At 57.2% G+C, this 57671-nt stretch carries 48 protein-coding genes and 1 pseudogene (1 of these 49 running past the window's edge); 22 read left to right on the top strand and 27 right to left on the bottom strand.

The window, feature by feature from the left end:
* A pseudogene (locus H6F59_RS20960) lies at positions 1-317 on the bottom strand (photosystem II q(b) protein); the annotation flags it as partial.
* Between the two features lie 174 nt (positions 318-491).
* Complete coding sequence (locus tag H6F59_RS20965; RefSeq protein ID WP_190705096.1) at positions 492-2987, bottom strand: lipopolysaccharide assembly protein LapB; 2496 nt, start codon at positions 2985-2987, stop codon at positions 492-494.
* Between the two features lie 196 nt (positions 2988-3183).
* Here H6F59_RS20965 and H6F59_RS20970 point away from each other — a divergent pair, with 196 nt between their 5' ends.
* Entirely contained in the window at positions 3184-4152 is a 969-nt protein-coding gene (locus H6F59_RS20970) for a ferritin-like domain-containing protein (RefSeq protein WP_190705099.1), read from the top strand.
* Positions 4153-4296: 144 nt separating this feature from the next.
* Complete coding sequence (locus tag H6F59_RS20975) at positions 4297-5070, top strand: isoprenyl transferase (RefSeq protein ID WP_190705102.1); 774 nt, start codon at positions 4297-4299, stop codon at positions 5068-5070.
* Between the two features lie 11 nt (positions 5071-5081).
* Here H6F59_RS20975 and H6F59_RS20980 read toward each other — a convergent pair whose 3' ends face one another.
* The 3 genes from H6F59_RS20980 to trxA form a co-directional block, all read right to left on the bottom strand.
* Positions 5082-5645 (bottom strand): hypothetical protein, encoded by a 564-nt coding sequence (locus tag H6F59_RS20980; RefSeq protein WP_190705106.1) that lies wholly within the window; start codon positions 5643-5645, stop codon positions 5082-5084.
* A 171-nt stretch (positions 5646-5816) separates the two neighbouring features.
* Positions 5817-6911 carry an alkene reductase gene (locus tag H6F59_RS20985; protein ID WP_190705110.1) on the bottom strand — a complete coding sequence of 365 codons (1095 nt, stop codon included), beginning with the start codon at positions 6909-6911 and terminating at the stop codon, positions 5817-5819.
* Positions 6912-7170: 259 nt separating this feature from the next.
* Positions 7171-7497: a thioredoxin gene (gene trxA / locus H6F59_RS20990; protein ID WP_190705114.1), complete on the bottom strand. Its 327-nt coding sequence runs from the start codon at positions 7495-7497 to the stop codon at positions 7171-7173.
* Between the two features lie 87 nt (positions 7498-7584).
* Between trxA and H6F59_RS20995 the strand changes: the two genes are divergently transcribed.
* Entirely contained in the window at positions 7585-7893 is a 309-nt protein-coding gene (locus H6F59_RS20995) for a helix-turn-helix transcriptional regulator (RefSeq protein WP_190705117.1), read from the top strand.
* A 146-nt stretch (positions 7894-8039) separates the two neighbouring features.
* Here H6F59_RS20995 and H6F59_RS21000 read toward each other — a convergent pair whose 3' ends face one another.
* On the bottom strand, positions 8040-9125 hold the full coding sequence (locus H6F59_RS21000; protein WP_190705120.1) for an AI-2E family transporter: 1086 nt from the start codon (positions 9123-9125) through the stop codon (positions 8040-8042).
* 3 nt (positions 9126-9128) lie between these two features.
* Positions 9129-10667, bottom strand: a complete 1539-nt coding sequence (locus tag H6F59_RS21005) for a phosphomannomutase/phosphoglucomutase (RefSeq protein WP_190705124.1) — start codon at positions 10665-10667, stop codon at positions 9129-9131.
* A 162-nt stretch (positions 10668-10829) separates the two neighbouring features.
* On the opposite strand from H6F59_RS21005, the gene H6F59_RS21010 reads away from it, so the two are divergent.
* Positions 10830-11393 (top strand): Uma2 family endonuclease, encoded by a 564-nt coding sequence (locus tag H6F59_RS21010; RefSeq protein ID WP_190705128.1) that lies wholly within the window; start codon positions 10830-10832, stop codon positions 11391-11393.
* A gap of 128 nt (positions 11394-11521) precedes the next feature.
* Here the strand turns inward: H6F59_RS21010 and H6F59_RS21015 are convergent, their stop codons facing one another.
* The 3 genes from H6F59_RS21015 to H6F59_RS21025 all read right to left on the bottom strand — a co-directional run bounded on the left by H6F59_RS21015 (position 11522) and on the right by H6F59_RS21025 (position 20508).
* Complete coding sequence (locus H6F59_RS21015; protein WP_190705132.1) at positions 11522-16693, bottom strand: PAS domain S-box protein; 5172 nt, start codon at positions 16691-16693, stop codon at positions 11522-11524.
* Between the two features lie 423 nt (positions 16694-17116).
* Complete coding sequence (locus H6F59_RS21020; protein ID WP_199325912.1) at positions 17117-17722, bottom strand: class I SAM-dependent methyltransferase; 606 nt, start codon at positions 17720-17722, stop codon at positions 17117-17119.
* A gap of 164 nt (positions 17723-17886) precedes the next feature.
* Positions 17887-20508: a M1 family metallopeptidase gene (locus tag H6F59_RS21025; RefSeq protein WP_190705135.1), complete on the bottom strand. Its 2622-nt coding sequence runs from the start codon at positions 20506-20508 to the stop codon at positions 17887-17889.
* An 899-nt stretch (positions 20509-21407) separates the two neighbouring features.
* Here H6F59_RS21025 and H6F59_RS21030 point away from each other — a divergent pair.
* Positions 21408-21797: a hypothetical protein gene (locus H6F59_RS21030; RefSeq protein WP_190705137.1), complete on the top strand. Its 390-nt coding sequence runs from the start codon at positions 21408-21410 to the stop codon at positions 21795-21797.
* 70 nt (positions 21798-21867) lie between these two features.
* A complete protein-coding gene (locus H6F59_RS21035) occupies positions 21868-22740 on the top strand; it encodes an MBL fold metallo-hydrolase (protein WP_190705141.1) in 873 nt (290 codons plus the stop codon).
* A 192-nt stretch (positions 22741-22932) separates the two neighbouring features.
* Here H6F59_RS21035 and H6F59_RS21040 read toward each other — a convergent pair whose 3' ends face one another.
* From H6F59_RS21040 to H6F59_RS21050, 3 genes are read right to left on the bottom strand one after another with little or no spacing between them, the layout of a single operon-like run.
* Positions 22933-23727: a TM2 domain-containing protein gene (locus tag H6F59_RS21040; RefSeq protein ID WP_242021612.1), complete on the bottom strand. Its 795-nt coding sequence runs from the start codon at positions 23725-23727 to the stop codon at positions 22933-22935.
* Positions 23696-24670: a pyridoxamine 5'-phosphate oxidase family protein gene (locus H6F59_RS21045; RefSeq protein WP_190705144.1), complete on the bottom strand. Its 975-nt coding sequence runs from the start codon at positions 24668-24670 to the stop codon at positions 23696-23698. Before H6F59_RS21045 ends, H6F59_RS21040 begins: the two co-directional genes overlap by 32 nt.
* Positions 24671-24676: 6 nt before the next feature.
* Positions 24677-25276, bottom strand: coding sequence for a glutathione S-transferase family protein (locus tag H6F59_RS21050; protein WP_190705147.1), 600 nt, complete (start codon positions 25274-25276; stop codon positions 24677-24679).
* Between the two features lie 191 nt (positions 25277-25467).
* Between H6F59_RS21050 and H6F59_RS21055 the strand changes: the two genes are divergently transcribed.
* On the top strand, positions 25468-26025 hold the full coding sequence (locus H6F59_RS21055) for a TetR/AcrR family transcriptional regulator (RefSeq protein ID WP_190705151.1): 558 nt from the start codon (positions 25468-25470) through the stop codon (positions 26023-26025).
* Here H6F59_RS21055 and H6F59_RS21060 read toward each other — a convergent pair.
* The 4 genes from H6F59_RS21060 to glgP all read right to left on the bottom strand — a co-directional run bounded on the left by H6F59_RS21060 (position 26022) and on the right by glgP (position 30564).
* Positions 26022-26267, bottom strand: a complete 246-nt coding sequence (locus H6F59_RS21060) for a hypothetical protein (RefSeq protein ID WP_190705155.1) — start codon at positions 26265-26267, stop codon at positions 26022-26024. The genes H6F59_RS21055 and H6F59_RS21060 overlap by 4 nt on opposite strands.
* Positions 26245-27225, bottom strand: a complete 981-nt coding sequence (locus H6F59_RS21065) for an LLM class oxidoreductase (RefSeq protein ID WP_199325913.1) — start codon at positions 27223-27225, stop codon at positions 26245-26247. Before H6F59_RS21065 ends, H6F59_RS21060 begins: the two co-directional genes overlap by 23 nt.
* A gap of 3 nt (positions 27226-27228) precedes the next feature.
* Positions 27229-27636 (bottom strand): OsmC family protein, encoded by a 408-nt coding sequence (locus H6F59_RS21070; RefSeq protein WP_190705158.1) that lies wholly within the window; start codon positions 27634-27636, stop codon positions 27229-27231.
* A gap of 306 nt (positions 27637-27942) precedes the next feature.
* Complete coding sequence (gene glgP, locus H6F59_RS21075) at positions 27943-30564, bottom strand: alpha-glucan family phosphorylase (protein WP_190705162.1); 2622 nt, start codon at positions 30562-30564, stop codon at positions 27943-27945.
* Positions 30565-30829: 265 nt separating this feature from the next.
* On the opposite strand from glgP, the gene H6F59_RS21080 reads away from it, so the two are divergent.
* From H6F59_RS21080 to H6F59_RS21090, 3 genes are all read left to right on the top strand, one after another.
* Positions 30830-30967 carry a hypothetical protein gene (locus H6F59_RS21080; RefSeq protein ID WP_190519110.1) on the top strand — a complete coding sequence of 46 codons (138 nt, stop codon included), beginning with the start codon at positions 30830-30832 and terminating at the stop codon, positions 30965-30967.
* Positions 30968-31180: 213 nt separating this feature from the next.
* Positions 31181-31483: a hypothetical protein gene (locus H6F59_RS21085; protein WP_190705165.1), complete on the top strand. Its 303-nt coding sequence runs from the start codon at positions 31181-31183 to the stop codon at positions 31481-31483.
* Between the two features lie 253 nt (positions 31484-31736).
* Complete coding sequence (locus H6F59_RS21090; protein WP_190519114.1) at positions 31737-32069, top strand: RNA-binding protein; 333 nt, start codon at positions 31737-31739, stop codon at positions 32067-32069.
* Positions 32070-32173: 104 nt separating this feature from the next.
* Here H6F59_RS21090 and ylqF read toward each other — a convergent pair whose 3' ends face one another.
* The gene (ylqF, locus tag H6F59_RS21095) at positions 32174-33037 is read right to left on the bottom strand and encodes a ribosome biogenesis GTPase YlqF (protein ID WP_190705168.1); all 864 of its coding nucleotides are present in this window, start codon (positions 33035-33037) and stop codon (positions 32174-32176) included.
* A gap of 165 nt (positions 33038-33202) precedes the next feature.
* Positions 33203-33811 (bottom strand): PadR family transcriptional regulator, encoded by a 609-nt coding sequence (locus H6F59_RS21100; RefSeq protein WP_190705171.1) that lies wholly within the window; start codon positions 33809-33811, stop codon positions 33203-33205.
* A gap of 113 nt (positions 33812-33924) precedes the next feature.
* Between H6F59_RS21100 and H6F59_RS21105 the strand changes: the two genes are divergently transcribed.
* The gene (locus H6F59_RS21105) at positions 33925-34665 is read left to right on the top strand and encodes a Coq4 family protein (RefSeq protein ID WP_199325914.1); all 741 of its coding nucleotides are present in this window, start codon (positions 33925-33927) and stop codon (positions 34663-34665) included.
* 36 nt (positions 34666-34701) lie between these two features.
* Here the strand turns inward: H6F59_RS21105 and H6F59_RS21110 are convergent, their stop codons facing one another.
* A complete protein-coding gene (locus H6F59_RS21110) occupies positions 34702-36378 on the bottom strand; it encodes a GMC oxidoreductase (protein ID WP_190705174.1) in 1677 nt (558 codons plus the stop codon).
* 392 nt (positions 36379-36770) lie between these two features.
* Positions 36771-37175 (bottom strand): universal stress protein, encoded by a 405-nt coding sequence (locus H6F59_RS21115; RefSeq protein WP_190705912.1) that lies wholly within the window; start codon positions 37173-37175, stop codon positions 36771-36773.
* Between the two features lie 192 nt (positions 37176-37367).
* On the opposite strand from H6F59_RS21115, the gene H6F59_RS21120 reads away from it, so the two are divergent.
* A complete protein-coding gene (locus tag H6F59_RS21120) occupies positions 37368-38573 on the top strand; it encodes a phosphoglycerate kinase (protein ID WP_190705178.1) in 1206 nt (401 codons plus the stop codon).
* A gap of 83 nt (positions 38574-38656) precedes the next feature.
* Here the strand turns inward: H6F59_RS21120 and H6F59_RS21125 are convergent, their stop codons facing one another.
* Positions 38657-39562 (bottom strand): glycosyltransferase, encoded by a 906-nt coding sequence (locus tag H6F59_RS21125; RefSeq protein ID WP_190705181.1) that lies wholly within the window; start codon positions 39560-39562, stop codon positions 38657-38659.
* Positions 39563-39924: 362 nt separating this feature from the next.
* Positions 39925-41037, bottom strand: a complete 1113-nt coding sequence (locus tag H6F59_RS21130; RefSeq protein ID WP_190705184.1) for an AI-2E family transporter — start codon at positions 41035-41037, stop codon at positions 39925-39927.
* A gap of 130 nt (positions 41038-41167) precedes the next feature.
* On the opposite strand from H6F59_RS21130, the gene H6F59_RS21135 reads away from it, so the two are divergent.
* Both H6F59_RS21135 and gmk read left to right on the top strand, forming a co-directional pair.
* A complete protein-coding gene (locus tag H6F59_RS21135; protein ID WP_190705187.1) occupies positions 41168-41899 on the top strand; it encodes a phycocyanobilin:ferredoxin oxidoreductase in 732 nt (243 codons plus the stop codon).
* A gap of 75 nt (positions 41900-41974) precedes the next feature.
* On the top strand, positions 41975-42607 hold the full coding sequence (gene gmk, locus H6F59_RS21140; protein WP_190705190.1) for a guanylate kinase: 633 nt from the start codon (positions 41975-41977) through the stop codon (positions 42605-42607).
* A 107-nt stretch (positions 42608-42714) separates the two neighbouring features.
* On the opposite strand, the gene H6F59_RS21145 is transcribed toward gmk, so the two are convergent.
* Complete coding sequence (locus tag H6F59_RS21145; RefSeq protein ID WP_347403937.1) at positions 42715-43128, bottom strand: DUF1499 domain-containing protein; 414 nt, start codon at positions 43126-43128, stop codon at positions 42715-42717.
* Positions 43129-43340: 212 nt separating this feature from the next.
* On the opposite strand from H6F59_RS21145, the gene H6F59_RS21150 reads away from it, so the two are divergent.
* The 3 genes from H6F59_RS21150 to H6F59_RS21160 all read left to right on the top strand — a co-directional run bounded on the left by H6F59_RS21150 (position 43341) and on the right by H6F59_RS21160 (position 48186).
* Positions 43341-44729, top strand: coding sequence for an aldehyde dehydrogenase (locus H6F59_RS21150; protein WP_190705198.1), 1389 nt, complete (start codon positions 43341-43343; stop codon positions 44727-44729).
* A gap of 121 nt (positions 44730-44850) precedes the next feature.
* The gene (locus H6F59_RS21155) at positions 44851-46215 is read left to right on the top strand and encodes an 8-oxoguanine deaminase (protein ID WP_190705201.1); all 1365 of its coding nucleotides are present in this window, start codon (positions 44851-44853) and stop codon (positions 46213-46215) included.
* A gap of 213 nt (positions 46216-46428) precedes the next feature.
* Positions 46429-48186, top strand: coding sequence for a Rieske (2Fe-2S) protein (locus H6F59_RS21160; RefSeq protein ID WP_190705205.1), 1758 nt, complete (start codon positions 46429-46431; stop codon positions 48184-48186).
* 65 nt (positions 48187-48251) lie between these two features.
* Here the strand turns inward: H6F59_RS21160 and H6F59_RS21165 are convergent, their stop codons facing one another.
* The gene (locus tag H6F59_RS21165) at positions 48252-49013 is read right to left on the bottom strand and encodes a phytochelatin synthase family protein (RefSeq protein ID WP_242021614.1); all 762 of its coding nucleotides are present in this window, start codon (positions 49011-49013) and stop codon (positions 48252-48254) included.
* A complete protein-coding gene (locus H6F59_RS21170) occupies positions 49010-49699 on the bottom strand; it encodes a Uma2 family endonuclease (protein WP_190705208.1) in 690 nt (229 codons plus the stop codon). The genes H6F59_RS21165 and H6F59_RS21170 overlap by 4 nt, the downstream gene beginning before the upstream one ends.
* A 252-nt stretch (positions 49700-49951) precedes the next feature.
* Here H6F59_RS21170 and H6F59_RS21175 point away from each other — a divergent pair, with 252 nt between their 5' ends.
* From H6F59_RS21175 to H6F59_RS21185, 3 genes are all read left to right on the top strand, one after another.
* Positions 49952-50848 carry a pirin family protein gene (locus H6F59_RS21175; protein ID WP_190705211.1) on the top strand — a complete coding sequence of 299 codons (897 nt, stop codon included), beginning with the start codon at positions 49952-49954 and terminating at the stop codon, positions 50846-50848.
* A 72-nt stretch (positions 50849-50920) separates the two neighbouring features.
* Positions 50921-52687, top strand: coding sequence for an ABC transporter ATP-binding protein/permease (locus H6F59_RS21180; RefSeq protein WP_190705215.1), 1767 nt, complete (start codon positions 50921-50923; stop codon positions 52685-52687).
* Between the two features lie 352 nt (positions 52688-53039).
* Complete coding sequence (locus H6F59_RS21185) at positions 53040-53384, top strand: DUF1815 family protein (protein ID WP_190705218.1); 345 nt, start codon at positions 53040-53042, stop codon at positions 53382-53384.
* A 300-nt stretch (positions 53385-53684) separates the two neighbouring features.
* Here H6F59_RS21185 and H6F59_RS21190 read toward each other — a convergent pair whose 3' ends face one another.
* Positions 53685-55493, bottom strand: a complete 1809-nt coding sequence (locus tag H6F59_RS21190; RefSeq protein WP_190705220.1) for an aspartate kinase — start codon at positions 55491-55493, stop codon at positions 53685-53687.
* A gap of 315 nt (positions 55494-55808) precedes the next feature.
* Between H6F59_RS21190 and H6F59_RS21195 the strand changes: the two genes are divergently transcribed.
* Complete coding sequence (locus H6F59_RS21195) at positions 55809-57209, top strand: NAD(P)/FAD-dependent oxidoreductase (protein ID WP_190705223.1); 1401 nt, start codon at positions 55809-55811, stop codon at positions 57207-57209.
* A 195-nt stretch (positions 57210-57404) separates the two neighbouring features.
* Positions 57405-57671 carry the 5' portion of a hypothetical protein gene (locus H6F59_RS21200; protein WP_190705226.1) on the top strand. 39 nt of this gene lie beyond the right edge of the window, so only the first 267 of its 306 coding nucleotides appear in the window; it begins with the start codon at positions 57405-57407; its stop codon lies off the right edge, out of view.

A 57671-nucleotide genomic window follows, 5' to 3' on the forward strand; every position in this document is an offset into this window, starting at 1 on the left:
AGCCACTCATCGAGGGAAGCGGCTTCCCAGATGGGGTAGAAGTGCAGACCGATGGCGTTTGACGAGGGCACAACGGCACCGGAGATGATATTGTTGCCGTACATCAAGGAGCCAGCTACGGGCTCACGGATGCCGTCGATGTCAACGGGAGGCGCTGCGATGAACGCAACAACGAAGCAGGCGGTCGCAGCTAGCAGGGTGGGGATCATCAGCACGCCGAACCAGCCCACATACAGGCGGTTCTCGGTGCTGGTCACCCACTGGCAAAACTGCTCCCACAGGGAGGCAGTTTGTTGTCTTTGTAACGTCGTAGTCATGATAAAGATGAGTGCAGTTAGGTTTGCTTTGTGCCCATCCGCAAGGACAAGCGGGTTATGTATGTACTTACATTAACTAAAATGTTGCAGATTGTAAACAACCTTGGGTAGATAACTACCCAGCAAGGTCCGGTAATTGCGCTACTTCCGACCTAGACCATTTGGGGTAGGGCCTCAGTTCGGTACTGGCTGTTGCATCCAAGCTTGTTTGGCCCTGGCGATCTGCTGGGGCGCAGGGATGGCTTGAAACAAGTTGAGAGCCTTGTACAATTGAGCCTCGGCTTCGGCGAGGTGCATAGGTAGGCAGGCCAAGGTAAGGGCGTACTGGAGGTGAGCAGCGGCGAGATCACAGTGGGCACCGACTTCGTCAAGCAGAGCGATCGCTCCCCGACAATTTTCCACGGCCCCTGCCGTATCTCCCCGCTGATGATTTAGCCTACCCAGCCCAATTAGCGCGTTGGCCTTGATTTGCAGGTAGTGACCGGCCTCGGCCGCCTGGATGGCAGAAGTAAACAACGATTCTGCCCGATCGAGATCGCCGAGGTTGAGATAGGTATGACCTAACAGTTGGACAAAAAAGGCATGGCGACCGCTTTGGCCTTGGCCCCGCACCTGCTCGATAATGGAATCGGCTAGGGTTTGGGCAGAGGCGCGATCGCCCTGATATGACTGCACCAGAGCCAGACAGGTGGTGGCTTTGTCAGCCCAGGGCTGGTGACGAGTGCCAGTGGCAGTGGCGATTACCTGGCTAAACCAGGTGGCGGCGGCCTCAAGATTCCATAGATCTAAGTGATAGAGACCGAGGCTGAGTTGGGAGTCGACCACCAGCATGGTGAGGTAGTACCAGCGGTGGGTATCGGCATCAGGAGCTTCGGTGCGCAGGCAGGTTTGGGCGATCGCGATCGCATTCTGCTGGCAAGCGAGCGCTTGCTCCAAACGCCCCTGTATCCAATACAGGTCGCCCAAAATGTTTGACAGCTCACTGGCGTCGGCATTCTCGGTGGGAATGTGGTCGATGATGGCGGTGATCGCATCGGTGACCGGCTGCACTAGGCCCATGCGGTAGAGGGTGCTGCCCAGGGGCAAAAACTGCTGCCACTGGTTGTCGCGGCTGTGGAGGATGACTCGCGCCGCCGCGCCGTAGTTACCAATGGCAACGTAGTGGTAGTAGGCTTCTAGCGCTTGAATGGCATCGTCGAGGGTGCAGATGCGCTGAATGCGATCGCTCCAGCAGCGGGCGGCGGCGCGGTGGGCAGATTCCCACTCGGAGGAATTCTCAGAATTGGCGGCGAGCTGAGCTAAGGCCCCTGCTCGCACTACAGGATGCAGCCAGTATTGACCCTGGCGGCACTCTAACAGCGATCGATTCCGCAGGGAAGTCACGATCGCCTGGTGGCGCGCAGCGGGAGTATCGGCCATCAGGCACTGCACAGATTCCCAAGGAACAGTTGGCACGTCTTGGTAGCGGTAGACACCCAGACGGCAGAACAGGCGATGGGCATCTGGGTCAAGATCACGTAGGCGGTAAATTTGGCTTTCGACCAGGTTCTTGAGATCTACCGGGCCGAGCAGATCTTGACTGTGGGCCTGCCAATAGAGCGCGAGGCTGCCTTCGAAGTCGGCCTGTACCGCCCCAGCCAAAATTTCCATCGCCTTGGCATTGCCGCCGTAGGCACTGTGCATCGCGGCCAACACATCCCCATGGTCGGGGACGCCTCGGTGGGCAAAGTAAGTAGCCCAAGCAGGAAGCTCTAACCCTGGCAGACGGTAGTGGGTGATGGGAATGCCGGGTTCGCAGAGGCGATCGCGGCTCGTGATCAGGGTCAGCGTTTGGCCTCGACTGTCGGCTAAAACCCTGAGCAGTTCGCTGTAGCGGCGATGGGGCGCAATGAACTGGCCTTGAACATCTAAGGCAGGTTCCAAGTTGTCTATTAATACAGCGACGCGCTGCTGGCGCAGGTGTCGACGCAAGCGATCGAGCGTCACCCCAAACTCGCGCCCTGGCTCGACGCCAAAATCCTGACGCAGCCATTCTTCTACCACCCATTCAACTGGGGTGATGTCAGCGGGATCTTTGGCCATCAGCAGTTCTAGGGTTAGATCTACCGACTGCTCGGCGACGAAATGCTGGGCTAGGGTGGTTTTGCCAAGGCCACCTTCTCCCTGGATGAGAATGGTGTGGTGGCCCTGGGCGATAAGGGCAGTAAGGCAGGCGATCGACTCCTGTCGCCCGACAAAATTAGGATTTGTCGGGGTTGTAGGCGCAGACTGTGTGCTGTCACAAGAGGCGACCTGGGACTCTAGATTCCCCAAAGTTTGAGGAGATTGGGAGACCAAAGGCAACGCCTCTCGCTGTCCCGCCGAATCTGCAAATCCAAGGGCAGTGCTGGCTCCTGAGACATCAATGCCCATCTTGAGCAGCGATCGCTTCAGCGCCGACTTTAGAGTAGATTTCGTTACTTTCTCACCGGTCACCCGGGACAACAGCCGCCACATTTGGTAGGCCACGTCTTTGATATGGCCCTCGGTGTAGCCAGCGGTGTTGGCAATGTCGAGATACTTTTGGCCGTGCCACACCTGGTACAAAATGGTGCGCTGCAAATCGTTCAGATGCCGTCCGGTAACGGTGAAGACAAGTCGATCTGCCAGTTCTACCGCATCTGAAGCCATAGCTGCTGGTATCCTCCACGGCCACAACTCTAGCCGAGATTTAGATTTCTTTCATCCCCGATGGACGGTTTCCGCCTTTTTCCGCCTCTGGACTACTGGCCGTTGAGTGAATGGCCGACCCTAGCCGACCGACGGCAGCAATCCCTAGAGCTACGGTGAACTTACCCAACCATAGCTCACGCAAAGGGTATCAAATATGACCGCCACACTTTTATCACCGCTAACTGCCTTGGCGGACGATTTAGCTGGCCCCTGGCAGCCGCCCCTTAGCTTCAGGCTAGCAAACCAACGCATTGCGACCCTAACTCGGCGGTACGTGACGGTGGCGCATCTGTGCGATCGCCTTGCCGACCTACCGCACCAGTTTCAAGATCCCCAGCCGCGCCGATGGAATCCGGTGAATTGGGCCGCTATTTCTCCCGATCAGATCAGCGGCATTGGCCTTGACACCTTCTGCGCCATTCTGCTGGGAACGATCAACACCGAGGCCCCCATTCGTGGCTATAGCCAAGCCAGCCGTCAATACCTGGAGCATTTCTATCCCCAAATGGCCCAGTTTGTCGGCGGCACAGTGGATGCTGCCGGAGTGATCAAGCCAGGGCTCTGGGAGCGAGAAGAGAAGCGTCACACCCCTATCTTGACCATGCTCTACCATCGTCTCTCTGGAGAACGCCCCCATCCCGTTCCCCACCGGGCGAGGCCCTACACTCCCAGCGGTGCAGCCCGCGCCGATCTCTACCGCCACGGGCTGCACCGCATCGCCACCGAGTACGGGGCTGCCTGCCTCTACCTGTGGATGATGGCCTACACCACCGGCCCCCTCCAGGCGGCGCTGGGGGAGTTACTCATTGACGAGATCAACCACATGACTAAGTTCTGGGGCTTTGGTCGCTGGGCCTACCCTGACACTGGTTTGGGAATGATTGCGGGTACCCTAGCTCACGCAATGGTGAAGAAGTGGCAACAGCCGCAGTTGCAGGGCAGCCTCATTCACACTCTGCGCCGCATGACGGCTGAACTCGCTTGGGGACAGTGGAGCCACAACCACCGGCTCACCTTTCTCTATACCTTTGACCAGGTGATGCGGGTGCTGTGGCAGTGGGATCGATCGCTAACTCAGCCCTATTTAAAGGAGCTATTTGGCCCACATCCCAACCATGTTTAGGGAGGGTTGAGGGCTAGAGAACCCAACTTCAGCTCAACTCAGGCAGAAGCGAACGGCGATCGCAAAGAACTGTTCCCCCCGACAAGAACCGTTGGTTGTTTGAACTCATATTGTTTAGCGACTTATGTATAAGGAGTATTTGAAATGGCCCAGATCATTGATTTTGCGACATTGCCAGCGGACCTCTATGCCGAAGCGCTGCCTCAGCACGTGGCGGTGATTATGGATGGTAACGGTCGCTGGGCTACCCAACGAGGCATGCCGCGCATCGCGGGCCACCGCCAGGGGGCCAAAACGGTAAAAGACCTGCTGCGCTGCTGCAAAGACTGGGGCATTGGGGCGCTGACGGTCTATGCCTTTTCGACCGAAAACTGGCGGCGACCGATGGAGGAAGTGAACTTTCTGATGCGGTTGTTTGATCGGCTGCTGCGTCGCGAACTGGCCGAAATGCAGCGAGAGGGCGTGCGAATTCAGTTTTTGGGGGACCTATCGCCGCTGCCGGAGCGGCTGCGATCGCTGATGACAGAAGCCATGACCCTGACCCAAGACAATCAGCGAGTGCGATTTAACGTAGCGGTGAACTACGGCGGACGGCAAGAGCTCGTGATGGCCACGCGCCAAATTGCCCAGCAGGTGGCCTGCGGAGCTCTATCCCTAGAGCAGGTCGATGAGGAAGCTTTGGGCCGCGCGCTGCTGACCTACCCAATGCCCGATCCCGACTTGCTGATTCGCACCAGCGGTGAGCAGCGGCTGAGCAACTTTTTGCCCTGGCAGCTGGCCTATACCGAGTTGTACTTTACCGACCTGCTATGGCCTGAGTTCGATCGCGCCGCCTTTCACCAGGCCCTGTACTGGTACCAAAGCCGCCAGCGCCGCTTTGGGGGACTAGCTACACCGCCCCTTGCCCAAGGACTTTAAAGCAAGAGCTTTTAGAATCGGGCGCACTGGTCTTCTTTGTTGCCCCGCACCATGTTGCCGTTGCCGCTAGGGACAGGGCGATTTTCTTTGCACTGCAAGTTGCCGTCAATGCGGTTGCTAGAAACACGCAGGCCACCCTCGTTCTTAAAGGCCTGTAGGTTGCCGCCGATGGTGTTGCCCTGGCTGAGCAGCGATCGCCGGTTCTCCTCAAGTTGCAGGTCGCCGCCAATGCGAGTGTCGGCTACCATCACGCCGCCCGACTGTTTAATCTGAATGTCGCCACCGACCATAGAGCGGGTGGTCACTGTCACCTGGTCAGCATCTTCGGCCTGAATGTTGCCCTCAACGCGCACACTGCGGGCAATTAGCACAGCCCCCGATTCCACTGTGATGTTGCCTTCAACGCGGGTGCCGTTAAGGGTGCAGGTGGCATCTTCGGGCACCCGCAGGTTATCCACAGTGGTGTTGCCCAGATTACCCTGGCAAGTAAACTCATCGGCATGGCTCGGGAGGGGAAGGGCAGTCGCACTAGACAGCCCAATTAACCCCGCCAAAAGAATCTTTGCGGCTTTCATCAGTGCGCTTCCTAGTTGTAGTGGAGGCAATGCAAACTACACCGAAAGACGCAGATGGAAAGCCGTTTGTTGCTGAGCAAAAAAGTGAGCCAAATCTGGTTAAAGATCTTGGCTCACCGGCAGGAGAATCGCTTAGAAAAAGTCGTTAGCCCACGTAGTTTGCGCCCAGCCCTATGCGACCTCAGCCAAGGTGGGATAGTCGACGTACCCTTCTTCCCCGCCGCCGTAGAAAGTGTCAGGATTGGGCTCGTTCAGCGGCGCATTTTTTGCAAAGCGCTCGGGCAGGTCGGGGTTGGCGATGAACAGCTTGCCGTAGGAGACCAAGTCGGCATCGCCGCTGGCGATCGCCGCATTACCCGCCGCCTGGTCATAGTCCCAGTTCACCATTAGCAGACCGTCATACAGGGGCCGAAATTCTTTGGTGGGGATGGGGGTGCCGCCGTAGCGCAGGTCGGCCTCACTGGGTTCGAGCAGGTGCAGATAGGCCAGGTTAAATCGGTTGAGCGCCTGAATGGCATAGCCGAAAGTGGCTCTGGGGTCAGAGTCAGTCATGTCGTTGAAGGTGCTGCTGGGGGAAAGGCGGACGCCAACGCGATCGCTTCCCCAAACTTCCACCACAGCCTCGGTCACTTCCAGCAGTAGGCGGGCGCGGTTTTCGACCGGACCGCCGTAGGCATCGGTGCGGTGGTTGCTGCCATCGCGCAAAAACTGATCGAGCAGATAGCCGTTGGCCCCGTGCACCTCCACACCGTCAAAGCCCGCTTCTAAGGCATGCTTGGCGGCATGGCGATATTGATCGATAATTCCAGGAATTTCATCCAGCTCTAGCGCTCTGGGCGTGACAAAGCGCTGCATACCCTCGTAGGTCATGGCGTCGCCCTTTGGCTGAATGGCGCTAGGGGCGACGGGCGTTGCCCCATCGGGCTGTAGCGACGGGTGGGAAATGCGGCCTACGTGCCACAGCTGCAAGAAGATCCGACCGTCCTTAGCATGGACGGCCTCAGTGATTTTTTGCCATCCAGCGATCTGTTCAGCACTGTGAATGCCGGGGGTGGAGGGGTAGCCCATGCCTTGGGGTGAGACCTGACTGGCCTCAGTAATGATCAGCCCAGCAGAGGCTCGCTGCTCATAGTAGGTCACATTCAACGCCTGAGGTACATTGCCCTCTCCAGCACGATTGCGAGTGAGGGGAGCCATCACAATGCGGTTGGGCAGTTCGTACGCACCGAGCTTGATCGGGGTGAACAGATTCTTTTCAGTGGACATGGGATCTCCTTTGGGATGGTTAGCGCTAAAGAATTCCGCAGAATCGTAAGGCTCACTAGGGCGAAAGCCAGTAGCCCTAGTAAGGATCGAGGCCGAAACGGGACAATAGTTTAACGATGCTCAGGCCGGGTAAGCGGCGATGTAAAGACCGATCCAGAGGGCGATCGCCCACACTAGATTGAGGTTAGGGGAGGTCTAATAGCGGCATGGGTTGGGTAAGGGCAAACAACCGTTTGCCCTTACGATCGACTGTGACTAGTTAGCTGAGAAACGGCTCAACAGCTTTATCTAGAGTGGCTTTGGACACGGCTCCGACCACCTGCTCCATCTTTTCGCCGCCCATAAACACCATGAGCGTGGGAATGCTGCGAATGCCGTAGTGGGAGGCAATGCCCGGCTGCTCGTCGGTGTTGACCTTAACCACCTTGAGCTGCCCTTCGTACTGCTGGGCCACCTCATCGACAACTCTTGCCACCATACGGCAGGGGCCACACCACGGTGCCCAAAAGTCAACTAGAACCGGCACGTCACTTTTCAGCACTTCGGTTTGAAACGTATCTTGGGTAATGCTTGCAACTGCGGACATAGAATACCTCCGCCAACTAGGCGAATTTCATTTATTCGAAAACTTCGAACAATCAAACTATAGCGCCTGCCGTGGCATAATGCAACTATGCGACCCATTCACCATCCCAACTGCCAAGACATTGCCCTCGAAGGGGTTTTGTACGCCCTCGGCGACCCCGTGCGCCTCGAAATTGTGCAGCGTCTCGCCAGCAATGACGAGCTCTGCTGCTCTGATTTAGATTTGGGGGTGGCAAAGTCAACCCTCTCCCACCACTTCAAGATTTTGCGCGAGGCCGGGGTGCTGCACTGCCGCAAACAGGGCACTCAGCACATGAATTCTCTGCGCCGCGACGATTTAGAAGCAGCGTTCCCTGGCTTACTGGATAGCATATTGAAAGCGGCTCGCAAAAGTTAAAGGCTAAGGCGGAGGATTGGACAGCCGGAACGGCTATCTCACAAGAATTCTCCTGAGGACCCCAAGATTTGAAAGACTGCCCTCCTGTGAGATGAGCCTCTGGCCCGTACTGCCTTGGCTTAGGGTCATGAATAATTCAGGTGTTGCTAAAGTGGCTTAGATTCTAGAACACCGCTTTGAAGGGGCTCTATCTCCGGCTCGCATCTCGGATCGCGCACCGCGTCAACAATCTTCTTAATAAAGCTGGCGGTGGGTACGGCCAGCAGCAGCCCTAAAAATCCGGCAAATTTTGACCCGATTAATAGTGCCACGATAATCACCGCTGGGTTGAGCCCAGTAATGCCGCCCATTAGGCGCGGGGCCACCAAGTTGTCGTTAACTTGCCCCAGCAAAAACGCTACCCCCAACACTTTTAGGGCCAGCCACACATTTTGAAAGGCCAGCAGCGTGCTGATTCCCACGACCGCTACCGTGCCGCCAAAGGGAATGACGCTGACCAGGCCAATCACTAGGCCAAACAGCAGACCAAAGGGCACGTTTAGCAAAATGAGGGCCGTTGACTGGGCCACGGCCAAAATCAGCGCCAGGGTAGCTTGCCCTGAAAAATAGCCCTGAAAGCTGGGCCGTAGCGCATTGCGAATTTGCGATCGCCAAGGGGCGGGCAACCAGCTGAGCAAACCTTCCCAAAGCGAGTCGCCGTTGATCACCAGCAACAGGGCCAGGACAGCAGTGATCAGCAAGTTTAGGGCACTGTCGAGGGTGCTGAGGGTGACGCTAATGGCTTGGGTGGTGGTCGCTTGCAGCGTGTTGGTGAGCTGATTGGCAGCTTGCTCCGTCAGCTGGTCAAGGTTGACAGGTAGAGTTTGAAAAATCGCCCGGTCTTCTAACAGCAGCAGCTGAGTTTTACCTTGATCAATCCAGCCTGGTAACCGTAGGGCAAACTCGTTGAGCTGCTGCCACACCTGCGGCCCCAAAAAGACGACCAGAATGGTGGTGAGCAGAACGGCCAGTAGCACTACCAGAGCCACCGCCAACCCTCGGGCCAGCCCTCGCTTTTCGAGCCAGTCGATGGGGTAGTCGAGTAGAAAGGCTATCAGGCTAGCGGTGATGACGATGCTGGGAATGGGGTGCAACACTCCCACCAGTTTGTAGAGCAGCCAGCCATTGAGACAGATTATGGGGAAGGCTAGGCCGGCGATCGCCCATTTGGGCAGCTGAGACAAAGAGACCATAGGTTACCGTTCTAATGCCGAAATATCTAGCTCAGCCAGGGAAGAGAAAAACGCCTGAAGGCGCTGCGCTATTTTAGCCACTCCTTCTGGCACATTCGACTCAATATTCAGCACCATCACCGGGTCGTGGAGCGACATGCGTACCATGAACCAACCATGCTCGGCGGGCAATTGGCAAGCGACCCGTACTCCTTCATGGGTGTTGGGCACCACTGCCCAATCGGCCTGGGCAGCGACAAACGCTTGCAGCTGGTTCATCACCTCCGCGCCGTAGGCTTGGGCGTTGGGGGCCAGAATTGTGAGCCGATACTCTTGGCTGTCGTGGGGGTCTTGTAGGGTGGCGATCAGGTCGGTGAGGCGTCTGCCGGTGAGGCGAGCTTTGGCCAGTTCGACGAGCAGCTTGCTGACAAGGTAGGCCCCATCATCTAAGAAGTAGTTCTCTTTCATTGCTCCGTGGCCCGAGGCCTCAATGGCGAGCCAGCTGGGTTGACCGATCGCATTGAGCCGGATGGCCTCATTGATCACATTCTTGTAGCCTCGCTTAAAGCGATGGTGAATGCCCCCCAGATCGCCTTCGATGAACTGGGTGAGCCCGTCGGAGGTGGTGGAGTCGGTGACGATGGTGGTGCCGGGGTGCTCTTGCAGCACGATCGCAGAAATTAGCGCGATCAGGCGGTTGCGGTTGAGTTCACGGCCGTCGGCGTCGACCGCTGCACCGCGATCGACATCGGTGTCAAAGATCAGGCCAAAGTCGGCCCCCTGAGTGACTACCGCTTGGCAAATCGAGGCGATCGCCGCTGCATCCTCGGGGTTGGGCACGTGGTTGGGAAAGGTGCCATCAGGGTCAAGGAATTGGCTACCGGTGGTGTCAGCGCCCAAAGGTTCGAGCACCTGGCTGGCGAAAAAGCCGCCCGCCCCATTGCCTGCATCGACAATGATTTTGAGCCCTTGCAGCGGTTGGTCAAAGTTGTCGGGATGGTTCACCGATTGGCGAATCTGCTGCACCAAGCCCGCTGCATAGGCACCGATTAAGTCGCGGCTTTCTACCGAGCCAAGAGCTGTCGCAATCGGGAAATTGCCCTGCTCAGCCAACTCTAAAATGCGCGAGATATCCTTTTTGCCGAGGCCGCCCTGGCGGGTGAAAAACTTGAGGCCGTTGCGGTTGAAGGGCAGATGGCTGGCGGTCATCATAATCGCGCCGTGGCAGCTAAACTCGGGCAGCACGGTGGCCATAAACATGGCCGGAGTCGAGGCCATAGCCACATCCAGTACCCGACAGCCCAGGGAAGCCATGCCGTCGATCACCGCCTGCATTAGGATGGGGCCAGAGAGGCGGCTGTCGCGACCTACGGCGATCGCTAATTCTGCCACTGGAATGCTCAACTCGGCAGAAAGCCAAGTGGCAAAGGCTTTGCCCAAGGTGGTGGCTACCTCAGGGGTGAGGTTAACTGCCTGACCCGCAACCCCCTCCAGGGCCACGCCGCGAATATCGGAGCCGTTTTGCAGTGTGGCCCAGTTGATGGATGTGGTGGATGGGGGCATGGGGGGCGATCGCTCCTGCTGTCGTCCCCTTCACCATAGAAGCAGCCCCCGGTTTCTGCCGATTTCTTCAGCTTTTTTGCACTTGAGAACGCAAACCCCAGCCTATTGAAGCAGCTTCCCCCAAGGAACCCTAAACTTAAAACAAGCCCATCGGTACCTGCTATGGTCGCTTACTCCCAACCTTGGACTACCCGCGATCTAGCCGCCATGCCCGACGACGGCGGCTGGAAGCGCTACGAAATCATCGACGGAGAACTCTACGTGACCCGTGCTCCCCACATTCGCCACCAAGGTGCCGCCGGAAAGCTGCATGTGCGTTTAGAAAACTGGTCTGAGCAGACAGGGTTAGGCTCCGCATTTCAAGCCCCAGGGGTCGTTTTTACCCCTACAGACGCTGTGATTCCCGACGTGGTGTGGATTAGCCAGGCGCGCTTAGCTGATGGTGTAGACGATGCAGGGCACCTCATCGTAGCTCCAGAGCTGATGGTGGAGGTGCTGTCTCCTGGCGACCTGAACGAGCAGCGCGACCAGGAAGTCAAGCTCAAACTCTATTCCCGCTACGGGGTACAGGAATATTGGATTGTCAACTGGCAGCTCAAAACCCTGGAAATCTATCGTCGCGCTGAAGCCCAGCTCCAACTGGTCGGTACGCTCTTGGTTGACGACACACTCTCGTCTCCGCTATTGCCAGGCTTCAGTACTCCCATGGCTGAGATTTTTCGCTAAGCCAACACGGCCTCAGCAAATCGAAAGCAAACCCTCGCAGTGGGATCTAGCCCACCCTGCGGGAAGCAAGCTACACCCTCAATTCCTCTGCCCAGCTGAGAGAGGAACCTTGACAGCAATTGTATGCTTTAGGACTCTATTGAATGATTTTGGGTGACAGCATGGTTTAGCTTAGTGCCTGTGACGCTCATCAGAGTTCGAACCAAGCATTCTGGCTCCAGCGGTTTGGCGACATGGTTGGCAAAACCACTCTTGATGGAGCGCTGGCAATCTTCCTCTCTGGCGTAGGCGGTGAGGCAGATCGCTGGAATCTGTCCCCCTTTTGCAGCCGGTAAAGCTCGCACCTGCTGGATCAGCGCATAGCCATCCACGTCAGGCATCGCGATATCACTGACTAACACATCGGGTTGAAACGACTCCAAATTGGCTAGCACCTCCGATGCGGAGGCAACCGCTAGAACTTCTGCTCCATATTCAGTCAGTAACACCGTTAATAGCTCACGGGCATCAGGTTCATCATCAACAGCCAGCACTCGAATCCCTGTGAGATTGAGTTCCTGTTGTGGCCCTCCATCTGCCGGTTGAATTGCCGGGGTGACGTTCAGGAGAGGCAATCTAACGGTAAAGGTAGCTCCCAACCCGTCACCGGGGCTGTTAGCTGTGATTGTGCCATTGTGAGCCTCAACCAATTGACGAACAATAGCTAAACCTAGACCTAACCCGCCGTATTGGCGCGTGATCGAGGCGTCCTCTTGCCGGAAGGTCTCAAAGATATGGGGAAGAAACTCTGGGTTGATCCCTTTACCGGTGTCTTTTACAGTGATTTCTGCTTGATGGCCAACCCTTTCCATGTAAATGTCAACCTGGCCGCCCTTGGGAGTAAATTTGACAGCGTTGGACAACAGGTTCCAGACAATTTGCTGCAAGCGAGCACCATCACCCAACACTTGCCCAATGTTGGGCAACGTTGAATGCAGCGAAATTGATTTAGCGGCAGCGTTTGAGCTAACTGTTTCGATCGCCGACTTAACTACAAAAGATAAATTGACAGAATCGACGTTTAAGCTGAGTTTGCCACGCAGGATTTTGGCAATATCCAGCAGATCGTCAATCAACTCTGTCTGCAATTTCGCATTGCGTTCGATTGTAGCCAGCGCTTCAGCCGTTTTAGCGTCGTCAAGCTTCCGTATTTGCAATAGCTTTGCCCAACCCAGGATGGGATTCAGCGGCGATCGCAGCTCGTGGGAAAGCACGGCTAGAAACTCATCTTTGATGCGATTGGCGCGTTCAGCCGCTTCCCGTGCGGCCTGCTCTTGGTGAAAGAGCTGTTCGCGGGCGGCTTCGGCTTGCTTGCGATCTGTAATATCGGTCAACGTACCCAGGTAGCCCGAAACCTCACCTGCTTCGCGCTGTAGGGCGGTTGCAGTTCCTTGAATCCAAGTTACTTTGCCTTGCGGCGTTTGAAAGCGGTATTCAGCCGCGAAAACTTGTCCATCTCGACTGGCTTGATACCAAACATCAGCAACCCGCTCTCGGTCGTCAGGGTGAAGCGCAGACACCCATCCTGTGCCTTGAGCTGCCTTGGGTGACATGCCTGCCATCTCACACCAGCGTTCGTTGACATAGAGGCAGTTGCCGTCTGGATTGGTCATAAAAATGCCGACAGGGGCGTGACTGGTGAGGGTGCGGAACCGGTTTTCGCTCTCGCGTCGCGCTTCCTCCGCCTGTTTGCGAGCGGTGATATCCATCACCGTGCCAATGAACCGCAGCGGCTTTCCGTCCACCTCAAAATAGGTTTGCCCTTTGGCGGCAATCCAGCGCTCAATTCCATCCTGAATGCCGATCGTTCGATATTCTGTGTCATAGCTGCCGCCGCTGGACGGGTTGAAGGCCCCCTGCACGACCTGTTCTAAGCGTTCACGATCATCGGGATGCAGTCCCGCAAAAAAGACCTCTACGCTGCTCTCTGCCTCGGTTGGCAACCCAAACATCGCTTTACAACCCGCATCCCAGGTGAGTTTATTGGTAATCAAATTCCAGTCCCAGGTGCCTAGCTGGGCAGACTCGATCGCCATGCGAAGGCGGTCTTCACTCCGGCGCAGAGCGGCTTCGGCCTGCTTGCGCTCGGTCATATCGCTATGAACACCGACCCATTCTCGAATCGCGCCATTCTCCTCAAACACGGGCACAGCTCGCACAGTCATGTGACGATACACGCCATCGTGCCGCCGCAAGCGATGCTCAAATTCATACGGGGCACGGTTCTCTAGGGCGATTAACCAGGCTTGAGTGGTGGCTGCGCGATCGTCGGGATGCACTGCATCGAGCCAGCCCCAGCCTTTCAGTTTGTCGAAAGTTTGTCCGGTAAAGGCGCTCCAGGCAGGTTGCGGGGTCTTAAACTCGCCTCGATCGCCTAGCTCATTCCAAATGATTTGAGCGGTGGCTTCAATCAGCGATCGATAACGCTCCTCACTGGCTTGCAAGGCGGCTTCTGTTTGTTTCCGCTGACTGACATCCTCAAACAAAATGGCAACTTTGCGGCTTTCGGGTTGCTCAATGCGGAAGGCAGACACACCAAACCACCGACCTAAGGCTTCCGAATAGTTTTCATAACGAACCGGTTCTCCCGTCAGGGCAACCCTGCCATAGAGGTCGATCCAGTACTGTTCCAGTTCTGGGTGCAGGTCGCGAGCTGTTTTGCCCTGGGCGTCTTTCAAACCCGAGTGCTTTTCAAAGACTGAGTTGATTTCTAACAAGCGGTAATCGATGGGCTGATTGTCTGCGTCAAACAGCACTTCAGCCATGCAGAAGCCTTGATTCATGTTCTCAAACAGGGCGCGGTAGCGCTCCTCCGAGAGCCGCAGTGCGTCCTCGGCCTGTTTGCGCTCTTCTTCGACGCGCACGCGATCGCTAATGTCGATCACAGAGCCGATATAGCCCTTAAACTCGCCGTCCTCGCCAAACCAGGGACTGGCTGCGTCGATCGCCCAGCAATATTCCCCATCGTTGCGCCGCAAGCGATACTCCAACCGGAAGGCGGCGTGACGTTCGGTTGCCTCTAAGAAGATGGTTTTGGCAGATTCGCTGTCGTCGGGATGCACGGCATCGAGCCAACCTAGCCCCAAACCGGTTTGCTCCGTTTGTCCGGTGAAGTCATACCAGCCCCGGTTGAGATAGGTACAGTAGCCCGTGGAGTCTGTCACCCAAATCATCACTGGCGCATTGTCTGCCATATGACGAAAGCGTTCTTCGCTTTGACGCAGCACTGCTTCTGCCTCAACTCGTTCCGTAATCTCTTCGCAAACGGTGCTGATGCCAACCACCTCGCCGCTCACCTTTAAGGGTAGAAAATGTTCTAGCCAGGTGCGCTGTACGCCGGGTTGCGCTGGCATTTCACCCTGAATTTTGACATTGAGCAGCGGTTCTCCCGTTTCCAGAATCGGGTGTAGCAGTTGCTCGATCGTGTCCCCCAGTTCGGGGAATAGTTCCCGCACGGTATGACCGATGTGGGCTTTAGCGAGGAGTCCGTTGATGTCTGCCAGCTGTTGGTTGATCCGCACAAAGCGGAGGTCTGTATCCAGAACGTTCAGGCCAATGGGGGCAGATTGATAAATCGCTTCGATTTCTGCCAGCTGTCGCTGCAACAAGGCCTTGCTGCGCTTGATGTCATCAATGTTTGTAATGGTGCCAATCCAGCTGGTGATTCGGTTTTGACCGTCACGGGTCGGCATGGCCCTGCAGATAAACCACTGATACGCCCCGTCCCAATGGCGAAAGCGACATTCAGTCTCAAATGGCTCTCCATTGGCGATTGCCTCCTGCCACTGCGCTAGGGCGCGATCGCGATCGTTGGGGTGGACTGTACTGGCTGTCGGGATGCCGATCGACTCGGCTTCACTCAACCCTGTGTATTCATACCAGCGCTGATTCCGATAGGTGACAATTCCAGCAGCATCGGCAGTCCAAATCATTTGCGGCAGGGCTTCCGCTAACTCCCGGTAGCGCTGCTGGCTGGCTTTGAGTTCAGCGGCATCCCGGCTGCGATCTGTGATGTCTAAAAAGGCTCCGACAACCCCTCTGATTTGGTTCTGCTCGTCCCGCAGGGGCGTGGCATAGGAAAGTAACTGGTGTACCTTGCCATTGGGCAGCAGAATGTCAAACTCGGCGTCTCGCACCTCTACCCCCAGTCGGGCCGCCACCTGCATCGGTAACTCAGCAGCAGGAATTTCCTGGCCGTTTTGAAGCACCCGATAGGAAGGTTGTTGATCGGCGGGTGCGCTCTTGGAGATATTGCTGTCAGGGCTAACGCCGAGCAGCTGCCGCAGGTAGGCGTTGTTGTGCATCTGGGCACAGGTGGGGTCGGTGGCGATCGCAATCCCCACCGGCATGAGGTCTAACAGGCTTTGTAGTTCAGCAACCCGGTTGGTCAGATCTTGGTTGAGCTGTTGAACCGCTGTCTCTTGTCGTTGCAGATTGGCCACAGTCTGGCTCAACTGCAACTCCAGCTGCCTGTGCTCCGTCACATCTCGCCAGGAGGCAACAAAGCCATCCTTCAATTTGGCGGCGCGAATATCAAACGCTCGAACCAGCTGCTGTTCGTTGTCATCGCCATAACTATCCTCGTAAACGAGGGAGTCTTTAATCAACGGTTCAGCCGTCTCGACGACCTGGCAATACTCCTCAAACAACCCCGATTCACGATGGGCGGGCAGCACCTCGCATAACCCTCGACCAAGCTGCATTTCTTTGGTCATCCGGTTGTTTTCACAGGCGGCCTGGTTGAGATAGTCGATGCGAAAGTCTACGATCTGCCCCGACTCGTTTCGCTGGGCCGAGAAGATGCCAAAGCAGTCCAGCATATTCTCAACCGATGTTTGAAACTGCTCCTGGCTGCGCTGTAGTTCCTGGCGTAGCTCAGCGTTTTCGATCGCGTCTCGCATGGCCAGACGCAAATCCTCGGGCGTCATGCGGTCTTGCACCAAGTAGTCTGCGGCCCCCTGTTTGAATGCCCGCACGGCTAGCTCTGCATCATCGCGGTCAACTACGACGATGGGGGGGCAGCGATCGCCCATTTGCTCCTGCAAGAGCCGCAGCACCGTGACGCTACTGGATTGGGGACGGTGAAGACCTAGCAAAATGCCATCAACCGGCTGCGATGCCGACAGCATCCCCGCGGAGGGCTGATACTGCTCCGACAAGATGCTGTACTCAACACTCCTATCCTGCTGTAATTGCTGCCTGTAGCCTTGGTCCCCTTCCTCTGAGTCAGCAATGACAAGAAGTGTTCGGTGAATGGGCATGTAGAAACCTAACTTGCAAAGTAACGTGAAGCGAAACTACAGAGTTTGAAATATTTTGAATAGAAAAAATATTCTAAATATCAAAGAGTATTATCAAGCGTAGCGATTCAGGGAGAACCTGCTCAGACGTTGTCGCTGTGGGCGCTTCCCTAGTACCCCTCCCATGGAACCCTGAAGCGCGGGGGTTTTAAGATTATACTCACTGGGTTGCAGGAATAGGTGAGTAACGCCTATAACGCTACTGCTGTCGTCCTCTTCACCATAGAAGCAGCCCCCAGTTTCTGCAAATTTCTTCAGCTTTTTTACACTTGAGTGCGCCAATACTGCTAAGCATTAATACTCCTATAGCTGGAGATTTTTCGCTAAGTCAGCACAGCCTCAATTCTTGTGCAACTCGGGGCGAGATTGGATACAGTAACTCTTTTAGCCCGGCAATTTTCGCTTTGAAAACCAGGCGTGAATAAAAAGGGTTTGAAAAAACAGTACCGGAGTATCAAAGCCGCCCGCTGCAATGATTGCTTCAATTTCAGACGGAGTTAAAGCCGTGATATGCAGACGCCAGGCAGCGCGCACCTTCTCAATGTCTTCTTCACCCCAACCGGAGCCTCCGAGCATTCGCAGCCAAACTTCAAACAAGCTTTGATGAACCGAAGGCGACAGGCCTAGAACTAGATCAGAACTGACCAAAATTCCGCCTGGGCAAAGGCGTTGGGCTATTTGACTAAAAAAGTGGCTCCGCTCGTCCGCTGCTTTAAAGAATTGAGACACCAACAGGCAAGTCGCCGCATCGAACGGGTCAGAAGCGGGCAGCGAGTCAAGAAAGCCTTCGTGGAACGTGCAGCGCGAGGCGATGCCATTTTCTTCAGCCTTTTGACGGCAGATGTCTAGCATCGCAGGCGCAGGCTCGACCGCCGTGAATTGACACTGCGGAAAGGCTTGTGCCAAAGCAATCAGCTCCGTTCCAGTTCCGACGCCGACACACAAAATCCGCGCCTCAGCCGGAAGCTCAGCGAAAATCAGGCGTATCAACGAAAAGAGTGCATCGCGTCCCGATACTCAAAGAGCGGTTTTCCCGTCGTAGGAAGCCGCAACCGTTTGGTCGAACAGAATGAGTGACTGTTGATCTTGCATGATGAAAGCAAAGAAGGCCGCAGTAGCTGAGACGCGTCACGCAAAGCAATGACAGTACAGTATCACTTTGCTTTCGCCTCCAAGGTTTCGAGGCGGCTTTTGAGTTCCTGATTGGATTTCTTCAGATCGTCCAGCTCCTGGCGTAGCTTTTCTACCGCTTTGTCTTTGCCGATCGCTTTCTGAACATCCTGCACCGCTTCCTGGGCGCGGCGGCGCACCCGACCATCGGGGGTGTGATCGGCCAGGCTTTGCAGAATGCCCATCGCCCGCCCAGTTTCAATGCCGCTCAGACCCGACACTGCCGATACCTGGGTGAGGAAGAACGGTTCGCTGGCAATGGCCTCCAGTCGATCCAAGATGCGCTCTATGTTGGGTTTGCTCTGCCCCTTAGAGATCGCCCCTAGGGAACGAATGGCCGCCAGTCGCAGAGCCTGGGGAGTGCCGGGTTCGGTGTACTTGAGCAGCAGATCCAGCGCTTCTTCGGAGGATTTGAACTGGCTGAGGGCCGCGATCGCCCCCGATCTCACCGTCTCATTCCACCCCTGGCGCTCTTTGAGAATGCTCTCTAGCAGCTTGAGGATTTTCTTGTCTTTGGCTTTGCCCTCCAGATCGGCCGCACCTACCTTGCCGAGGGAGCGAATGGCGGCGGCTTCGACGTAGTAGCTGGGGTCGCCTTTTTCGGCGATGCTTTTGAGTGACTTAAAGCTCTCGGCAGTTTTAATGTCACCGAGGGATTCCACCACGGCGCGGCGCACGCGAGCTTCGGGGTCTTGCAGCCCTTTCAACAGTCCCCCAACGGCTTGATCGAGCTTCACCGAAGCCAACTGTTCAGCCACTTCGACACGGACGCCCCAGAAGGGTTCGTCGGTGAGGGCAGCGCTCAGGGCGGTGACGGCTTCGAGGCTGCCTTTTTTGGCCAGGGCGATCGCCGCCGCAATCCGCGATAGGGGGTCGGGGTCGTGTTTGAGCTGAGCCTTGAGTTCCGCCACCGGATACTCCAGCTCGGCGGTTTTGAGGTAGTGGTTGCCGATGTCAAAGCTAATAAAGTCGGGCTTTTTGTCGAGGGGGAAGAACAGCGCCTGCTCCCGCTCATGGATGCGCACGGTGAACGGCTTGACCTCAACTTTGCCAGCCTTTCCTTTGCCCACAAACCCAAAGCCAATCGGAATTTTCAGATCGAACAAGCCGCTGGTGCTGCTGGTGTCACCGTCTTTGGCCTGGGTTTGGGTGACGGTGACTTTGGCCAGGTTGCTGTCGCCATCCCAGCTGTAGGCCACTTTGTAGTCGGGGTGGCCGCCGCGCAGCACGTACTGATCAAACAGGGGTCGCAGGTTGCGGCCAGTGGCCCTATCAATCGCCCGCAGCAGGTCAATGGTTTCCACCGTCTGGTGGGCGTTGTTCTGCACAAAGGTGTGGATCGCCTTCCAGAACAGGGCGTCGCCCAGTTCGGCGCGAATCATGTGGTAGACGCAGGCCCCTTTTTCGTAGATGTGGCGGTCATACAGCTCGATCGCCTCCCGATAGACGTGGGTGACCATGGGGCGGCGGTAGCGGCTCTTGTCTTCGCTCAGGTAGCTGCGGGCCTCGCCCAGGCGGTAGTAGGCGGCATCGTCGGGGCCATACTCCTGCTCGGTCCACATTACTTCGGAGTAGGTGGCCATGCCCTCTTTCACCCAGGCGTGGCTCCAGTGGTTGATCACCAGCAAATCCCCAAACCACTGGTGGGCCAGCTCGTGGACGACCAGGGATTCGGAGTTGCGGTTGTCGATCGCAGCGCGTTCATCCAGCAGGCAGCGATCGGTGAGAATCGTTACCGACGTGTTTTCCATGCCGCCAAAGATGAAGTCGGCAGCGCACACCTGGGCGTACTTGGGGAAGGCGTAGCGGTAGCCGTACTTTTCGCTTAGGAATTCCACCATGCGGGGCGTTTTGCCCATGGTGAGCTGGCCTTGGTCTTTGCGGCCCTTCTCGACGTAGTAGGTGACCGGAATATCTTGCCACTGGTCTTGGATGACGTCGAACTCGCCCACGGCCAAGGCCATCAGGTATGTGGGGTGTACCTGCTGCTGGTGCCAGTGGTAAATTTTGTGGTCACCATCTTCGGTCGTGCTCACCAGTTCGCCATTGGAAACCACCTGGTAGGCGGCGGGGACTCGCACCTTAATCTCTGAGGTCGAGAGCATGCCCGGGTAGTCGAAGCAGGGAAACCAGAAGCGCGAGTCCTCGTCTTCGCCCTGGGTCCACACCTGCACAGGTTTGTCGGGGTAGTGCTTATCAGGACCGATGAAATAGATGCCGCGCTCGGGCTGAACGAGGCGGTAGGCGATCGCTACCGTAAAGCTTTCCCCAGCGATCGTGGGTTTCTTGAGCCGCACTATTAACTGTTCGCCATCGTAGTCAAAGTCTTGCTTAGCGCTGCCCACCTTCACCGATTCGATCTGCTGATTCACCGCATCCAACGTCAAACTATCAACGCCGTCGCGCACAGGATTAATGCGAATTTTGCAGGTGCCTGCGCAAACCTTTTGCTCCAGGTCGAGGCTGAGGTCTAGGGCAATGTGCTCGACCTGGCCAGGGCGATCGGGATTGTAGTGGGGTTTGGCCCCCGGCATTTCAAACGATTTGTAGCCGTTGTTGTCGGTCTGCAAGCTTTCGATCTGAAACGTGCGGCGGGCGGTGGACATGGGCGCAATAAACCTTTTGGTGACGTTAAAGCTTCAGGGCCAAGGCACCGTGCTACCGAGCTGCACACACCTTGGGCCAAACAGTCTAACCCTGACTGGCATAAAGCCATCCTACTCTGAAACGTCTAAAACGTAGTCAGATTGACATTGCTTAAGCTATGTCAATCTATGGGTAGCAGTTGGGCAAGGGATGAGACATTTAACCCAAAACGCCAAGCGTTTGCTCTAAGCATTGAGTAATTTGCTCAGAACGCTGAGTCTTTTGCTTTCAGAGCCGAGTAAATTTCTCTGGATGCCGAATCTTTTGCTCTCAAAGCCGAGTTGTTTTTTCTAGACATTGAGTCTTTTGCTCTGGACGCCGAGTTATTCTCTCGAAGCATCGAGTGATTTACTTGAGCTGTCGAGTAATTTTCTCGGAACGCCAAGTGATTCACGCTAGCTTCCGAGTAATTTTCTTTGAACGTCGATTGATTCACCTAAGTTCTAAGTAACTTGCCGAAATGCCGTGTTTTTAAACCAACGTTCGAGCTGCTGACCGCGCTCGCCAATGCACAACCGCTCAACTTACAAAGTCCTGTTTCGAAGCCAATATTGTGTAGGGGCATTGCAGTGCAATGCCCCTACCGCTGAGTCAATCAGCCGTCCGACACAGAAGACGGCTCTGCCCAAAGTGGGATTTATGTCATGAATCGCCATCACCGCTGACAAAGTTTCTTACTATCAAAGAGCAAGCCCTGAAGAGTAAAACCTTAGAGCGAAAACCTCGATCTAAGCAGCGCTATAGGTTGTGTTTTAGCAATAGCCCAACGCGCCATCGGGGTTGGTCTTAGTATGTCAAGCCGCTCTATAAAAGCACCCTGCGATCGACCTCGTTACAGTACTGTTTGGACTCCAAAACCATGCCTATACTAAATCCCCAACAAGAAAAAACGCTGTCAGCCTTCATCACCGCCCTAGGGCAGCAAGACAGCGCATTGCCAGAAGGATTGCAAAAACAGATTCATGCCATTGGTCAAAATCTAGAGGCTCGCATTTTAGAACTGCCTACGATCGCCGCCAGCCTGCCGCATTTGAACCAGGCCTACCAAACGGCTCTATCTGATACCCAGGCCGACGCACCGGCTGCCACCTTTGCGTCTAGCACCAGTCAATCCGACAGCGACAAACAGTTTGATCGCGCCGTTGATATTCTCACCGCTGACGACCCGGTGCAAGCGGCCAAGCGCAGTCGCACCCCGCTAGGACAAATCGCCTCAAATCCGCTGAAGCGGCTCTTTGGCAGAGGCTAAATCTGTTGGCACGCTGCCCCACGATTGCCGGTCCCCAGCGATAGACTCAAACTATTGATGGGTAATCACCATGGCTCACCTCACCGCCCGCCGCCCCCAAAACGTAGAGGGCGATCTCTACGTCGATAGCTCCTGCATTGACTGCGACACCTGCCGCTGGATGGTTCCGGATGTATTTACCCGTGAGGCTGGACAGTCGGCGGTAGTGCACCAGCCCGAGACAGCGGCAGAACGGCTGGCCGCCTTGCAAGCATTGCTTGCCTGCCCCACCGCCTCCATTGGCACCGTGGAGCCGCCCAAAGGTATGAAGGCGGCGCAAGCCAGCTTTCCTATCCCTGTCACCGACAACATCTATCACTGCGGCTACCACTCCGAAAAATCCTACGGGGCGGCCAGCTACTTCATTCAGCGGCCCGAGGGCAACGTGTTGGTCGATTCGCCCCGCTTTGCCGCCCCTCTAGTGAAGCAGCTCGAAGCCCTAGGTGGCGTGCGCTACCTCTACCTCACCCACCAGGATGATGTGGCCGACCACCAGCAGTTTCATGACCGGTTTGGCTGCGATCGCATTCTCCACGTCGACGACATCGGCTCCAGCACCGCATCGGTAGAGATTCAGATTCAAGGCACTGACTCGGTAGAGCTAGCGCTCGACCTGACAATTATTCCCGTGCCGGGGCACACCAAGGGGCACACGGTGCTGCTGTACGACAACCGCGTCTTGTTTACTGGCGATCACCTGGCTTGGTCGGTGCGACTGCATCAGCTCCACGCCTTTCGCTCTGTCTGCTGGTATTCCTGGCCTGAGCAAATCAAGTCGATGGAAAGGTTGGCTGCCTACGACTTTGAGTGGGTGCTGCCTGGCCACGGTCGCCGCCACCACGCGGACAAAGCCACCATGCATCAGCACATGCAGAAGTGTCTCGACTGGATGAAGGCGCAGTAGGGTTGGGGCTGCAGAAAGAACGAGTTTGACTGCGATCGCAGCTTCAGGCGATCGCAAAGCCTCTGCTAGCCCTCTCCCCCAGCCCCTCTCCCAGGGAGGAGAGGGGAGCCGGAAAACTTTTCGAAGTTCCTCGCTCTGCTTGGGAAAGGGCTAGATCTCGTCATGAGAGATTGTTTCCGATCTACTAAGTCTCTACAGATCGAAGACGTAGCGCACTGCGCCAGAGTCTGGATCGTTGGTGACATCGGCATAGCCGCAGCGCAGCGCCTCATGAATTAGGGCGTCTACGCGATCGGTGCTCAGTCCGGTGTGGAGCGCTACCTGTGCCTTTGAAAGCTTGCCTCCGTTGGCGTAGGCTACCCTTAGCAGCTGCTGCATCGAGTCAGTTTGAAGCTGGGCAACGCCCTGGGCGGCGACCAAGTTTCGCTCCATCGGCACTGGCATTACCAAACCTTCTTCGCCCCACTCGGTCAAATATTGTCGCCGCAAGTAATCGTTGCGGTTTTTGACCATACCGGGCACCAGCACCAGATCGATGAGTTGGCCAAAGCCAAACAAGCCAAAGGTACAGAGGTAGACGATTCCCAACACAACCTGCCCGGTATAAAACCGATGTAGCCCGCAGATACCCAAGAAACCTAGCGTCCAGAGCATGTAGGCTGTTTCGGTTTTTGCTCGTGCCATGGTGGGTTGGTCCTTGAGGGTGCTAGGGGCTGCAAACCTAGAATCGACTTGCAGCAGCCACTTAGAGCCCATTATAGACAGCCGATTTTTTAGAGTGCTGCCCCTGTAACCGGCCTGTAATACGCTTGCTTCTGGGGTGGCGAGGACAATGCGCTGGGTAAAGTCGGCGTGGAGTTTGTGGGAAGTAGGTGGGTAGGTGGGTGGATGAGTGGGAGGGTGGATGGGTATGGGTAAACGGCGATCGCCCTGAAACGGTGTTTGCCATGTTCCATTATTCAGGATGTCGCCAAGGTCCCGTGTCATTCAAGAAGGGCGAAAACTCGGGGGTTGACCAGGTGAGGGGCAGGCTGCCTTCGACGCGGTAGCCCTGGTTTACACAGAAGCGCAGCAGACGTTCGGCCCCTTCGTAGACCACAATTTCGGGACTATCCCAAATCACTTCGGCAGTGCCGCTGAGGTAGAGCAAGTCACCCCGGTCGAAATCGATGAAGATCAGTCCAGCGCGAGGGTTGAGTTCCAAATTGCCAAAGGTGTTGAAGTGCAAGTTGCCCGAAAAATCTGGAATCGTGAGCGTCTGCGCGTCGTCAATTCTCACAAAGCCCGGTTTGCCACCCCGGTGCGACACATCCACACCGCTGGCTGATCCTGCCGACGCATTTTGATAGGCGGTGGCAATAAAGAAGGTATCGGCAGCAGCGATCAGCGCCCTTTCCGCATCTCCCAGCATCACCAGGGCCTGTACGGGTTTAGCCGCCGCTGCATCAAAAGATTGCAGATCAAACTGCCGCGCCTGAATGTATTGGGGGCAGTTGCCAAAGCTCTGGCCCACCGCCACCGTAAATCCTTCCGGCTGAATGTCCGTTATGGTGCCGTTTAGGCGGTTGCGGCGGCGGGTGTGCAGCTCAATGCCGAGCAAACTAATATCAGCCCCCACCGTTAGGGTAGTGTGCAGCGGGTCGGCAAATAGGGGTTGAGCAGCAATGTGCAAGGTGCCGCGATCGGGGGAGGTGATGAACCCCGGCTCCCCGACCAAAATTGAGGCCCAGGGCTGACCATCACTCGCCACCGTGCCCACCAAAATGTAGGACAGCTGGGCAAAAAATTCGTGGTGCTGGTCAGGCAAGTAGTCTCGAATAATCCGTCGCCCTTGCCTATCCATGCGCTCTTGCACCCCCAGTCGGGTCTGAATCGCTAGTTCTCCGGTGTGGAAAGGGGAGTCATCCTGAGGCCAGCCTAGATTTGTCATGGCGTTTTACACCCCAGCCATAGCGATGAAGCCGGGCAGCTGCTTGACGCGCTCAATCCAGGCGAGCAGGTTGGGGTAGGCATCGAGGTCAATGTTGCCGTCGCGAGCCAGGGCCACATAGGGGAACACCGCTATATCGGCGATCGTGGGGCGCTCAAACTCCAGCCACAAGCGGCTGTGGAGGTGCTTGTCGAGCTGGGTGAGAATGTGCTCGGCTTTTTGATGCGATCGCTCAATGTTGATATTGGCCACCTTAAACAGGTGGTAAAGCCGCGCATTCTCAGGCCCCTGGCGCACTTCTCCAGCAGCGGTTGAGAGCCAGCGCACCACCTGAGCCAGGGGCAGCGCCTCGGTGGGCAACCAGGTGTCACCCCCATACTGCCGCGCCAGGTAAACCAAAATCGCCTGAGCATCAGCTAGGTTAACCTCACCATCCACCAGCACTGGCACCTGGCCAAAGGGGTTGAGGGCAAGAAATTCGGGAGCTTTGTGGGCGCCCTGCATCAGGTCAACCTGGACCCATTCATAGTCGAGGCCGAGCAGTTCTAGAAAGAGACGAACCTTGTAGCTGTTGCCAGAGACTTCGTGACCGTAGAGCTGAATCATGGTGGGTTCCTTAGGAAAGGGGAGCGGGGGCGATCAAAAGGCTGAAGGACTAATGCCCCGACGATTTTGCCGGTGAGCAGCAGGGCAACGTTAGCCCTGAACTAGGTACCGAACGTTCGGTACACGACTACTGTACTGATCGTTCGGTATACTGTCAATAGGTGAAAATCATTTTTTGGAGACGCGCGGTAATGGCTAAGCCAACTGCGGCTAAGCAGACCTATGTGCCGCCCCTACTTGATCTGTTTCGGCAGTACGGCTACGACGGGGTTAGTTTGTCAAAAATCTCCCAGGCAACGGGTTTGGGCAAGGCCAGTCTCTATCACCACTTCCCGGGCGGCAAAGATGACATGGTGACGACGGTGCTAGACACCCTCGATCAGTGGCTGCAAGCAACGGCGCTAGATGCTTTGGAAAGCGAAGGAGATGCGCTGGCCCGGCTGACGCGCATGGGCGATCGCATTTGTGAGGCCTACAGCCACGGCCAAAAGCCCTGTATGCTCGCCTCGCTAATGCTGGGCTCCGCCAAGGAAAACTTTCAGCCCCAGGTGCAGGGCATGCTGCAACGGTGGATGGGGGCGATCGCCACTGTTCTGACCCAAGCTGGTATGGCAGAATCCCTGGCCCAGGAACGTAGCGAAGAGGCTCTAATCGCCATTCAGGGCGCACTGATTATGGCGCGGGCTATGGACGATGCCGCCATCTTTGAGCGCACTATGCAGCACCTGCCCCAGCAGCTCTGCCGTTAGACTTCTGCAAACTGTACCGGCTTGCCATCTACAGAAATCAAGCGATCGAGGCGAATTTCGGTGCCGTCTTTTAGCCGCAGGTACTCAGCTTTCTCAACCACAAAGAAATCAACACTTTGGCCTTCAGTGCTCACGCCATCGCCGCCCTCGGTGCGGTAGTGAATTGGGCAAGTCTGGTGTAGGGTGGCCAGGGCCTCTAGCTCGTCGTAGAGATCACAGTTAACCGACTGATACTCGTTCATGGGTCAAAACCTCTGAATGAATGTGCGGTAGCACCTCTCGACCAATTTCTTCTAGCACATCACCTGCCGGGCGCTCACCATACTTGAGGTTGAGGCCTACGTGGTTGACGCCGATGTCGCGCAAGTGCAGCAGCAGGTCGAGCAGGCGATCGCGCCCCAACCTGTAACCCAAATGAATTGGCGTCGCCGCAGCGGTCGGGTCATTCACCAGATCGACATAGAGTGATTGGGCATAGGGTTTGAATCGGCCGGGGGCAACGCGATCGACCAGGGCGCGCCAGTCTTGAATCATGCGGGCCTGCATGTGGGGATGGCGCGGGTAATAGAGCCAGCCGTCGGCGTGCTCGGCGATCCATTCGGGGGTTTGGCGGCTGTGGCCCGTTACCAGTAGGGGAATGCTGCCGTGGACGGGTTTGGGCAGCACATCAGCTCCCTCTAGCTGAGTAAGGGAGGAACGAATCACGGGAAATTCTGATGCCAGCGCCTGTTTGAAGTCGGCAAAGGTCTGGCGAAAGCGATCGCCTCGCGTCTCAAAATCAACCCCAAAGGCAGGAAACTCCACCGGGCGATCGCCCGAGGCCACCCCCATCACCAAGCGCCCTCCGGAAAGCTGATCGACCGAAGCCGCTGACTTCGCTAGGTGCAACGGGTGGCGCTGGCTAAAGATAATGCTGCCGGTGGCCAGGGCAATGCGATCGGTCTTCGCCGCCATGTAGCCTAAATAAACCCAGGGGTCAAAAATCTGCCCCACGTCTCCAAAGGTGGGGTCGTAGAGCGGCACATCTCGCACCCAGAGAGCGGCATAGCCCAGGGCCTCAGCTCGCTGGGCCAGCTCTACCTGATGCTGCATAGTGGGAATGTTGCCCTTGTACGCCTCGATAGGAAAGAACACGCCGACCGTCAGCTGATTGGGTTGGAACATGCGATCAAACCCGGTCTGAATGGGGGATGGGTTCATGGGTTATGGCAACGGGATTGCAGCAGGGGTCAAAACGGTTTGAATCGAGGTGCCGGCGCTGAGCAAGCGGTGCACGGGGCAGCGATCGCCAATTTCTCGCAGGCGATCGCGCTGTTCAGCACTCAGGTCGCCCACCAAAGTTAGGTAGGCCACAATGACCGCCTGTTTCTCCACGGTTTGCAGCTCCGCCGCGACGTAGACATTCTCCACCGGCCAGCCCTTGCGCTCGGCATACATTTTGATGGTGATCGCTTTGCAGCTGCCCAGTCCTGCTAAAACTAGCTCCGTTGGAGTCGGCCCCTGGTCGCTGCCGCCGAGGTGGGTTGGCTCGTCGGCAACCAGCTGAAACTTGCGGATAGCCACGTCTTGGCCATAGCGCGATGCGTTCGACGAAACCTGAACTGAGGCCATGGCGATTTCTCCATAGTGCGACTGATGCTTGCGGTTAGAAACCGGGCTTTTAAGGTGACGTTTAGATCTGCTGCTTATCCCCAGAAACCCAATCACTACACCATCTCAAGCGTAGTGATTACGCTTGGCTATGCGCCGCTGTCCACGGACCAGATTGCCCCCGTCACCCAAGCCGATGGCCAGAAAGCAGCAGGGCGATCGCCCCTGCCCCAGATTCCGACCTGTCCGCGCGCTGTGCACTCCGTTTTTGACAATCGGCATTTGATCCACAAGCGCTTAGCCCATAGTGAACCAGACAGACCTTGCCTACACCAGCGCTGCTGTAGGCGTCACCACTCCCGAGACAATCCGCACCGAATCTGGATCGGCCCAGAGCACTAGCTTGGGGTCATAAGGGCTGTTGAGGTATCGGTGACGGGGCAAAATGCGCAGCGACAGGCCCTGTAACCCGCTGGCGGTGTACTCCATTTCCAAGGCGTAGATGCTCCTGCCGTTGGCATCTGGCCCCTGATGGGCCATGGGCACCGCTACCCCCGAGTGAATTTCGCCATCTACTGAGACTGTGCCCTGGTAGAGTTCGACCTGCACATCGTCGGGGGTGAGGGCACCGAGCTGAATGGCGGCGGTCACCTTAAAGGGTTGGTTCACCTGGAGATTAGTCGTGTCAGAGATAGCCACTTCTTCAAAGCGCACGTCATACCAGTGGTCAGCCATGCGGGCTTGCCAGGTGGCCAGCTCTTTGCCGGGGCTGTAGCTCGCCGAGGCTAGGGTAGAGGCGCGATCGCTGGCCGCAAAGTAGCCCAAATTGGCGTAGTCCTTCACCATGCGAGCAGTGTTGAACTGGGGCGTGTTGAAGTAGATCGCCTCCTTCATTTTGGCTACCCAGCCCCGAGGGATTTCGTCTTTGTCGCGATCGTAGAACAGCGGCACCACCTCTTTCTCCAAAATGTCGTAGAGGGCGTTGGCCTCCACGTCGTCTTGGTAGTTAGGGTCGTCGTAGTCTTCGCCGTGGCCGATGGGCCAGCCGGTGCGAATGTAGTCGGCCTCATCCCACCAGCCGTCGAGCACGCTGAGGTTGGGTAGGCCGTTCATCGCCGCCTTCATGCCGCTGGTGCCGCTGGCCTCGCGGGGGCGACGGGGGTTGTTGAGCCACACGTCGCAACCGGCCACCATGTCCCGCGACAGGTGAATGTCGTAGTTGGGTACAAACACAATGGATTTGCTCAACCCCTGATCGCGGGTGAAGTGAATGATGCTGCGGATCAGTTCTTTACCGGGAATGTCTTTGGGGTGGGCCTTGCCCGCAATCACAAACTGCACGCGGCGATCGCCGCCATTACCATTAATGATATTGCGGATGCGTTCGAGGTCGTGGAGGAACAGGGTGGCGCGCTTGTAGGTGGCAAAGCGACGAGCAAAGCCAATGGTGAGCACAAAGGGGTCGAGGCACTCCTGGGCTTCGGTTAGCTCACGGGTTGAGCCGCCGCGATCGCGCGTGCTCTTGGCCAGGCGATCGCGCACCGTCACCACCAGGTGCGATCGGCACTGCTCGTGGTTGCGCCACAGCTCGTCGTCGGGGATGGCGTACACCCGTTCCCACAGCGATGCACCAGGGCTGGCTTCGGCCCAGTTGGGGCCGAGGTAGCGATCGTAGAGCGCCTGGGTTGATCGAGCTACGCAGCTGCGGGCGTGCACCCCATTGGTGATGGCGTAGATCGGCACCTCGCCCAGGGGCAGCCCTGTCCACAGTTCGCCAAACATATCGCGCGACACCTCGGCGTGGAGCTTACTCACCCCGTTGATAAAGGTCGCCGTCTTAATCGCCAGCACCGCCATACTAAAGGGGGCCGAAAAATCTCCTGTATCGGTGCGGCCCAGGGCCAAAAACTCGGCATCGCCCAGGCCAAATCGCTCGCGGTAGCGGCCCAGGTAGTGCAGCACCTTCTCCGGCGGAAACAGGTCGATACCAGCGGGTACCGGGGTGTGGGTGGTAAACATTTGGCTGGCCTGGGCCACCTGAAGCGCCTCAGCAAAGGTCAGGCTCTGTTCTTCAATCAGCACCCGCATGCGCTCTAGGGCCATAAAGGCCGAGTGGCCCTCGTTCATGTGGTAGGCCGTCGGCGTCAGCCCTAAAGCCTTGAGCATGCGAATGCCGCCAATGCCCAGCATCACCTCCTGGTGAATGCGCATGTCGATGTCGCCGCCGTAGAGGCGATCGCAGATGTCCTGGTCGTACTGGTTGTTGGGTTCGATATTGGTGTCGAGCAGATAGAGCGGCACCGTGCCCACCTGCACCCGCCATACCCGCGCGTACACCACCCGCCCCGGATACTCCACCTCGATCCTGAGTTCCTGACCGTTGGCATCCCGCTCCAGGTGCAGGGGCATATTGTAAAAGTCATTGATCGGGTAGCGCTCCTGCTGCCAACCGTCGGCGTTTAGGTACTGGGCAAAGTAGCCCTCCTGGTAAAGCAGGCCCACCGCCACCAGGGGCAGGCCCAGGTCGCTGGCCGACTTGAGGTGATCGCCCGCCAACACCCCCAAACCGCCTGAGTACACTGGCATGCAGGTGGTGAGACCAAATTCCATGGAAAAGTAAGCGTAGCATTCGCCCGAGACTGGGGCCTTGCGGTGTTTTTTGTACCAGGCGCGATCGCTCAGATAGTCCTCCAGCCGCTGGGCCGCCCGGTCCATCTGAGCCAAAAACCCCTCGTCTTCAGCAATCTCATTCAATCGCGCTTGGCTGATAGTGCCCAGCATCAATACTGGGTTGTAGCGGCTCGACTCCCACAGATCGCCGTCCAGTCGCCGAAACAGGTCTACCATCTCCACATCCCAGTCCCAGTGAAGGTTGTAGGCCAGGGTGCGCAGCGCCTCTAGCCGCTGGGGCAGGGCCGGAGTCACATTAAACGTACGAATGGGGCGCATAGGAGAAAATTTGCAAAGATTTCATATAGAGCCATTCTGCCCTCTATCGTCCTGGGGCGGTCGTGAAGCCATGGCTTTTCATACTCTTTTAGCCCTCAACCCGGCCTACAGTAGCGATCCTACCGCTGCAATTAGCGCTTCTCCCCTAATTCCAGGTTATGAAATCCCTACCCGGGGGCATAGCCTAGCGAACTGACCTCAGGGAATAATGGTCTAGGTCAGAAAAATAAACCTAACTATCTATAAAGACAACAAGGACAAGGCTATGACGCAGGACAGGAATAATCAGGGATTTGGAGCCACCCTCGACCAAGACGCTCGCCCCGCAGTCGAGTTTGACCAGTGGGCTAGGGCCGTGCGCCAGCAGATGGTTGCTGCCCTCAAGCGTCGCGGCAACAGCTAAAACTGCGGTGGTCAAAGACCGGCCCTAGGGCAGTCTTAACTACCAGAGCTAGTGGGTGCAAGGTTTAAGCTGTCAGACTCTGAGGTCAAACCTTGCACCCTCAACCTTAAATCTTGCGCTCAACTCTCCATCTCCACAAACTCCCGTCCATAGTCTTGGTAGACTACTGGTGCAATCCCCCTCAAAGCACCCGTACCCCTCATCGCCAACTCTGTGGCCACCAAAAAAACCACCGGCAAAAGCAGCAGTCAGCCCAGTGAAAGCCCTATCTCGACTCCTACCAGTGCGGGCCAGGGGTTTAAGGTTCAGGTATTTTATCTGGCAGCTAGCAGCAACAGTCCCAGCGCTCCCACCAAAGACGCCCTGTGGTTTGCCACTTATCCCATTATTCCGCGTATCGGTGACTGCGTATTTAGAGACGGCGTGTACTACCGAGTAGAGCGCGTCTTTTTGTACGAAAATTTGGCCGCCGGTTGGTGTGCTGATGTTGAGGTTACCTTCTACGGCAGACGCTAATCGAGCCCTAGCAAGTGCTCTAAACAGCGTGTTACAAAACTTATGGGAGGCCCCGGTCTCAATGGCTGTAACGACTGCTGTCACAGTGTTACAGAACGATTAATCTCCAGAAACCTTATGCTAAAGTAGGCGGGTAACATGTTTTGCTTTCGGTAGGCTGGCAATCACAGTCTGATTTCAGTTTTCGGGTAATCGATGTGTACCACTCCGAATCGAACTTGTCTACATTACATGTCAATTTTGGAGTTGTGCCATGTCGATTTATGTAGGAAACCTCGCCTACAATGCTACGGAAGGAGACATCACTGAAGTCTTTTCCGAGTACGGGGCCGTTAGCCGAGTAACGGTGCCCACCGATCGCGAAACCGGTCGCCCCCGGGGCTTCGCGTTTGTCGAGATGGAGAAGGAAGCTGACGAAGACGCTGCCATTGAGGCTCTCGACGGAGCTGAGTGGATGGGTCGCGAGCTGCGCGTTAACAAAGCTCGTCCCAAAGAAAAGCGCGCCGGTGGTGGTGCTCCCCGCGGCAACTTCGGCGGTGGCGGCGGCGGCCGAGATGGTGGCAACCGCGAGTTTTCCCGCTGGTAAATCGCCTAGACACAACTAAATTATTCAGTTGCAGTGGCAGAGGATGACTATCTTCTGCCATTTTGCTGTAGACCTACGGGGCTGTTCCATTCGCAAACAGCATCTCAGACTGGAGGCCACTCCAGCACCCATGGCCCCAGCAGCCCAGTGCGAAAGTCATTGAGAATGCGTTTAGCCGTGCGTTCTACATTGTCCTGAAATTTCTGGGTCGCCACCTGAATTACAAAGTCTTCCCCGGTGCAGTCATCCAGCGTCAGGCCGTAGCGAGCCTGCAAACCATCGCGGTAATCGTCTGGGGAGCCCGTCTGCTGCAAGCCCTTGATCACATCCAGAAACGCGGCGGCTGTGCGCTGGGTATCGTAAGAGGCTTCGCCAATATCGTCACAGATGGCCAGCTTTAGGGCGGCCGCCTGGTCATCCATGCGGGAGGGAATGACGCCTGGCGCGTCGAGCAGGTCGAGATCGCCCGACAGACGAACCCACCGCAGCTGGCGAGTGACTCCGGCTTTGCGGGCGCTAGCCACCACCTTGCGATTTAGCAGTCGGTTGATCAACGCTGACTTGCCCACGTTGGGAAAGCCGATCACCACGGCGCGGACAGGGCGGGGCTTCATGCCGCGAGCCTGGCGGCGCTGGTTGACGGCCTCGCCAGCGGTCTGAGCGGCTTTTGCGATCGCCTTCACCCCCTTACCCTGCTGCCCATCGGTGAAGTAGGGCACCTCCCCCTGCTGACGAAACCAATTCTCCCAAGCGGTGCGGGCCTCGGTTGAAATCATATCGACCCGGTTGATCACCAGCACGCGAGGTTTCTCGCCCACCCAGGTATCAACCTTGGGGTGCCGCGTCGATACCGGAATGCGGGCATCGCGCACCTCGAGCACCACATCCACGCGGTTGAGCTGATCGACCAGGGCTTTTTCTGCCTTGGCGATATGGCCGGGATACCACTGGATTTCGGGGGTGGACATGGGGGTGGGGGTGAGGGAGTGATGGGGTGGGGAGTAGAGAAAAGCTCTTTAGCGATCGCAGGGTGCATCAAGCCAAAAGGTGAGGCGAGACCAATGTGTAGCTTGCAACTAATTCCACGGCGACGCACCTACTGAGAATAAACCTATTTTGGGAAACGGCTTCCCTTACCTAATATCGCTCTTTTGGAGAAGGGGTTCTTCGCAGGGTTCTGCCGAGGGTGCAGAGGCATCCTGGGTGGGAAGGGTGCTGAGGGTGGCCAAAGTTTCGTCGCACCAGGTGAGCCAGCTGGTTTCGTAGTGGATGCCGTTGCGCAGAGTGATGTACTGGAATCGCGACGCTAGAGGCATAGCCTCGGGCTGGGAGAAGTATTTTTGCTCAATATCCCGATAGGCTTCCAGCGTTGCCACATGCTGAGCGCGCTCATGCTCAAGGGTAGCCTCCATGGTTTCCAGCGGCACCAGGTAGCCCACAAAAAGCTTGACCAGCAAATCGTCTTTGGTAGGTACGCATTTAGTGGGCTGAGCAATCCACTCCTTGAGCTGAGCTTTACCCGCTGCGGTGACGCTGTAGATTTTTTTGTCGGGTTTGCCCGCCTGGGCGATCGCTTCGGCAGTGACCAACCCCTGCTGCTCTAACTTGGTCAGCTCGCGGTAAATCTGTTGGTGGCTGGCGTGCCAAAAGAAGCCCACTGAGCCGTCAAACTGCTTGGCCAGATCGTAGCCGCTACAGGGGCGATCGGTGAGGGCCGAAAGAATTGCGTGGGAAAGAGCCATAGAGCAAGTTGCAAAACTAAATATGCAAAATATTGACTATGCATTTAAGTGCATATAGTATTGGGATATTTGGAATGCAAAAAGTTGCATATACACTCAATTGCATTTTCATTATGTCTGTTTTGAGTGATCGCCCCTATCTGCGATCGCATTTGTTCACATCCTTTCCTCACTGGAGAAACGTCGTGGTTAGCCGAATTCAGCCATCCTCCTATGATCGACGTACTCGATTGCCCCTGAGCGGCATCAACTGGCTAGAGCTAAGGGCTGCCTACCGAGCTTTTTTAAGCGATCCCGCCGCCGGTATTCGACACATTCTCGCCGCTGAACGCCGCAGCCAGTGGCAACGCTGGGTCGAGCAGCGCCTGGAACAACAGGCATCTCACCTAGCCCATCGCACAATTTCAGTCGATCTCAATGCCCTGGTGCAGCTACCGCCCGACACCTTAGGCGGTGCCTACGCCCGCCATATGATCCGCTACGGGTTTGACCCTGAAACGTTTATTGCCGATGAGGCCCAAAGCGAGTGGCTGCGCCAGCGCATCGCCATTAGCCACGATATCTACCACATTTACACTGGCTTCGATGCTGCCCCGATTGGTGAGTTTGGGGTAGCCGCCTACACCCTGGTGCAGTATCGAGACTTGCTGAACGTGTTTGTGCTCTCCTTTGTGCCGCTGAGTTTGACCAACCCGCTGTGGACGATGCCACTGCTGCGGGCGCTGTGGCGCGGCTTTCGCATGGGGGTAAGGGGGCAGGCGGCGATCGCCTATCCGCCCGAACTCAACTGGGACAAACCGCTAGCGATCGTCCGCCAAGAACTGGGGCTGGGGAAGTTCTTCGACAACGATTAGCAGCAAAAGATGAGCGGCATTCCAGACTCAGGCCACTCAGCCCAGATGCTGGGAGAGGCGCAGAGCCAGGGCGGCAAGCGTACGCACTGGGTTTGCGGCAGAGCTGAAGGGCATCACCGACATATCGCAGACGTATAGGCCCTGGGTGCCATTGACGCGCAGGTCCTCATCTACTACCGAGGCGGCTGCAAAAGGAGCATTGAATCGGGGCCGGTAAGGCATGCGCAGGGTACCAGCAGCATGGTGCACGGTGCCCCAGCCAAACCCCTTGCCGCCCTGACCATACCAGACCTCGTTGACGGGACGAGCCGGTTGGCCATTGTGGTTAAACTGCGAGAAGAGTTGGAAGGTGACCTGATTGAGCACGGCCCAGATCTCTGGGGTGCCCTTGTTCCACCCCGCCAAGGCCGGGAAGCGCGACTCGGCCAGGCGGTCGGCCCAGCTCAGGTTGCCGAACTGCACCTCTGGCACGTAGCCGAAGGGAGGTGCAGGCTTGACCTCGTTGGTGTCATCAAGGCAGTTGCCAAAGCTGAACTTGATGTCGATGCGGGCCGGGCCAGCGGGGTTGCTAGCTGAGGCGGCGGTGGGATCATTCTCCCGCAGGTGCCAGTATTCGTGGTTGATGTTCATTTCAACGTTGAACGGATAGCGAATCTGGCCGTTGGCGTCGCGCAACCCGCGGGAGTAGAGCACGATTTTGGCGTGGTGGTCGGAGTTAAGACTGACGTTGCCGATGCCCGTGGCGAAGGTAGTAATCTCGCTAGAGGTGGGGTGATCGGTTAGCCCGCGCCCCACTAGAGCCTGGGTTTCAGCGGGCAGCGATGGGTAGAGGCTAGATCGGCGCAGCAGCTTCGGGCTCTCAATCGACCCAGCAGCGAGCACCACCTTACCCGCGTTAAAGACGCGCACCTGCCCGGTCAGGGTATTGCGGGCCACCAGGGCAATTTGGTTGCCCTGCTGCTGAATGTCTTCAACAAAGTGGTTAAGCAGCAGGTGCAGCCCTGGCCCGTCGCTGTCCCTGACCCCAGGAGTGAGGCCCATTTCGTTAATCAGCAGCTCCGCCGTGTTAAAAACCCCGGTGGGCTCGGTGAAAAACTGGTCTTTGGGGGTGCCGTCGGACTCCAGATAGGGCTGGTGCAGTGCCCGAGGGGTTTCTTGAATAGAGAAGTCGAGAGCCAGGGGCGAGCGCCGCAGCTGGGTGACAATCGCCTGGGCAGTAGCCCCCATCGATCGTGACTCGTTCATGATCTCGCCCGCTTGGTTGAGCAGCCCTCCGGCCAGGGCCTGACGCACGCGATCAGGGAAAAAGTCTAGCTCCCACTCCTGGACGCTGGGAATCAGGCCCGACCAAAAGATTGAGCGCCCACCGAAGTTGAGCTGAGGCTTCTCACCGATGAAGTTTTGGGAGTTGGAGTTACCGTTTTGCCAGAAGGTGTCGCAAGCAAAGTGTTTGGCCACGCTGGCGTTGGGAAATCGGCAGAGGTTATAGGTGTGGGTCGGGTAGATGAACGACCCGGCTTCTAAAACAAGAATGCGCTTTTGCTGGCCGAAGCGATCGGCCAGGTCGTCGGCCAGCAGACCGCCGCCGATGCCAGAACCCACCACGATGATATCGAAGTCGTTGCGCGAGCCCATGTACTGCAAAAAGAGGCGCTCCTGCGCCGGGGTTGCAGCGGCAACAAAGTTGGCGTAGGTAGAGGCTGTGAAAGTCATAGGTTGCCCTTGGGGTTGAGGCCAGCGGTGCCCAGCAGCGGGCGCGTCAAACTTCCTTGGAGTTTGGCAAATATCTGCTGGCGAGCCTATTACCCAAGCGGGTACTTTTAAAGGCCAGGACAACCCTCTAGGGGCGATCGCCTACCCGCCCGAACTCAGCCGGGAGAAGTCGCTCGCGATCGTCCGTCAGGATCTAAGGCGGGGAGAATTTTTTGGAGGCCTATGGAGATAGGTGGGTCAAGATGATCTGAATGACGATAGAGAGTCTGATGGGCATTGCCCACCCTACAGGCTGGCAATGCCCCTATGTGCTGTCCTTCTCTAGGGATTGTGGCGCTTACCGCCCATCTACCCATCTACCCATCCACCCGCCTACCCATCCACCTCTTCCCCTACGGAATAATCAGCACCGGGCAGGGCGATAGATTAATCACCCGCGTGGTGACGCTCTCATCTTGCACGTCTTCGATCAGGCCTACACCGCGGCAGCCCATCACAATTAGATCGGCATTGAGCTCATCGGCCACATCGCAGATGACAAAGGCCGGTTGACCTTCTCGCTCAAGCACTTCGGTGTCGATCGATTGGGCTGCGAACAGGGCTTTGGCCTGCCCGAGCAACTTAGCCACCGCCTCGGGGGATGACTGGGCCGAAGGCTGACTCGCCTCCTCCCTCGGTTCGACGACCGACAGCAAAACCAGCCGACTCTGGTGAGCCTTGACCAGTTCTGCCACCTTGGGAGCCGCCTGCTGCGCCTCAGAACTCATGTCGATGGGAAATAAAACCGTCTTGAACATGGCGTATCGAAGGGAACTCACACTCCGGTAAAATGAGGGCGGCAATAGGTAAATATTACGACAGACACAGCACCTGGGCTGGGCTGCACCGCTCCCTCAAATCTACCTTAGTCAAGGTTGGGGCCGCCGCCACCCGCGCGCTGCATAACGTAATAAATGCAGAGTCTTAAACCGTTTTAGGAGGTATATAGCGTGGTTAAAAAATCGGTGGCGAGCCTAACGGCAGCCGACCTTTCGGGTAAGCGGGTACTGGTGCGGGCCGACTTCAACGTGCCCCTTGACGACCAGGGTGCGATCACTGACGACACCCGCATTCGGGCTGCTCTACCCACAATTCAAGATCTCACCGGCAAAGGGGCCAAGGTGATTCTCACCAGCCACTTCGGTCGCCCCAAGGCCCAGGTGGTAGAGAGCATGCGTCTCACCCCGGTTGCTACTCGCCTGAGCGAGCTGCTGGGTCAAGAGGTCATCAAGTGCGACGACTGCATCGGTGACGAAGTTGCCGCCGCCGTAAGCGCGATGGAGAATGGCCAGGTGGCCCTGCTCGAAAACGTGCGCTTCTACGCCGGCGAAGAAGCCAACGACCCTGAGTTTGCTAAGCAGCTCGCCGCCAACGCCGACCTCTATGTGAACGATGCTTTCGGCACCGCCCACCGAGCCCACGCTTCCACTGAGGGCGTGACCAAATACCTCAGCCCCTCCGTAGCGGGCTACCTGATTGAGAAAGAGCTTCAGTATTTGCAGGCGGCGATCGAAAATCCCCAAAAGCCTTTGGCGGCGATCATCGGCGGCTCTAAGGTCTCCAGCAAAATTGGCGTGATTGAGACCCTGCTCGACAAGGTTGACAAGCTGCTGATCGGCGGCGGCATGATCTTCACTTTCTACAAAGCGCGGGGCCTCAACGTGGGCAAATCGCTGGTGGAAGAAGACAAGCTGGAGCTGGCCAAAGCTCTCGAAGCCAAGGCCAAGGAAAAGGGCGTTGACCTGCTGCTGCCCACCGACGTGGTGCTGGCCGACAACTTTGCCCCCGACGCCAATGCTCAAACCACCAGCGTTGACGCCATCCCCGACGGCTGGATGGGCCTCGACATTGGCCCCGACTCGATCAAAGTGTTCCAAGATGCGCTGAAGCAGTGCAAATCGGTGATCTGGAACGGCCCCATGGGCGTGTTTGAGTTCGACAAGTTTGCGGCCGGTACCGAGGCGATCGCCCACACCCTAGCCGAGCTTACCGGCCAGGGCGTCACCACCATCATTGGCGGCGGCGACTCTGTGGCAGCGGTCGAGAAAGTGGGCGTGGCCGAGAAAATGAGCCACATCTCCACCGGCGGCGGCGCTAGCCTGGAGCTGCTCGAAGGCAAAGAGCTGCCCGGCATCGCTGCCCTAGACGACGCCTAGGCCCCAGATTTGCTAGCTGAGGTCTCAGCAAAAAGGGATTGGGGTTCGACAACACCCCAATCCCTTTTTGCTGAATAACAGTCCTAGCCCGCCGACAGCTCCGGAGCGGCCTTACCACGACCGAGCTGAGCCACCACGGCCTCCTTCGCCATGTCAAGCCAGCTGTGCCAGTAGCCTAGGCTCCAGCCCAAGTTGAGAAACCAAAGGAAGAGCGTGGGGCGATCGCGCACCCGCACCACAAACTTCACCGGCACTAGCGGCAGCGACAGAAAACACTTGAACAGCATCCCTTTTGGAAAGCCATAGGCCCAGTGCTTGCGGTATAGCCGAGCAGAGTAGTAGCCAAACTTTTTCAGCCGCCGGAAGTTAGACCTGACGTCACCGCGAAAGCGAAAATTCACCACCGCATCTTTGACTTCGTGCAGCGTCACCCCCAGCGCCTGAATGCGCCAGCAGTAGTCGATGTCTTGCAAGGCCAAAAACTGCCCGTCAAACCCGCCCACCGCCTCATGGTGCACCCGCTTAACCGCTAGGTTGCTGGCTGAGCCAAAGGGCCGAAACGGATGGTAGAGCTTCCCGGTGCCCTCAATGCTGGTCAGCGCAGCAGAAAATTCGTTGCGATCGTTGAGCTGCGCCATCTCGCGTCGGCCGCAGACCAAGTCGTGCTTTTCTAGAGCGGTGGCCATCGCCGCCAGCCAGCCGGGAGCTACCGCATCATCAGCGTCACAGAACAACAGCGCGTCGCCCTGAGCCTGGGCACAGGCCATGTTGCGAGCGTGGGCAGCTCCCCGGCGGGCTGAGGCGTCCACCACCTTTAGATGCGGCATTGTCTGCTGGTAACGCCGCACCACATCTAGGGTGCCGTCGGTCGAACCGTTGTCGCCAACTACAATCTCCCAAGGTCCAGCGAATGCTTGCTGAGATAGGGCATTTAGCTGGTCTGCGATCGTGGTTGCAGCGTTGTAGGCCGGGATAATAACGCTCAGCATAGGGCTGTCAATATGAATTTATATAGATTTTAAGGAAGCAGGTATAGCCATAGACCAAACCTGCTCGTCTACGTATACCCGTCAATGGCGAGACGTAGGTCTCTCCGCAGCAGTTCCTAGCTAGTCTATGAAGATCCCCTCAGGCTGACAAGTCTCTACCGTTGTCAGCAGCAGGCGATCGCCCCTGATGTCTCAAATTATACTTCCGCTAGCAACTGTGGCCTCCCAACACTTAGGACGACTTAGTCTGGGGTTGAAAGTTTGAAAAACGTCAGTTCGGCCTATAGGAAAGTTGGGGCGGGAGGATGGTTTATAAAAACACCTAGTTGAACTCAAGCTCCAGTTAAATTAAGTTAGCTGACCTAAACATCCTCAGAGGCCAAAGGTTCCGCAATCGGTTCCAGGCCTTCGGGCGACCTAGATAGGGGCTCAGCCGCATGGCCTCTGGGGCGATCGAGCACGTCGATAATCCAAGCTTCTTCAATCCAGGTCTTACAGACCACCGCCAGGGGTAGGGCTAACACCAGCCCCACTGGGCCTAGGAAAGTAGCAAAGAAGATTTGAGACACTAGGGTAGCGGCGGGCAGCAGTGACACCTGCTTTTGCATCACCATTGGCGAAAACCAGTAGCTCTCAACGTTTTGAATCAGCACGTAGAGCACAACAACGGCTAACGCTTTACCCGGCGACTGGAGAAGCGCCACAAACACCGGAAACACCGCGCTTAGGGTTGGCCCTAGGTTAGGAATAAAGTTAAACACCCCAGCCAGCACCGCGTGGGCAAAGGCGTAAGGCACCCCCAGCAGCACCAGCCCGGTGAAGCTGATTGTGGCCACAAAGATTGAGCTCAGCGCCACCCCACCCAGCCAGAACATCAGAGAATGCTCGCACTTCGTCAAAATTTCGTCGGCCCGGCGACGGTAGCTCGACGGAAACAGGCGCAGCAGCAGTCTGCGGTAGGCCGGGGGGTTAGCCAGCATCATCAGCGTCAGCACGGCCAGCAGCAGCAGCTGGAGCAAAATCGCCATCGAGCTAGAGAAAAACGTCAGAAAGTTGCCAAACACCGTGGAGCCGATGGAAGCCACCTGACGCAGCAGGTCGGGCAGGGGCGGCAGCACCCGTAAATCTTGCTCAGGAAACCATGCAGGCGGGTTTTCCTGGAAGGCTTCAAACCACCCCCCCAGTTGCTCAAACCCTTTGGGCGTCAGCAGCAGCAGTTCTTGGAACTGGTTGATAAATAAAGGCAGCACTAAGCCCAAAAAAACCACGCCGCCCAACAGCACCAGCGCCCCGGTGACTAGCACGGCGCGATCGCGCGGCCAGCCGTACACCCGCGATAAAAGTCGCACCAGACTGTTGAGCGCAATGGTAATTACCACCGCGGCAAACATTAGTAAAACGATCTGGCGAAACTGCCAAATAATGACGAGGACAATGCCCAGAGCAACCAGGTTGATCCAATCGATGAGCTTCACGGCAATGGCACCTTATGCAGTTAACGACGCCCGTGGCCAAATTGTAGCTGGCTGTAGTGACAGAGAGCTCTAGTATCTATCCTGACTGCGACTGGTATGCTGAATACTTATCGCTCTTTCTTTGGGTGTCATGGTAGCCCCAACTCCAATCTCCCTGCGCGACCAGCAGCACCCGATGATTCGGGGCTTAGCCGATCGCATTGAAGCCACCTGGCGGCAGTATCTCGACCTATCGCCCTACCACCTGCCAGAGGATCTCGGCTACATTGAGGGCCGCCTGGAGGGCGAACGGCTCACCATTGAAAACCAGTGCTACCAGACCCCCCAGTTTCGTAAGCTGCACCTGGAGCTGGCTCGCGTGGGCAAAAACCTGGACATCTTGCACTGCGTGATGTTTCCCCGCCCCGAGTACGCCCTGCCCATGTTTGGCTGCGACCTGGTGGGCGGGCGTGGAAACATCAGCGCCGCCATTGTTGATCTGTCCCCCGTGGGCAACGTTCTACCGGCGGGCTACACCGCTGTTCTGGAGGCCCTGCCGGCCCAGAGCTTTAGTGAAGAGCGCGATCTGCCGGGATGGGGCACCATTTTTTCGCCCTACTGTCGGTTTATTCGCCCAGCCAGCCCTGATGAAGAGACGGCGTTTGTCGATCTGATTGCCACCTACTTGGCTCTGCACTGTCAGCAGGCGATCGCCACCCCAGCGACTCCGGCCCAGCTAGAGAGCATTCTGGCTGGCCAGCGCAATTACTGCGAGCAGCAGCAAAAGAACGACAAAACCCGGCGAGTGCTCGAAAAAGCCTTTGGCGACGCCTGGGCCGAGCGATATATGACCACCGTGCTGTTTGATTTACCAACGGTATAAAGTCATCTGGAATTTAGCCCTTCCATAGGCTCTGGGTTCACTAGAATAAGAAATCTTAGCCATACAGCCGTCGCCATGACCGTCAGCACCCCAGCACCCCTAGAGACCCTCAGCCCAGAGACCCTGAGCCTAACCACCGAGACCGACCTCGCCCCGCGCCGGGGTCGGCTGATTGTGTTTACCGGCCCTAGCGGGGTGGGCAAGGGCACGCTGCTGCGGGCGCTGCGCCACCGCTATCCGGCGCTCAAGCTGTCGGTGTCGGCCACCACGCGATCGCCCCGCCCCGGCGAGGTTAACGGCCAAGACTACTACTTCGTCAGCCGGGACGAATTTCGCGCCATGGTCGAGCAGGGGGAACTGCTGGAGTGGGCCGAGTTCGCGGGCAACCTCTACGGCACTCCCAAGACCCCGGTGCTGAAGGAGATTGAAGCTGGCCAGTGGGTGATTTTAGAAATTGAGCTAGAGGGTGCTCGCCAGGTGCGCACCACCTTTCCCCATGCGCTACAGCTGTTTGTGCTGCCCCCCTCGTTAGAAGAGCTAGAAAGCCGCATTCGCCTGCGAGGGAAGGATGCCGACGATGCCATTCAGCGACGGCTCCAGCGGGCACTGGTTGAAATCGATGCTGCCTCAGAGTTTGACGAGCAAATCGTCAATGACGACCTAGAGGTAGCCCTTCAGCAGCTAGAGAACGCGATCTTTAGAGACTAAATCCAGGCTTTCTCTAGCCCTCCAACCTGAAAGAGATGCCAAAAAGATTCCCCTGACCTCGATAAGGCCAGGGGAATCTTTTTGGCGAGTGTTAGAACGGATCTGGTCTATTCAACGACCGACGCTGAGGCCAGGGCCTGGCGAATAGCTTCTATGCGCTTGCGGTTTACGCCCCCATCAGACTGGCCGAGGCGCGACGCCGATCGCACCTGAATGACGGGCGTAGATGGGTCGAGGTAAAACTCCACATCGTCCACAAAGCCCATCAGCTTGCTAGTGAACTCGGCGTAGAGGTAGCGATCGGTTTTCTCAATAATTTTAGTGCGAGACATGGCGTTGACCACAGCCTCTAGCAGAGCCATGGCCTGAGCGGGGTCGCCACTATAGGCCAAGGGTGCGATCGCATGTTTTGGATCGGCATCACTCTCGCTGATCACACAGTTAGAGGTGTTGGGGCAGGGAGACAGCTTACCGTCTTTGACGCCTAAGTTCGTGGGGCGCTTACCTGCCAAACTGCCCATAAACGGTAGTACTCCCATCGGGCCATCATCCAAAGAAACAGCAGCGCTGGGGTATGCATTGCCCAACAGAGTAATCATAACCAGAGCAACCCCAAAGACAAGGCGAAAAACTGATTTCAACATGATGAAACGTCCAAATCCTTAGGTAGCTCTTTAGTAGGATAGAGCAGATGAGTTAGCTCTGAAACCAGCCCCCCTGCCAGAGGTTAACCATGACCAACGTTGCCGCTACCGCTCCCATCGCCGACCTGCTGCAACGCCAGCGAGCCTACTGGGCCACCGGGGCCACTCGCGGCCTCGACTTTCGTCTCGCCCAGCTCAAAGCGCTGCGAGCGGCGATCGTCAACTATCAGGCAGACATTATTGATGCCGCTAGGCAAGACCTGGGACGCCCTGAGTTTGAGGGCTACTTTGAGGTCGGCACCATCAGCGAGTTGGACTACGCGATCAAGCATCTGCACCGCTGGGTCAAACCTCGCAAGACCTCGCTGCCCCTGAGCCAGCTGCCCGGCTCTGCCTGGGTTCAGCCCGAACCTCTGGGGGTAGTGCTGATTATCGGTCCCTGGAATTACCCTTTTCAGCTGATTGTGTCGCCGCTGATGGGGGCGATCGCTGCTGGCAACTGCGCCATGCTCAAACCCTCGGAGCTGGCCCCAGCTACCTCTAAAGTGCTGGCTCGGCTGATAGCAGACACCTTTGACCCCGCCTACGTAGCCCTAGTGGAAGGCGGCGTGGACACCGCCCAAGCGCTGCTGGCCGAGAAATTTGACCACATCTTTTTTACCGGCGGTGAGCGGATCGGCAAGATTGTGATGCAGGCTGCGGCTCAGCATCTCACGCCAGTCACTCTAGAGCTAGGCGGCAAAAGCCCCTGCATCATCGATGCCGACGTCAACCTGGAGGTTGCGGCCCGGCGCATTGTCTGGGGCAAATTTCTCAATGCGGGGCAAACTTGCGTGGCTCCCGACTATCTGCTCGTCGATGAGCGGGTTAAGGACGGGTTGGTAGCCGCGCTCCAGCAGCGCATTCAGGCCTGCTACGGGGATGACCCCGCCACCAGCCCTGACCTTTCGCGGGTGGTCAACGATCGCCAGTTCGACCGCCTGGTGGGCCTACTGAACCAGGGCAATATTCTTGCTGGGGGGCAGCACGAGCGCAGTGATCGCTACATCGCTCCTACCCTAATCGACGGCATCGGCTGGGATGATTCGATTATGCAGGAGGAGATCTTTGGCCCCATTCTGCCAATTCTCACTTATAAGGATTTGGGGGATGCGATCGCCGCGGTCAACCAGCAGCCCAAACCCCTGGCCCTGTATCTATTTACGCGCGATCGCCAGATGCAGGAACAGGTGCTCGACCGCACCACGGCGGGCTCGGTGTGCATCAACGACGTGATTTTGCAGATCGCCGTCTGGGATTTACCCTTTGGCGGCGTCGGCAGCAGCGGCGTCGGCAGCTACCACGGTCAACACAGCTTCAATACCTTCTCCCACCTCAAGAGTGTGCTCAAAAAGCCCTTCTGGATGGATATGGACTGGCGTTACCCCCCCTACGGCGACAAGGTAAAGCTATTTCAGAAATTTATCGGGCTATCTTAGGCTGGGGCCGTCGATCCTGCTACAACCGTTCAAAATCTAATTTTGCATGGGGGAAAACATCAGCATTAGCGAACGACCTGCTACAGTCCGCTGCTAATGCTGCGTTACAAGGCTGCTCACCGTGCCAACTCTTCTAGTCAAGAACATTCACACCCTGGTCACTATGGATGACCAGCGGCGAGAAATTCGCTCGGGAGCGCTGTTCATTTGCGACCACGTGATTGAGCAGGTAGGTACTACTGAAGAACTTCCCCAGACAGCCGATCGGGTGCTGGATCTGGGTGATCGCCACCTGGTGCTGCCCGGCCTGGTCAACACCCACCATCACTTTTTTCAGACTCTCACCCGAGTGGTGCCAGGGGCACAAAACTCGTCGCTGTTCGACTGGCTCAGCGCCCTCTACCCGTTGTGGCAGCAGCTCACCCCTGAGGCGATCGCCCTCAGCGCCCAGGTCGCCGCTGCCGAGCTGATCTACTCGGGCTGCACCACTGCCAGCGACCACCTCTACCTCTTCCCCAACGACTGCACCCTGGATGACGAAATCGAGGCGGTGCGCCAAACCGGGCTGCGGTTCCACGCCAGCCGGGGCAGCATGAGCATGGGCGAGAGCAAGGGCGGCCTGCCCCCCGACTCGATTGTGGAAGCCGAAGCCGACATTCTTAAAGACTCCCAGCGGCTGATTGAGCAGTACCACGACAACGACCCCTACGCCCTGGTGCGCATTACCCTGGCTCCCTGCTCGCCCTTCAGCGTCTCGACCGAGCTGATGCGAGAATCGGCGGCCCTGGCCCGTAGCTATCCCGGCGTGCGGCTGCACACCCACCTGGCCGAAAACAAATCCGACGTCACATACAGCCTCGACACCTTTGGCCTCACCCCCGGCGACTACGCCGCCTCCGTCAGCTGGCTGGGGGAAGATGTGTGGCACGCCCACTGCGTCAAGCTCGACGACAAAGCCATCCACAGCTTTGGTCAGACCGGTACCGGGGTGGCCCACTGTCCCTGTAGCAACATGCGCTTGGCCAGTGGCATGGCCCCAATTCGGAAAATGCTGGATCACAACGTGCCCGTGGGACTGGGGGTGGATGGGTCGGCCTCTAACGACGGCAGCCACCTGCTGGCCGAGGTTCGCCAGGCCTTTCTCATGGCTCGTGTGCGGGAAGAAAATGCCGGGGCACTGACCGCCCGTGAAGCGCTAGAAATCGCCACTCGCGGCGGTGCTAAAGTGCTGGGTCGCACCGATATTGGCTACCTAGCCCCCGGTATGGCGGCGGATTTTGTCACTGTGAATCTCGATCGCCTAGCGCTATCAGGCACCACCTACGACCCTGTCGCAGCGCTCATTTTCTGCACGATCGATCGCGTCGACTACAGCTTCATCCACGGCAGAGAGGTGCTGAACCCCGAGGGTTTACTGACGCTGGATTTGCCGGTGGTGTTGGAAAAGCATGGGGCGGTGGCGCGATCGCTGGCTGCCTATTGCTAGGCAATGGAAATTTCTCAAATATCGTCGTTCAGGCGAGACGCCTGCCGCAAGCCAGGGCTGGCGTGACAATGGATGCATTTCCGCCGTGAAGTGCTAGCGCAGCGTCAGCTATTGGCGCGAGCTAAGGGCATACACACTTTGCAATATGCTTCTGCCGTCAACAAATGCAGGGGATAAGCTTTTGGTAATACCTATAGCCTTTCATTACTAATTATGGTTACGGCCCCGCAGGTATCCTCTGCCGCGTCCCTAGTTCGTGCAGCTACCCTGGCTGACCTGGCTCAAGAAGGTAGCCTTCGGGTTCAGTTGCAGGGGCACGCTATTGCCCTATTTTATACCGACGGTCAGGTTTACGCCATTGACAACCGCTGCCCCCACATGGGGTTTCCGTTGCAGGGCAGTGTTTGCAAAGATGGCATTCTCACCTGTCCGTGGCACTATGCTCGCTTTGATCTGGCCAGCGGTGGCACCTTCGATGCCTGGGCTGATGATGTGCGGGCCTTTCCGGTGCACCTTCAAGACGGAGAGATTTGGCTGGATTTGTCGCCCCGGGTGGATGGGCGATCGCACCAACGGCAGCGTCTCCAGGACGGTCTGGAGCAGACCCTGTCGCTGGTGATTGCCAAATCGGTAATTGCCCTGCTGGCGGATGAGGTTTCCGCCCGTGAGCCCTTTCGAGTGGGGCTAGCATTTGGCACTCGCCACCTCAAATCTGGCTGGGATACGGGGTTAACCATCCTGACAGCCCTGATGAATCTGCTGCCCACCCTGGAGGAGAGCGATCGCCCCCGAGCGTTGTATCAAGGATTATCTGCCGTAGCCCGAGACAGTGCTGGAGCCCCGCCCCACTTTCCTGTGCATCCCCTACCCCAAACGCAGCCAGACTTTGCCACCCTCAAAGCTTGGTTTCGACAGTTCATTGAACGGCGCGACAGCGAGGCGGCAGAACGCTGTGTATTAACCGCCGTCCGGGCTAAACTTTCCCCCGCCCAAATTGCCGAGATGCTGTTTGCTGCCGCCACTGACCATCGCTACCTCGACGAGGGCCATACGCTAGATTTCATCAATAAGGCCCTGGAGGCGTTAGATCAAGTGCAGTGGCAGGAGGCCGAGTCCGTGCTCGCCAGCCTGATGCCGAGCTTAGCCCAGGCTACTCGCATGGAAGAGGCCAACGCCTGGCGCTACCCGGTAGATTTGGTCGCCATGGTAGAGGCCGCCTTTGCCGACCTACCCGCTGCCCTAGAGACTGGCCAGGCTCAACGGGGGCAATGGTCAGGGGTATCTGAGCTGCTGCCTCTGCTCCTGGGGGATGACCCTCAGGCCACCGTAACCGCTCTGGTCGACGCCCTCCGCCAGGGCTGCACCGAACCCCAACTGGCCAGCCTCGTCACCTACGCGGCGGCCCTGCGGGTGGCCCAGTTCAACACCAACAACGACCACGGCGACTGGAACGCGGCCCATCACCCCTTCACCTACGCTAATACGGTACTCCAGGGGCTGACGCGCTGCCCTAGCCCCGAGCTGCTACGGGGGGTCTTTGATGCCGCCGTGGCGGTATACCTAAACCGTTTCCTCAACGTGCCCCCGGCCCGCCTACCCGACGGTGACGACACCGTAGACGATCCCGAGGCGTTGCTCACGCAACTGTCAGATTTGTTGGATCGGCAACAGCAGGTGCAGGCTATGGGCAAGTTGGTGGCCCAATACCTCTACAGCGGTGGCAATCCGCAGCGGTTGATGGCGCAGCTGGGTCAGTTGATGCTGCGAGAAGATCGCAATTTCCACGTGATTCAATCCCTAGAAGCCGCCTTTCAGCTCTATGCGGTCCTGGGTCATGGCCCTGAGGGCATCAATGCCCTGGTAGCTGCGGCCCGGTACTTGGCGGCCCACTCGCCAACGACGCGATCGCAGGCTCAAACCTACGACATTGCCTACCGTCTGCACCGGGGCGATCGCCTGTTTGAGGTCTGACCTATCGGTCTACACCAACTCGGGCAGGGCCAACGATGGTTGGATTGGAAGCCTGAAATAGTTAGCTACCGCGCCTGCACCAGCAAAAACCCCCGCGTCTTGCCCGACACCGAATCTACTGTGTTGGTGGACTGCCACAGTCTCTCTGCCTGCACCCACACGGGCGGATATTTGTAGCGCGACACGTCCAAAATCAAAAACTGGTCAGTATCAGCATCGTAGGCGGCAACGGGCGAAATGTGGCCACCGCTTTCCTGGCCGATCGCCCGGCGCAGGTAGTTGATCAGCACGTAGCTGTTGGAAGTCTCTAGGTTGGTGCGAATCAAGCTGCGAAACTCCTCTAGGCTTACATCGCCGCCGTGGTGAGTTTCAGCCTGCACGGGGTAGGTTTCGAGAATCCCTTCCAGCTCTGACAAGGTGAGGCCCTGACGGGCGATCGCATCTTTAGCAATAATCGCCTCGGTCTGCTCGTTAAACACATTCTCCTGGGTGAAGTAGTTGCGCTCCCACTCCGGGGCCAAGGGGGCCGGAACCCCCAGCGCGTTGAGCACCATCACCGTGCTAGCCACCCCGCAAAACGCCTGGTTCACCTGAGTGACAAACTGGCTCGTGAGCGGCACATAATCCGCCAGAGCTTCGCTGTCTCGCAACAGCATCTGCCCCTCTGCTGAGGTTAGCGGAACCAGGTGGTCGGGCAGGGGCAAGGTTTGAGAAGCCAACGGTCGGGCTATTAGGGTTACGCCCAGGGCCGTTAGCAGAGCCATGATTTTGCGTTGGCGGCGGGCGATCGCCAGCGATCGACGCGGGAAATTAGTTGCAGGTCTCATCGGGGCTGCTCCTGGGTCAATGTTGTCATTTGCTGACTGAACCAAGCTGCTGCGCTGGTATTAGTGCCCTGGGCCAGCCGTTGCAGGGTTTCATCCAGCAGGGCAATGGGCAGACCTGCCAGCGCCTGAGAGGTTTCGCAGGGCAAGTACTCACCATTCTCCTGCCGCAAAAAGGCAAACACCCGCTGCCCCCGCACATCTACTACCCAATATTCCGGAATGCCGAGGGCGGCATAGAGGTGCTTCTTCTCATCAAGATCGCTGGCCAGGGTGGTGTCAGAGATTTCGCCCACCAGATTAGGCACTCGGATTTGGTTCAAATCAATTCGACGCGGCTCCCCCGGCTGCCACTGAGGATAGTCAGCGCCGACATACAGGACAAGATCGGGCGCACTGGCCCTCACCTCTGCCCGTTCCAACAAGCACCGTCCCAGAGAGCTGAAAACCTCTTCTGGGTGCTGAATAGCCCACAGAAAAAGCAAGCTGGTGAACAAATCGCTGACTGCCGCGTGGCTAATGCCTTCTGCATCCATCGTGACCCACAGCCATCCTTCGTTAAAAGCCAGTTTTGTGTGCTCTCCGCTCGGGTCATCCCGCAGCGCTACATAGTCGGCCCAGGTTGCTCGATGCCACTGGTTTTGGGGAATTGTGCGCGGAGCAGTTTTTGCCAGAGACGTTGCGGTCATAGGTTTAGCCCAATCCTTAATGACCAATGTAAGTCATAGACAGATAGTTATCTTTCAACGCTCTCATTCATCAAAAACAGGTGTTATTCGAGCAATTTCAGTACCAGTCAGACAACCTGTGGATTTCCTACAATTATCAAGAGGGGAGCACAGTCGAATTTGCCAGTATTGGGTTTACCTGTGCGATCGCAACCCTCTACGAAAATATCAGCCAACTCCTGTAACCGTCCTCCGCTAAGCAAGGCCGCCATTATGCCGACCCTCAACCAACCCAGCACCGCTAAAACCCTGCGCAGCATTCAGCGATCCCAAGGTCGCCACTGGGTGGGTGATGGTTTTCCGGTACGGACGCTAATGGCCTACAACGGTCTGGGCCAAACCATTAGCCCCTTTCTGCTGCTTGACTATGCCGGGCCAGCCGAGTTTTCGCCGACCACTGCCCGGCGCGGCGTGGGCGAACACCCCCATCGGGGCTTTGAGACTGTCACCATCGTCTACGACGGCGAGGTCGAGCACCGCGACTCGGCCGGGGGCGGCGGCATCATTGGCCCTGGAGATGTGCAGTGGATGACGGCAGCGGCGGGCTTGGTCCACGAAGAATTTCACGGGCCAAACTTCGCTAAGCATGGCGGTCCCTTTGAGATGGTGCAGCTGTGGGTGAATTTGCCGGCCAAAGACAAAATGTCTGCGCCCCGCTACCAGGGCATTACAAGCGATCGCATTCCCACCATCGAGCTGCCCGAGGGCCAGGGTAGCCTGCGGGTGATTGCTGGAGAATTCCAAAACGCCCAGGGGCCAGCCCAGACCTTTACCCCCATTAATATGTGGGATCTGCGGCTGAGCGGTGGTAGACAGGTGACTCTTGAACTGCCCGAGGGCCACACTACCCTGCTGGTAGTGCTGAAGGGATCGGTGCGCGTCGGTGGGTCGGAGCCAATTTCTGAAGCGGAGATTGGCATCTGCGATCGCGCCCACACCACCCTCATCCTCGACTGCTTGCAAGACACCAAGGCCCTGCTGCTCTCGGGTGCCCCCATCGACGAGCCCATCGTCGGCCACGGCCCCTTTGTGATGAACACCTCTGCAGAAATCTACCAGGCTGTAACCGATTACCAAAGCGGCAAAATGGGGGCACTGACAGCTCAGTAGCCCGGCACAAAAGGTTTAACTTTTGTAAGATCCCCAAAGCACCCTTAGCGCAGCGGGAGATTTTGCACCGGCATGGAACGATTTAACCTGAAAGGGTTCAGACGGTTTTGGGCGATCGCCAAGTCCTACTGGTTTGGCGACGAAAAGTGGAAAGCCGGGGGCCTGCTGCTGCTGATTGCGGTGTTTTTGCTGGGCTACACTGGCCTCAGCGTGGTGCTCAACAACAAGCGCGGCGTGCTGATCTCGGCCCTCTCTGCCAAAGACGAAGCCCGCTTTTGGGAGACGGTGCTGGTGTTTGTCGGCGTGCTTGTGGCCTACGCACCGCTGATGGCGGGCTACGACTACCTGCAAAAGCGGCTGGGGCTAGAGTGGCGACGCTGGCTGACCGGGCGGTTTGTGGCCGACTACTTTGGCGATCGCGCCTTCTACGACATTCAGCAGTTCCACCCCGACATCGACAACCCCGACCAGCGCATTGCTGAGGACGTGAAGAACTTCACCCAGCAATCTTTGGCGCTCCTGTTAGTCGTTGTCAGCTCCGTCTTGCAGGTAATCGCCTTTAGCGGCGTGCTGTGGGGCATCTCCAAAAATCTGGTGGGCTTCCTGGTGCTCTACGCCGTTTTAGGAACACTAGTGACGGTAGGGATCTTTGGTCAGCCCCTGGTACGCCTCAACTTTGAGCAGCTTAAGCGCGAGGCCAACTTTCGCTTTAGCCTGGTGCGCATTCGTGAGAATGCCGAGGCGATCGCATTTTACCGAGGCGAAGCCCAAGAGGCCAGCCAGGTGAATAACCGCTTCATGGCCGCCTTTGAAAATTTCAAAAAGCTAATCATCTGGGAACTCAACCTCAACGCCCTGACCAACGCCTACGAGTTCATTCCCTTTGTGCTGCCGGCGATCGTGGTGGCTCCAGCGGTGTTTTCCGGCGATCTCGAAGTGGGCAAAGTCTCTGAGGCCCAGGGAGCCTTTGTGCGGGTGTTCTTTTCCCTCAACGTCGTCGTGGCTCGGTTCTCAGAATTGACCTCCTTTGGCGCGGGCATCGATCGCCTCTATAGCTTTGCCGAAGCCCTCAATCACCTAGAGCCCGAGGTTGAAGCGGTAGCAGAGCCATCAGCATCCATAGACGGTTCCACAGCGGAAGACTCTCCAGAATCCATAGACCATCCCACGATCGCCATTGAGACCTCAGCTTCCCTAGCGCTGAAGCAGTTCACTCTGCAAACCCCCAACTACCAGCGCACCCTAGTCGAAAATCTCTCTATCAATATTCCTGACAAAACCGGGTTGCTAATTGTGGGGCCGAGCGGCTGCGGCAAAAGTTCGCTATTGAGGGCGATCGCCGGTCTCTGGCATTCCGGCAGCGGCACCATTTACCGCCCCGAGCTAGACAACATTCTCTTTTTGCCCCAAAAGCCCTACATGATTCTCGGCACCCTGCGAGAGCAGCTGCTCTACCCCAACACCAGCCAAGCGGTAGACGATGCTAGCCTCCAAACTGCCCTAGAAAAGGTCAATTTGGCGAACTTGGCCGAGCGCTTTGGCGGTTTTGATGCCGTAGAAGAATGGGGCGACGTGCTCTCTCTAGGCGAGCAGCAGCGACTTACCTTTGCCCGAATTCTAGTCAGCCAGCCCGAATTTGCCATTCTCGACGAGGCCACCAGCGCCCTCGATTTGGCCAACGAGGCCAAGCTTTACGACCATCTGCATCACACCGGCACCACCTTTGTCAGCGTGGGGCACCGCGAATCGCTAGTTGACTATCACCAAGTCACCCTAGAGCTGGCAGAGGACCACTCCTGGGCTATCAAACCCGCAAGCTTAGCCACCGCAGATCTATAACATTGCATGACATTGTGGCCATAAACCGCCATTTAGTTGTGACGGCTACCGTGGGGTCTCAATTTACTGTCTAACCTATGCAATGTGCATTTTCAGATCCCGCTAAAGCCCGCCTTCACGCTAAAACGCACAAGTTCTCAAGTTTTCACAATCTACACAATGCTTTCACAGCCTACGTCTGCGGGGGCATGACAACCAGTGAAGGATAGATTTAGCTTTTGAGAGGGCAGATCTGCGTCAGGGTAGCTAAGATGGATGGATTGCTTAACCAAAAGGTGAGCAACATATTTAGTATCTTAAGAATTAATTAATTTTTGGGCTACAATTTCTATGGGTAACGAGGAGTGTCGTTATGTTTGTCAGACTAGCCGAGCAGCACCGTCAATTTGTTAGAGACCTGGTTATGAACCTGCAAGCACTGGCCACCGTGCTTGAGGAAATGGGCTATCTAGCCTCCTGCTACACCTGTGGCGGCCAAATGAACAGCGCTTCCTTCATGGTGAGCCTGGGCGATGACCACCTGATTCGCTTTTTGGTGTCCGACTACGGCATCACCTGGACCGAAATGCGCGACGATCGCGAGCTGATGAAGCTGGAAGGCGCCGAGGCCATTCACCAACTGCAAGAGTTGGCCAATCTGGTCAAGTTCCGCGTTCAGCCTGCTGGGGCTAAGAAAGTGGTTCCTAGCAGGGTTTAGCACCCCTCGGTCGTGTAGAGCCTTTTGTGAAAGTTATACTTTTGCCCCCCTTAGGGGACTGAGCACCGCTGTGAGCATCGGTGTTTTTTAGTATTTAGGCCCTACTAAGCCAAACTACGACCTAAGCAACACGCCCAAGAAATTGTCAGATTTGCACTGCGATTCCTAAGGAGCGACAGTCTGGTTATAGGAAACGCCTCCTGCAAAGCCTTCTGCAAAACGCGCGCCTCCCCTCAGCCAGCCATTCATAACCTCAGGAGCGCTGCTAAACAGTGAGGACAACTGGATCAGGCAGGTATTCTAGGCAGGCACCACCGTGCGCTCCAGACCCGCGAGGCCAAAGGCGTTGTGCACAGCCCGCAGAGCCGTAACGCCCTCATCTTCGGTCACTACACAGCTAATTTTAATCTCCGAGGTGGCAATCATTTGCAGGTTAATGCCCTGCTCTGAAAGCGCTTTGAACATGCGCGCGGCCACGCCAGGAGCATAGATCATGCCGGTGCCGACGACGCTAACCTTGGCGATCGCCTCATCCACCGCTACATCCCCCAAGCCTAGCTCGGCAGCGGCAGACTCCACTACGGCTTTGGCGGTTTGGGCATCGCCCTGGGCCACAGTAAAGGCAATATCGCGGGTGGCCTGGCCATTCACCAGCCGGCAGCGCTGTGACTGAATGATCATGTCTACACTGACCCCGTGGGTGGCCAGCAGCTGAAAGATGTGGGCCGCCATACCAGGGCGATCGGGCACGCGGCGAATAGCTACCCGAGCTTGCTTAGTGTCTAGGGCTGCGCCGCGCACCACTGGGGCTGCAGCGCCCGTGGACGATGCGCCTTGAGGCATGGGAGACGAGGTGACCTCAAAGGCACCACAGAGGACCGCAATGGCGCGATCGCAGTCTGCCACGTCAATGGTGCAGCTAACTTTCACCTCTGATGTCGAAATTAGCTGAATGTTGATCCCTGCCGCTGCCAAGGAGGAGAACATCTTGGCGGCCACCCCAGGGCGACCAATCATGCCCGCCCCAGCGATGCTAATTTTGGCCATGCGCTGGTCAATCATCACCTCCGCCTGGGTGGTGTCGGTGGGGTTGCTGCGCAGCGCTGGGGCAATGGCCTCGGCCACCGCCTCGGCTCGGTTGAGGTTCGCCCTGACCATGGTGAAGGCGATGTCGTTGGTATTGCCTTCATGGATAGATTGAATGATCAAATCGACGTTTAGCGCTTGGGTGGCCAGCTCACCAAACAGCCGCGCGGCAATACCGGGGCGATCGGGAATGCGCAGCAGCGCTACCTTGGCTTGGTCGGTGTCAAACTCCACGGCATCCACCGGGTGGGCCAGCTCTAGCCCCTCTAAGGGCCGGGGTTGAGGCCGTGGAGAAACCACGCGGGTGCCTGGCTCGTCGGTCCAGCTCGATCGCACCACCAGGGTAACGCCGTAGTTGCGGGCAATCTCCACCGCCCGGGGGTGCAGCACTTTGGCTCCCAAGCTAGCCAGCTCCAGCATTTCATCGCTGGTGATCTCATCCATCAGCTGGGCCTCGGGCACTAGTCGCGGGTCGGTGGTGAGAATGCCCGGCACGTCGGTATAGATTTCGCACTTTTCAGCCTGAAGTGCTGCCGCCAGCGCCACCGCCGAGGTGTCAGATCCGCCCCGGCCCAGGGTGGTAATTTCCAGGTCAGAAGTTTGGCTAATGCCCTGGAAGCCAGCTACCACAATCACCTTACCTTCGTTGATGTGGCGCTGGAGGCGATCGGTCTTGATTTTTAGAATGCGGGCGCGGGTGTGCTCAGCCTCGGTGACAATGCCTACCTGGGCACCGGTCAGGGAAATGGCCTCTTGCCCCAGGGCGTGCAGGGCCATGGTCAGCAGGGCAATGGTCACCTGCTCGCCAGTTGACAGCAGCATATCCATCTCGCGGCGGCTGGGCTGATCGGTAATGTCGTTGGCAAGCTTCACCAGGCCGTCAGTGGTTTTGCCCATGGCCGACACCACCACCACTACCGAGTGACCAGCCTCTACCGTGGCTTTCACCCGCTGGGCCACCGCCTGAATGCGCTCCACGGTGCCTACGGAGGTGCCGCCATATTTCTGTACGATCAGCGTCATAGCCCTATTTCTCGTCTCCCTGCGATCGCGAGGTCGGCCCTCCTCACCCCTTCGTCGAGGCGCAGGAAAGCTCCCCAAATTTTAGCCCCCTTACCGCAGCCCAAACGCGATATTGTCCAGATTGATCGGATAAGGCCCACAAAAATCAGATCTTTTAATTTACCAGCCTGACCCCTGCGATCGAAACCCCTCAGACTCAACTTGTCATAATCTTGGACAGGCTGCATGAAGCTGCACGGATATAGCACAGCGCACAGTATTTAGCGGTATCCTGCTTTATAACGAAAAGTAACGACCTGCTTCCCTGGTATTGCCATGCAGACTGTCTCACGCTCCGACCAAGCCGCTAGGGCCCAAGACACAGCCCGTGAAGACACCTCTCCCACCGTTGAGGTGCCGCCCGTTACCTCCGGCAAACATCAGGTGGTGATTATTGGTGGCGGCTTTGGTGGTCTCTACGCCGCCCAGCAGCTCGGTCGCGCCGACGTGGAAGTCACCCTAATCGACAAGCGCAATTTCCATCTGTTTCAGCCGCTGCTGTACCAGGTGGCCACCGGCGGCCTCTCCCCCGGCGACATTGCCTCTCCTCTGCGCGGCATCCTCAGCGCCCAAAAGAACACACGGGTACTGATGGGGGAGGTCACCAATGTCGACCCTGGCCAGCAGATGGTCAGCCTCGCCGACGGCCGCATTGTGCCCTACGACAGCCTGATTGTGGCCACGGGTATGAGCCACTTTTACTTTGGCCGCGACGACTGGGCCGAGGTAGCCCCCGGTCTCAAAACTGTAGAAGATGCTCTAGAAATGCGTCGCCGCATCTTTGCCGCCTTTGAGAAAGCCGAGAACACTGCTGACCCCGAGCTTAGACAAACCCTGCTCACCTTTGTGATTGTGGGCGGCGGACCCACTGGGGTAGAGCTGGCCGGAGCGCTGGCTGAGCTGGCTTTTCATACCCTACCCAACGACTTTCGCCACATTGACACCACCGATAGCCGCATTCTATTGATTGAGGGCATGGATCGGGTGCTGCCGCCCTTCCCACCCGAGCTATCGACCCGTGCCAACACCGACCTAGAGAAAATGGGTGTCGAGGTGCTAACCCAGTCTCTGGTAACGGATATTTCGGGTCACCAAATTACCCTGAAGCAAGGGGATGAGGTCACTACCCTGCAGGCAGGCACCGTGCTCTGGGCAGCCGGAGTGCGTGACCCCGGCATGGGCGGCATTTTGGCTGAGAGCACCGGGGCAGAGCGCGATCGCTCAGGCAGAGTCATCGTCAACAATGACCTCAGCCTGCCTACCCACCCGAATATTTTTGTGGTTGGTGACCTGGCCCACTTTGCCCACCAGGGCGATCGCCCCCTGCCCGGAGTAGCCCCCGTCGCCATGCAGGAAGGCAAATACGTAGCCAAACTCATTCAAAAGCAGCTCAAAAACGATACCCTTCCCCCGTTTGAGTACAAAGACACCGGCAGCCTGGCGGTTATCGGTCGTCACGCCGCTGTCGTCAACCTACCCTGGGCTAAACTCACCGGATTCTTTGCCTGGTTCGTGTGGCTGTTTGTGCACATCTTTTACTTGATCGAGTTTGACAACAAGCTCGTGGTCATGACCCAGTGGGTAGCCAACTACTTCACCCGCAAGCAGGGGTCACGCCTGATTACCGAGAAGGTGTTCGAGAAAGGTGAAGCCCGCGCCCCAGCAACCCCTGGCTAGGAATCGGGGCTAGCAAGTGATGCAAAGAAGCACCAGACAAACTGTCCGGTGCTTCTTTGCATCACCCTACTTTGAAGAACCAGGTGGCGGTGAGGCGATCGCCTTCTGGACCGCTTTACGGGCGAACGGGTAGTATCAAAAGCCAACGCCAACCCTTAGCGGTTTCTGCCCTAGGCCCTTTCTATTCGCATCAATATGCCCATTGATCCCCAAACCCTGCCTGACTACGAGCGCGATCTGCTGGCTGCCCTAGCCTACTTTTTGGGGCGCGATCCAGAGGCCCAGGCGCGGGCCTGCCTGTGTATGTATCTGCGCCAGGCCGAACCGCGCATTATGGCCCAATTGCGTTACTACGCCCATCGTCTGTCGGCACAAACTGGCAAGCCGATGGAGGCCTATGACCTACTGACGATGATTGCCGAGTCACCCGATGAGGTCAGCGCTCTGCTGCCTGACCTGGGC

The sequence above is a fragment of the Nodosilinea sp. FACHB-141 genome, from assembly GCF_014696135.1.
In the GTDB taxonomy this organism is placed as follows: Bacteria; Cyanobacteriota; Cyanobacteriia; order Phormidesmidales; family Phormidesmidaceae; genus Nodosilinea.

Excerpts from the sequence above, each read along its gene's own strand:
- H6F59_RS20965 (WP_190705096.1), bottom strand. The coding sequence starts at position 2,987 with ATGGCTTCAGATGCGGTAGAACTGGCAGATCGACTTGTCTTCACCGTT.
- H6F59_RS20970 (WP_190705099.1), top strand. The coding sequence starts at position 3,184 with ATGACCGCCACACTTTTATCACCGCTAACTGCCTTGGCGGACGATTTA.
- H6F59_RS20975 (WP_190705102.1), top strand. The coding sequence starts at position 4,297 with ATGGCCCAGATCATTGATTTTGCGACATTGCCAGCGGACCTCTATGCC.
- H6F59_RS20980 (WP_190705106.1), bottom strand. The coding sequence starts at position 5,645 with ATGAAAGCCGCAAAGATTCTTTTGGCGGGGTTAATTGGGCTGTCTAGT.
- H6F59_RS20985 (WP_190705110.1), bottom strand. The coding sequence starts at position 6,911 with ATGTCCACTGAAAAGAATCTGTTCACCCCGATCAAGCTCGGTGCGTAC.
- trxA (WP_190705114.1), bottom strand. The coding sequence starts at position 7,497 with ATGTCCGCAGTTGCAAGCATTACCCAAGATACGTTTCAAACCGAAGTG.
- H6F59_RS20995 (WP_190705117.1), top strand. The coding sequence starts at position 7,585 with ATGCGACCCATTCACCATCCCAACTGCCAAGACATTGCCCTCGAAGGG.
- H6F59_RS21000 (WP_190705120.1), bottom strand. The coding sequence starts at position 9,125 with ATGGTCTCTTTGTCTCAGCTGCCCAAATGGGCGATCGCCGGCCTAGCC.
- H6F59_RS21005 (WP_190705124.1), bottom strand. The coding sequence starts at position 10,667 with ATGCCCCCATCCACCACATCCATCAACTGGGCCACACTGCAAAACGGC.
- H6F59_RS21010 (WP_190705128.1), top strand. The coding sequence starts at position 10,830 with ATGGTCGCTTACTCCCAACCTTGGACTACCCGCGATCTAGCCGCCATG.
- H6F59_RS21015 (WP_190705132.1), bottom strand. The coding sequence starts at position 16,693 with ATGCCCATTCACCGAACACTTCTTGTCATTGCTGACTCAGAGGAAGGG.
- H6F59_RS21025 (WP_190705135.1), bottom strand. The coding sequence starts at position 20,508 with ATGTCCACCGCCCGCCGCACGTTTCAGATCGAAAGCTTGCAGACCGAC.
- H6F59_RS21030 (WP_190705137.1), top strand. The coding sequence starts at position 21,408 with ATGCCTATACTAAATCCCCAACAAGAAAAAACGCTGTCAGCCTTCATC.
- H6F59_RS21035 (WP_190705141.1), top strand. The coding sequence starts at position 21,868 with ATGGCTCACCTCACCGCCCGCCGCCCCCAAAACGTAGAGGGCGATCTC.
- H6F59_RS21040 (WP_242021612.1), bottom strand. The coding sequence starts at position 23,727 with ATGACACGGGACCTTGGCGACATCCTGAATAATGGAACATGGCAAACA.
- H6F59_RS21045 (WP_190705144.1), bottom strand. The coding sequence starts at position 24,670 with ATGACAAATCTAGGCTGGCCTCAGGATGACTCCCCTTTCCACACCGGA.
- H6F59_RS21050 (WP_190705147.1), bottom strand. The coding sequence starts at position 25,276 with ATGATTCAGCTCTACGGTCACGAAGTCTCTGGCAACAGCTACAAGGTT.
- H6F59_RS21055 (WP_190705151.1), top strand. The coding sequence starts at position 25,468 with ATGGCTAAGCCAACTGCGGCTAAGCAGACCTATGTGCCGCCCCTACTT.
- H6F59_RS21060 (WP_190705155.1), bottom strand. The coding sequence starts at position 26,267 with ATGAACGAGTATCAGTCGGTTAACTGTGATCTCTACGACGAGCTAGAG.
- H6F59_RS21065 (WP_199325913.1), bottom strand. The coding sequence starts at position 27,225 with ATGAACCCATCCCCCATTCAGACCGGGTTTGATCGCATGTTCCAACCC.
- H6F59_RS21070 (WP_190705158.1), bottom strand. The coding sequence starts at position 27,636 with ATGGCCTCAGTTCAGGTTTCGTCGAACGCATCGCGCTATGGCCAAGAC.
- glgP (WP_190705162.1), bottom strand. The coding sequence starts at position 30,564 with ATGCGCCCCATTCGTACGTTTAATGTGACTCCGGCCCTGCCCCAGCGG.
- H6F59_RS21080 (WP_190519110.1), top strand. The coding sequence starts at position 30,830 with ATGACGCAGGACAGGAATAATCAGGGATTTGGAGCCACCCTCGACCAA.
- H6F59_RS21090 (WP_190519114.1), top strand. The coding sequence starts at position 31,737 with ATGTCGATTTATGTAGGAAACCTCGCCTACAATGCTACGGAAGGAGAC.
- ylqF (WP_190705168.1), bottom strand. The coding sequence starts at position 33,037 with ATGTCCACCCCCGAAATCCAGTGGTATCCCGGCCATATCGCCAAGGCA.
- H6F59_RS21100 (WP_190705171.1), bottom strand. The coding sequence starts at position 33,811 with ATGGCTCTTTCCCACGCAATTCTTTCGGCCCTCACCGATCGCCCCTGT.
- H6F59_RS21105 (WP_199325914.1), top strand. The coding sequence starts at position 33,925 with ATGTCTGTTTTGAGTGATCGCCCCTATCTGCGATCGCATTTGTTCACA.
- H6F59_RS21110 (WP_190705174.1), bottom strand. The coding sequence starts at position 36,378 with ATGACTTTCACAGCCTCTACCTACGCCAACTTTGTTGCCGCTGCAACC.
- H6F59_RS21115 (WP_190705912.1), bottom strand. The coding sequence starts at position 37,175 with ATGTTCAAGACGGTTTTATTTCCCATCGACATGAGTTCTGAGGCGCAG.
- H6F59_RS21125 (WP_190705181.1), bottom strand. The coding sequence starts at position 39,562 with ATGCTGAGCGTTATTATCCCGGCCTACAACGCTGCAACCACGATCGCA.
- H6F59_RS21135 (WP_190705187.1), top strand. The coding sequence starts at position 41,168 with ATGGTAGCCCCAACTCCAATCTCCCTGCGCGACCAGCAGCACCCGATG.
- gmk (WP_190705190.1), top strand. The coding sequence starts at position 41,975 with ATGACCGTCAGCACCCCAGCACCCCTAGAGACCCTCAGCCCAGAGACC.
- H6F59_RS21145 (WP_347403937.1), bottom strand. The coding sequence starts at position 43,128 with ATGGGCAGTTTGGCAGGTAAGCGCCCCACGAACTTAGGCGTCAAAGAC.
- H6F59_RS21150 (WP_190705198.1), top strand. The coding sequence starts at position 43,341 with ATGACCAACGTTGCCGCTACCGCTCCCATCGCCGACCTGCTGCAACGC.
- H6F59_RS21160 (WP_190705205.1), top strand. The coding sequence starts at position 46,429 with ATGGTTACGGCCCCGCAGGTATCCTCTGCCGCGTCCCTAGTTCGTGCA.
- H6F59_RS21165 (WP_242021614.1), bottom strand. The coding sequence starts at position 49,013 with ATGAGACCTGCAACTAATTTCCCGCGTCGATCGCTGGCGATCGCCCGC.
- H6F59_RS21170 (WP_190705208.1), bottom strand. The coding sequence starts at position 49,699 with ATGACCGCAACGTCTCTGGCAAAAACTGCTCCGCGCACAATTCCCCAA.
- H6F59_RS21175 (WP_190705211.1), top strand. The coding sequence starts at position 49,952 with ATGCCGACCCTCAACCAACCCAGCACCGCTAAAACCCTGCGCAGCATT.
- H6F59_RS21180 (WP_190705215.1), top strand. The coding sequence starts at position 50,921 with ATGGAACGATTTAACCTGAAAGGGTTCAGACGGTTTTGGGCGATCGCC.
- H6F59_RS21185 (WP_190705218.1), top strand. The coding sequence starts at position 53,040 with ATGTTTGTCAGACTAGCCGAGCAGCACCGTCAATTTGTTAGAGACCTG.
- H6F59_RS21190 (WP_190705220.1), bottom strand. The coding sequence starts at position 55,493 with ATGACGCTGATCGTACAGAAATATGGCGGCACCTCCGTAGGCACCGTG.
- H6F59_RS21195 (WP_190705223.1), top strand. The coding sequence starts at position 55,809 with ATGCAGACTGTCTCACGCTCCGACCAAGCCGCTAGGGCCCAAGACACA.